Here is a 55,527-nt window from a genome sequence, read left to right as displayed (position 1 = left end):
AGGGCGACGGGCGCGTCTTCCGGTGCAGTGTAGCGGAAAAGGTCGCCCGATTGTAGTAGCCGGTCGATCTCGGCGCGGGCGGCTTCGGGGATGGGTTCGGCGTCATGGACGTTCGGGGCGGCGGGTGCTGCGGTCTGGTCCAGGGTCATGCTGTCTCCTCTTTCGAGTGTGGCCTTTTCGGCTTTTTCGAAAACTCATTTCGGAAAATATAAAAGAGTGAGGTGAGTCTGGCCAGAAGTTTCAGTGCTGCGGGTGCAGCTATATTTTCTGATTTGTCGTGCAGTTGTTACGAATCTGCGGGGTGGAAAGGGCAAAAAAGCCGCGTTTTAATCGCGGCTTTCGATGCTTCCGGGATCCGAGATCTACCGTTTCAGAACGGCGGCCATCTGGTCCGCGAATTTGGCGTTGTCTGTTCCGGTGTCCAGCGCGTCTTCCGCGGCATCCAGCAGCGCGTCAGGGACATTGCCGCGCCCGCGATGTTCGATCAGACCCGCGACAAGCGGGGCGGTGAACTCGGGGTGGGGCTGGATGGTCAGGATCTTGTTGCCGATCATCATCGCCGCATTGGCGCAGAAATCAGTCGAGGCGATGATTTCGGCACCTTCGGGCGCGTCGATCACTTGGTCCTGATGCCATGCGTTCAAGGCCAGCTTGTGATCGCCAAAGTCATATTCGGTGCGGCCAATCGACCAGCCGCCACCAAACTTCTCGACCTTCCCGCCAAGCGCTTGGGCGATGATCTGGTGGCCAAAACAGACGCCGACCAGCGGCTGACCCGCATCGCGGATGTCGCGGATCAGTTTTTCCAGCGGTGGGATCCAGTCGTGATCCTCGTAAACGCCATGTTTCGATCCGGTGATCAGCCAGCCATCCGCGTCGTCCGTGCCCGCAGGAAACTCGCCATCCACGACCGAGAAGATCTGGAAGTCGAACCCATGCCCGTCGAGCAGACGGGTGAACATCTCGCCATAATCTCCGACACTGTCGCGCAGTTCGTCGGGGGAATGGCCTGCTTGCAGAATGCCGATTTTCATGTGCTACCCAAATTTGATCAAATTATCGTGCAGTCATACATGACCTACCCGAGCCGTGACGCCGGGGCAAGGGCAATTTTGCATGAATGATCAGCGAAACAAGGTGCGCATGAAGCTGGGGCGACGGACCACAGCCTGCGGAAGGTGCCGGTTCAGACGCTTGCCGATGCGACCAAAGATCGTGATGACCGCGAGCGTCAGCAGGATGAAATAGAAAGCCAGGATCGGGTAGGGGATGAACGGGTTGAACGTCTTGTCCGCGAAATAGCTGGCATAATACAGCGCGTCGCCGCGTTGCTGCCAGACCGGGAAGCCCGAGAAATAGACCAGCGCCGTGGCGTGGAACAAGAAGATCGCCTCGTTCGTGTAAGCAGGCCATGCCAGACGCATCATCGAGGGCCAGATGATCCGCTTGAACCGGGTCCAACCGGTGATGCCATAGGCGTCGGCGGCCTCAAGATCGCCTTTCGGGATCGATTGTAGCGCACCATAGAAGATCTCGGCCGAATAGGCGGTGGTATTCAGGAACAAGACGATCGCCGCGCCCAGCCACGCCGAGGTTAGCAGCGAAAAGCCCGGGACGCTCTGCTTGATCGACAGGAACACCGCGTAGGCGAAGAACATTTGGATGAACAAGGGCGAGCCGCGGAACACGTAGATGAAGAACTCGGCCGGTTTGCGCACGCGGGCCGAGCTGCTGTTCTTGGCCAGTGCCAACCCGGTGGCGGCGAAGAAGCCAAACAGGATCGCGATCAGGCCGAAATAGATGTTCCAGATCATGCCGGAGCCGATCAGCGTGAAATGCTCGCACAGCGTATAGTCGTCGCGCGGCAGCAGGCGTTCGCCGAAGCCGATCGAGCGGAAAGCGTAGTCTTGGATGGTCTGAACGCAGCTCATGTCGCGGCCTTCCGTTGCGCTTCACCGGCGGCGGTGGCCTGACCGTGGGACAGGCGCAGGGATAGACGTTTGTAGACGCGTTCACTGATCGAGGTGAGCATCAGGTAGAAGACGAGAAGCCCGCCGAAGTAATAGGCGTTCCAGTTCCCATGCGGATAGTCCGAGAACCTAGCGGTCTTGGTCGCCCCAAGCTCGCGCGCCCAATAGACGATGTCTTCGACGCCCAGAAGGAACAGAAGCGGCGTGGCCTTGATCAGGATCATCCACAGATTCGACAGACCGGGCAGGGCATAGACCCACATTTGCGGGACCATGATGCGCCAGAATGTCTGGCGCGACGACATGCCATAGGCCTCGGCGGTTTCAAGCTGCGCGCGGGGGACGGCTTTCATGGCGCCAAAAAGGACGTTGGCGGCGAAGGCGCCAAAGACGATGGCAAAAGTCAGAACCGCCAGCGCAAAGCCATAGGTCTCGTGCACCCATTGAGGGCTGGTCGAGAGGGGCAGTTTGGCCTGAGCACAGACCACAAAGTCGTTGCCTTGGCGCACAGGTTCGGACCAGTCCGAGCACTTCACCTTGTGGCGCAGATACTCAAACCCCTGATCCAGCGCGATCACGAAGAACATGAAGAACGCAATATCCGGTACGCCCCGCACGATGGCGGTATACGACTTGCCCAGAAGGCTGATTGGCCAGATGCGCGAGCGGGCGGCGGTTGCGCCTGCAAAGCCGAACATCAAGGCCACCGGCGCGGTGATTGCCAACAGCACCAAGACAATCCCGAAGGACTGATAGAACGCCATGTGCTTGCCTGTGGTCAGGTAGCAGCTGAGCCAGCTAAAGCCCTCGAGCGTGGAAGGATCGGTGCAGTAGGAAAACATCGCGTGTGCAGTTTATCCGTTAGAAAAGCTAGGCCCGCGCGCATGTGCACACGGGCCCGGCCATTACATTACCACTGAGAAGAAACTTCCCATTTGGCGATCATGGTGTTCAGCGTGCCGTCGTCTTTCATCGACTGGATGGCTGCGTCGAACTTGGCGCGCAGGTCGCCGTCGCTTTCACGGATCCCCATGCCAACGCCGCCGCCAATGGCTTCCATGCGTTCCAGCATCACCAGGCCGTCAGCGCCAACCATGGTGTCCAGGAAGGATTTGTCGGCCAGTACCGCGTCAGCTTCGCCGTTCTTCACAGCAGCAACGGTTTCTTCCGGGGTTGCGAATTCAACCAGGGTCCAGCCCTGTTCGGCCACGAACGCAGCCTGAATGGTGGTGGCTTGAGCCGCGACAACGCCTGCTGCCGGGTCTACGTCAGCCGACATAGCAGCGTAAGCCGAGGGATCTGGCGGGGTGTAGGGCTGGGTGAAGTCGATGACTTCGTCACGCTCGGCCGTGATCGACATGCCAGCGATGATGGCGTCATAGTTGCCCGATACGAGGTTCGGAATGATGGTGTCCCATTCGTTCTTCACCCACTCGCAGGTCAGCTCGGCGCGCTTGCACAGCTCGTCGCCCAGCTCGCGCTCGAAGCCGTCGATTTCGCCAGCGTCGTTCACGAAGTTCCACGGTGCATAGGCACCCTCGGTGCCAAGGCGCACGGTGTCCGCGGCCATGGCGAAGCTAGCCGTCAGGGCCAGTGCCGCCGTCGAGACGATCAGTTTTTTCATGATTTACTCCCAGGTTACTTTTATTGGTTAGAAATTGGTCTCACACGGGTTGCGAGTGAGACAGGAATTGCTTCAGACGCTCGCTTTTCGGGTTGCCGAACAGCTCAGAGGGCGCGCCTTCTTCTTCGATCAGACCTTGATGCAGGAACACCACGTGGTCCGAAACATCATGGGCCATGCGCATGTCATGGGTCACGATGATCATGGTGCGGCCCTCGGCAGCCAGGTCTTTGATGACCTTGACCACTTCCTGTTCCAGCTCTGGATCCAGCGCCGAGGTCGGTTCGTCAAACAACAGCGCCTTGGGCTCCATGCACAGCGCCCGGGCGATCGCGGCGCGCTGTTGTTGGCCACCCGACAGCTGGGCAGGCCAGACGTCGCATTTGTCGCCAATGCCGACCTTCGCCAGATACTCGCGGGCTTTTTCTTCAACCTCGGCCTTGTTGCGGCCGAGGACGGTGACGGGGGCCTCCATCACGTTTTGCAGGATGGTCATGTGGGACCACAGATTGAACTGCTGGAACACCATCGACAGGTTGGTGCGGATGCGTGTGACCTGCGCGCGGTCGGCAGGGTGCCGGTTCAGCCCCTGACCCTTCCAGGTGATAGACTCACCTTCAAAACGGATGTCGCCCTGCTGACTTTCTTCCAACAGGTTGGCACAACGCAGAAGGGTGGATTTGCCCGAGCCGGAAGACCCGATCAGCGACACGACATGCCCGCGGGGCGCAACCAGATCGACGCCTTTCAGCACTTCCAACGCGCCATAGCTTTTGTGCAGGTCGCGGATTTCGATCACCGGCAGAGTGTCGGTAGGGGTCTGGTCAGAGTTATCGCGAGGCACAGGCGGTTCCGGTTTAAAACAAGGTTTTGTGGTGCACGAGTAGGGAGCAATTTCATACGGATTGCAACGGCGAATTGACGGGGAAGTTACGTAAATCCGGGTGGATGGTCGGTTCGCGCTGCGAAATGTCGGTTTGTGTCACAGGGATCAACATCGGGTAGAGCGCACGTGTTTTGGCACAGAGCCGCGCGCTCTGCGGGGAATCACGATCTGAAGGGGTATGAGGGGCTACAGCGCCTTTGCGGCCCGCTGGCGTGCGAGGTTGCTGTCCAAGTCACTGATGCCCAGAAACCGAGGGATCATCCGCATCAGCGCATCCTCTTCCGAGGCGCGTTCTCCGTCTGTCAGGACAACCGACCAAGCGGCTTCCAGGATGGCAATGCGATCCTCCAACGGCACAGCATCCTTCACGGCGTTGGTGAACCGGACCGTGTCGGGGGCGGTCGCCTCCAACGCTTCAGCCTCGGCGCGCAACGCTGCCGCATCCGCATCGGACAGGCTGTGCCGCTGCGCCAAAATCCGATCAATCGCGCGCTTCTCATTGGCGTCATAGTCGTGATCCGCCCGTGCCAGCCGCACAAGAATGGCCGCTACGGCCAGTCGGGCATCCCCATCCTGAAGGGGCTGGGGGGCGGGTTGTGTCAATCTGTCCAGAAGCGATTTCAGCATTTGTCTAATGTGGGCGCGGCGCGTAGAAATCCAAGCCCAATGTCTTTCACTTATCCGTCATAGCCTTCGATGATGATCAGATCGCTGATCGCGACCTCGTCCCGGATTGCCTTGGCGACTTGGTATCCATCGCTGTCATAGCATTCGCGAGCGGCTTGGTAGCTGGGAAACTCGATGACCACATTGCGGGACCGGGCGTCCCCTTCAACGCTTTCAAACGTGCCGCCGCGTACCAGAAACTTGGCGCCGTATTCGGCAAAAGGTGCAGCATTTGCTGCAACATAGTCCATGTAGCGGTCGATATTCTCTACATCGACGCGACCAATCCAGTATCCTTTGGCCATTCCTGCCCCCTGTTCTTCAGTTTGTCAGACTGTCCAGTGAATAGCGGATGTCGTCAATCGCAATTCCGCCGGGATCCTGATGGGTGAGGGTGATTGCCGTGATCGGCGCGGTGCTGAGGAAGCCGAAGCTTTGCACGCCGTGCGCGGGCGCCAGCGCCTCTGTGTGGATCCGCGCGGCGTCCGCGTCGTAGAAGCTTAGCCACACCGGGCCGGGGGCAGAGCGACTTCCCAGCGGATCGGCATAGTCCAGATGTAGACGCAGGGCGAAGGACCGGATCGGAGCGCTAAAGCTGATCGCCACACTGCCTTCCCCGCGGCCTGAGCGCTGGGCGAATCCGTCCGGACCCAAGGGGAATGCCGCGTTCGAGCCAAATCCCGCGTGAAAGGCGATGGCCAGAGGCGGGCTTGTCGGGGGCTGCGCCACGCGCGCAGGGTGCGCTGGCACGCCACCCAGCACGGTGAATGTACCGCTAGCGCCAATGCTCTGCCCGACAAGTGAGGCCCCCAAAGTGGCTCCGGGGGCGTGGATTGCACCGGCAATGGCTTGGCCCGGCTCGGGCAGAACAGGGAAGCTCTCGAAATCGATCAAGCCGGAGGTGTTTTGAGCGGCAATATCGTAGGGAACGGGGGTGATAGGATCGGCCATCGCCGGGGTGGCCATGAGACCGAAAGCAATGAAGGCCGCGGGCTTCATTCCACAACAATGTCGCCGCGCGGGACACCAGAAGCCTCGGCCACGCGGGTGACCAGATCAGCCTCTTCATCGCGCAAAACGCCATCGGCCAAGGATACCTGCCACAAGGCCGTGATGATCTTTACCCGCTGCGCCAAGGGCATCATGTCCTGAACGGCTTTCGCCAGATCCTCGGTCGGACCAGCCTGTTTTTCCTGCGCCTCGCATTCGGCGCGCAGTTTTGCGGCTTTAATCGGGGTCAAGTCATAGTGACGGGCGAACAGACGACCGATCCGGGCGATCTCGGTCTGAGCATAGTCGGCATCCGCGCGTGCCAGACGCACCAAGAGCACGCCCATGGCGCGCTGCGCGTCTTCGGTCCAGCGGATGTTGTCAGCGTGCGACATGGGGGCTCCTTCATGGTGGAACGAAGCCTAAATCACGGATTGCGCAAAGAAAAGGGCGGGGAAAACCCCGCCCGTATCCGAATCTCGAGGTGGCTTACACCAACCGTTCGATGTCTTTCGCGGCGCGTACGAAATCCGCAAACAGTGGCGCCGGGTCGAAGGGTTTCGACTTGAGCTCCGGGTGGAACTGCACGCCGATGAACCACGGGTGGTCTTTCCACTCAACGATTTCCGGCAAACGTCCATCCGGCGACATGCCCGAGAAGACCAGCCCGCACTCTTCCAACTGCTCGCGATACTTGGTGTCGACCTCGTAGCGGTGACGGTGGCGTTCCTCGATCGTGTTGGAGCCATAGACGTCGGCCACTTTCGAGCCTTCGGTCAGCGCAGCCGTATAGGCGCCCAGACGCATGGTGCCGCCTTTATCGTCACCCACTTTGCGCTTCACCTTGTAGTTGCCCTGCACCCATTCCTTCAGGTGATAGACAACCGGAGTGAAACGGGTCTCGCCGGCTTCGTGGTCAAATTCTTCGGATCCCGCATCGGTGATGCCGGCTACGTTGCGCGCAGCTTCGACCACGGCCATTTGCATGCCCAGACAGATGCCCAAATAGGGGATTTTACGCTCGCGGGCGAACTGCGCCGCTTTGATCTTGCCCTCGGTGCCGCGCTCGCCAAAGCCACCCGGGACCAGAATGGCGTGGAAGCCTTCCAGATAGGGGGCGGGGTCTTCCTTGTCGAAGGGTTCTGCATCGACCCATTGCAGGTTCACCTTGGTGCGGTTGGCCATGCCGCCATGCACCAGCGCCTCTTTGATCGACTTATAAGCATCTTCCAGCTGGGTGTATTTGCCGACCACGGCGATCTTCACTTCGCCCTCGGCGTTGTGAATGCGGTCTTCGACGTCTTCCCAGCGGCTCAGGTCGGGTTTCGGAGCAGGAGCAATCTGGAACGCGTCCAGCACAGCCTGATCCAGACCCACATTGTGATAGGCCATCGGCGCTTCATAGATCGACTTCAGGTCATAGGCCGGGATGACCGATTCTTGACGGACGTTACAGAACAGACCGATCTTGGCGCGTTCCTTGTCGGGAATCGGATGCTCGGACCGGCAGACCAGCACGTCAGGTGCGATGCCGATCGAGCGGAGTTCTTTGACGCTGTGCTGCGTCGGCTTGGTCTTCAGTTCGCCCGAAGCAGCCAGATAGGGCAGCAGGGTCAAGTGCATGAAAATACACTGGCCGCGCGGACGTTCCTGGCTGAACTGACGGATCGCTTCAAAGAAGGGCAGGGCTTCGATATCGCCCACGGTGCCGCCGATTTCACACAGCATAAAGTCGACCTCATCGTCACCGATTTCGATGAAGTCTTTGATTTCGTTGGTGACATGCGGGATCACCTGAATGGTTTTGCCCAGATAGTCGCCGCGGCGCTCTTTTTCCAACACGGTGGTATAGATGCGGCCCGAGCTAACCGAATCCGTGTTGCGTGCCGCCACGCCGGTGAAGCGTTCATAGTGGCCAAGGTCCAGATCGGTCTCGGCGCCATCGTCGGTCACGAAAACCTCGCCGTGCTCAAACGGGCTCATCGTGCCAGGGTCGACGTTCAGATAAGGGTCAAGCTTGCGCAGACGGACTGTGTAGCCGCGCGCCTGCAACAGCGCACCCAATGCGGCCGAGGTCAGACCCTTGCCCAAGGAAGAAACAACACCGCCGGTGATGAAGATGTAACGTGCCATGTGGTTGGCTGCCCCCGTGATACTGGCGTCGTTGCGCCGCAATAGCTTGTAAGTGGATACGCAAACAGCAAGCAGAAAACACCGCTGCGAATCCGGTCCTCACGGGATTAAAGATATAACCGATTCCGGCCTCCCGTGCAACCGGATCGTCTAGATAATGGGGCAGCGCAGCGCCCCGCCTCTAGGTGTTGTGTGGGTTGTCTATCGTCCGGTTTTCTAAGCGAAAACCGGTTCGACCGAAGATATAGGGCAGTCGAACCTGCCCGATGATCAATCCGCGCGCGGCGGGGTCAGGCTTTCGTCGGTGTTGACCGGCGGCAGCAGATTGCTGACATCCGGAACCGCAGGCGCGGTTTCACCTTCAGCAGCAGGGGCCTCAAGACCTAGCGTATCCACGACCGAGCTATCAGCCGAGTTCTTTGCCGAAATGATCGTCAGCGAGATCGAGGTGATCAGGAACGCAATCGCAAAACCCCAGGTCAGTTTGCCCAAGGCCGTTGCCGCACCACGTGCCGACATAACGCCGCCACCACCGCCGCCACCAATGCCAAGGCCACCGCCCTCAGAGCGCTGCAAAAGCACGATCCCGATCAGCCCAAGGGCCAGGATCAGGTGAATGACGAGGATGACGTTTTCCATATGGGGCGCTTCCCGTGGTTTGGGTTCGTTCGATCTGCCGGGGTATGTAGGCGAAAAGAACGCTGGGTGCAAGCCGCCGCGGGCAGGAACGCGACCTTTCTGCTTTCGCGGCATTTACACCTTTCGCTGGGGAAGATGTGCCGCTATACCGGGCCGGGTTTTCTTTGAGATAGGAAAAAGACCATGGCCAATGTCGTTGTCGTAGGCGCCCAGTGGGGCGATGAAGGAAAAGGTAAGATCGTTGACTGGCTCAGCGAACGTGCCGATGTGATCTGCCGGTTCCAAGGGGGGCACAATGCGGGCCATACTCTTGTTATTGACGGAGCGGTTTACAAACTGCACGCGCTGCCCTCGGGTGTTGTGCGCGGCGGCAAGCTGAGCGTGATCGGCAACGGTGTCGTGTTGGACCCGTGGAACCTGCTGAAAGAGATCGAAACCGTGACCGCGCAAGGCGTTGATATTTCGCCGGAAACGCTGATGATCGCGGAAAACACCCCGCTGATCCTGCCCTTCCACGGCGAACTTGACCGCGCCCGTGAAGAGGCCGCCTCGAAAGGTACCAAGATCGGTACCACCGGTCGCGGTATTGGTCCGTGCTATGAAGATAAAGTTGGCCGTCGCGCCATTCGCGTTGCCGATCTGGCAGACGATGCCACGCTTGAGGCCCGTGTTGACCGCGCGCTTCAGCACCACGATCCGCTGCGCAAAGGTCTGGGCATCGAGCCCATCGACCGCGACGCGCTGATCGCACAGTTGAAAGAGGTCGCGCCCGCCATCCTGAAATTCGCCGCCCCTGTCTGGAAAGTGCTGAACGAAAAGCGCAAATCCGGCAAGCGGATCCTGTTCGAAGGTGCGCAGGGCGCGCTTCTGGACATCGATTTCGGCACCTACCCCTTCGTGACGTCCTCGAACGTGATCGCAGGCCAAGCCGCCACCGGCGTCGGCATCGGACCGGGCTCGATCGACTATGTTCTGGGCATCGTGAAAGCCTACACCACCCGCGTGGGCGAGGGCCCGTTCCCGACCGAACTGGACGACGATGACGGCCAGCGTCTGGGCGAACGTGGGCACGAGTTCGGCACCACCACGGGCCGCAAGCGCCGCTGTGGCTGGTTTGACGCCGCTCTGGTCCGCCAGACTTGTGCAACCTCGGGCGTGACCGGGATTTCGTTGACGAAACTGGACGTTCTGGACGGGTTTGAGACCCTGAAAATCTGTGTGGGTTATGAACTGGACGGCGAGCGTATGGACTACCTTCCCACCGCAGCCGATCAGCAAGCCCGTTGCACGCCGATTTATGAAGAGATGCCGGGTTGGTCGGAATCGACCGAAGGTGCACGCAGCTGGAATGATCTGCCCGCCAACGCGATCAAGTACGTCAAGCGCGTGGAAGAACTGATCGAGTGCCCCGTGGCGCTTCTGTCCACCAGCCCGGAACGGGACGACACCATTCTGGTGACTGACCCGTTCGCGGATTGATCTGATGACGCTGGGATACAAGGCTCGCAAGCGACTGGCACTTCTGGTGCTGGTCGTCGGGCTGCCGGTTTACATCATCGCGGCGGTCTTTGTGGTCAGCCTGTTTGACCGCCCACCCATCTGGCTGGAGTTCATCATCTACGCGGCACTTGGCTTTTTGTGGATGGTGCCCTTGAAACAGGTGTTTTTGGGGGTCGGTAAGGCGGATCCGGACGAGGATGAAGCCAACTATCCCCATGATCCCGCAGGGAAATATGCCCTGAAAGACAAAGACGATAACGCATAAAAAGAAGGCCCCGGATCGGGGCCTTTTTGTGTCCAATGCTTGATGCGATCAGGCGGTTTGCAGACCGCCCTGAGCAACAGCGGCGTCTGCGCTGGTCAGCGCATAGCAGCCCTGCGCCACTTTGATGATCTCGCCTTCGCGCAGAAGACGGCCAAAGGCACGCAGCGCATCTTCACGCGAGATCGCGTCGGGAGAGTCCTGCTTTGTCACCAATTTCACCACCTGAGGGCGGTGGAAATGCGACAGTCCCGACGCTTGCGTCACGAAGGAGGCTGCAGCGCGCAGATAGCCCTCGATGTCGTCGTGGTCGATATGGGCGGCGAACGCCGCAAAGGCGGTCAGATCGGTATTGGCGGCGACGACCGGCTCTGCATCCGGATCTGCCTCGGCGGCGTCCGGGCGCTTGCGGGTTGTGCTGATGTTGACGCGGCGCGGGCACACCAGGCGGTCACGCTGAGCGGTGACCGATGCGTCCTGCTCGGTGTCGGTGTCTTTGACGCGCTGTTCAGAAATCAGAACCAGAGGCGAAGCACGCTGAGGTTCCGGCGTTTTCTGTGCCGTTGCGTCCGAGCTGGGCGGCTTGACGGCCTTTGCCAGATCGCTGCGATAGGGCGACTTCTGCTCTTCTTCTGTGCCCTCAATCGGACCCGTTGCCTTGTCGGCACGGGTTGCCTGAACCGCAGCTTTCAGGTGGCTGATCGAGCTACGACGGCGCGACGCATCCTGATCGTCCATCTGGGTGTTGGTTTCGGCCAGAATGCGGTCCAATGCGGTATCGTCACGTGCAGCTTCTTGCTCGTCAAACACCTGTGCGCGGCGCTCGCGGCGGGCGTCCATGCGGCTTTCGGCTTCCATCGTCGACAGCAGCGCTTCGATTTCGCTGTGCAGTTCACTGCGCGGAGCGTTGTCCGCGATGTCGCTGGTGATGTCATCTGCAACCTTGGTCGACACTTCCTGAACCGCGACGCGCAGGGAATCATCCAGCGGCAGAGGCGGCAGCGGCGCAATCGAGGCGAATGCAGACTTCAGCGACGGAGCGGGCTTGGCCTGTGCGTCAAGCTCGGCACGGATTTCCGCCTCGGCCTGTGCCAGTTCGGCGGCCAAATCGGCCTCTTGCTCGGCGCTCAGGGCCGTCTCTTGCTGGGCTGCGGTCTCTGCGGGCGCGTCGACATCAACCTCGGTCGCGTCTTCGATGCTGTCGCTTGTGGGGGTGTTGGTCTGCGAGATGACTACGTTTTCTTCACCGTCGGTGCGGCGCTTGCGTTTCACACGCAGCACGCGCGAGACATTGCCTGCCTCGCCCATCGCAGTTTCGCGGCGCTCAGACTCGTCCGTCGGCGTTGCAACCAGTGCGGCTTCGGAAGTTGCGTCCTCGTCGAGGTTTGCAGCCGTTACCGGCGCGGCGGTTTCCGGTGCCCCATCGTCGTTCATAGCGATCTGGTCTTTTACGCGCTGACGCTTGGCGTCGCGATCGGCAGTTTCCGACACGGCCTCTTCGTCTGCCTCAACATCCGATGCACGCGCATGGCTGCTGATCAGCTCTTCAAATTCATTCAGGCCGTCCAGTTCCGCCATCGGCGATTTTGCCGAACCTGCAGCATGCTCATCTTCCAGATACTCGTCCGAGATCTGGGTGTCGTCCATCGCAGCTGCGCGCAGGCGCGACAGTTTCGACAGTGCGTCATCTTCATTCAGATCGTGATCGGCGCCGTTGTCGTCTTCGCGTTCAACCGTCGTCGGAGCCATCGTGGCCACCTTGGCGGGCGCGTTTTCGGCTTTTAGGTCTTCGTCGCTTTGGCGCAGGATAATGCCTTGATCTTCGATTTCGGCATCAACCTGTTTCAGGGATTCGCGCTCTGCAATCTTGTGCAAAACAGAGGTGTCCGGCGCCACAGGCTCGGCCCCGAACGAGCGGTCTTTCTCGGCCAATCCACGGAAGTACTCGGCAATCGATTTCATTGCGCCGAAGGGATCATCAAATCCTTCCAGCGTGCAGGAAAACGTGCCATAGGAAACCGTGAGGATCTTGTTGTTGTTAACCATTAAAAATTTACCTTCTCAACCAGAACGACGACAACGATACATTTAACTATATTGATGCTTAAATTGCGCAAAAGCGCGAAGCGGTTGGTATTTTTGTGTGTCGGAAATGTGGCAATAATGTGGAAAGAGGCCAAAATACTAACCATGAGTTGTCAAGTTCTACGTCTGGATGAAGGGGTTACGTTGCTGGGTGGAGGTCAAGCTTCGCCGAAAGACATCGCGGAATCGTTAAGAGTGGCGCCAAATCTGTTTGGCGTGGATGGCGGCGCAAACCGCGCTGTGGCGCTTGGCCTTGATATCATTGGGGTCTCGGGCGATTTCGACAGCATCTCTGACGCGACCCGCGCGGAGCTGGATCCCTCGATTCTGATCGAGACGCCGGATCAGAATCGGACGGATTTCGACAAGGCGCTGGATCTTGTCGATGCCCCGGTGATCCTGTGCACTGGCTTTACCGGCAAGCGCATGGACCATCAGCTGGCCTGCTATTCCGTTTTGGTCCGCCAGGCCGGGAAACCGGCGATTCTTCTGGGCGAAGAAGACATCTGCTTTCACCTGTCTCACGAGGTCACCTTGGACCTGCCCAAAGGCACGCGCCTGTCGCTGTTTCCGATGGCCCGCGTGGTGGCGAGCTGCAGCGGGTTGCGCTGGCCGGTCGAGGCGTTGGAGTTCGCGCCTTGGGGGCAGATCGGCACATCAAACGAGGTGACAGACGGCCCCGTCACCCTGTCCGCCGAAAGTGAAGGGCTTTTGGTGATCCTACCTCGCGCGTACCTGCAACAGGCCGTGCGGGTGCTGTGGCAGGGCGACCCGGCGCGCTGCCCCTAGGCCCGGAACGTCAGGCGATCAGCAGTTCGGAACGTTGACCGCCAGACCACCGAGTGAAGTCTCTTTGTACTTCTCGCTCATGTCCTGACCGGTCTCGAACATCGTCTTGATGCAGGCGTCCAGCGGCACCAGATGGGTGCCGTCGCCGCGCAACGCCAGAGAGGCGGCTGAGACCGCTTTGATCGCGCCCAGACCGTTCCGTTCGATGCAGGGAACCTGCACCAATCCGCGCACGGGGTCGCAGGTTAGGCCAAGGTGGTGCTCAAGTGCGATTTCCGCTGCATTTTCAACTTGTTCCGGTGTGCCTCCCATAACGGCGCACAGGCCGGCAGCGGCCATGGCGCTGGCCGATCCAACCTCGGCCTGACACCCTGCTTCGGCACCCGAGATCGACGCGTTGTGCTTGACGATGGCCCCGATGGCCGAGGCCGTCAGTAGGAAGTCGTGGATGCGCGATGTAGACGCGCCCGGGACGTGGTTCAGCCAGTAATAGACCGTGGCAGGCAACACGCCCGCGGCCCCGTTGGTCGGGCTGGTCACAACCTGTCCACCGGCGGCGTTTTCTTCGTTCACTGCCATGGCATAGACGCTCATCCAGTCGTTGATCGTGTGCGGGGCGGTCAGGTTCAGGCCTTGCTCAGCGATTAGACTATCATAGATGGCTTTGGCGCGGCGCTTGACCATCAAGCCACCGGGCAAGATGCCCTCGTTCGCCAGCCCGCGCTGGATACAGTCCTGCATGACCTCCCAGATCCGATCCAGCTTTTCGGCCAAGCTCGCGGGGCCCATATGCACCAGCTCGTTGGCGCGTTTCATGTCCGCGATGCTCTTGCCCGAGGCCTTCGCCATCTCAAGCATCTGCACGGCGTTTTCAAACGGGTAGGGATGAACTTTCGCGTCCTGCGCGTCCAGCGTGGCTTCTTGTGCCTGTTCGGCCTCGGTCACAACAAATCCGCCGCCGATCGAATAATAGGTCTCGCGCACCACAACGTCGCCTTGCGCATCGGTGGCCATCAGCTGCATGCCATTGGCATGGCCGGGCAGGGGGTGGTCATAGTCGAAGATCAGGTCAGTTTTCGGTGCGAATTTCAGCGTGCCCAGACCGTCAGGCGACACAGTGCCAGTTGCCTCGATATCCGCCAGCGCGGCCTCGGCTTGGGCGTGGTCATAGCTGTCGGGCAGGAAGCCCGCGAGGCCCAGAATGGTTGCACGGTCGGTCGCGTGGCCAACGCCGGTAAAGGCAAGCGAGCCATGCAGCGAGGCTTTCAGCCCATGCACCTGGAAGGGTTGTTCACGCAGCAATTCCAAAAAGCGGGCACCCGCAACCATTGGCCCCATCGTGTGGGACGAACTGGGGCCGACCCCGACTTTGAACATGTCGAATACAGACAGGAACATTTTGACCTCGCTTGGTTACATCAGACCATTGTGCGGATTTTCCGCAAGTAGGTGCGTGAAAAAGCGACAGTTTTTACGCCAATCGCGTTCCGGTCAATCTGGGCGGGTTAGAATGAACGCGGCCCCCGCACCCATCAGCAGTACTTGCGCCAGCACCACCCACCACGGGGCGCCCAAGATCAGCGAGACGGCAAGGACGAGCGTCATCATGCTGACGGCCAGTGTTTTTGCCCGGCGCGAGATCGCACCACGCTCTTCCCAGTCGCGGATGGCGGGGCCGAAATGGGCGTGGTCAATCAACCACGCACGGGCGCGCGGGCTGCTGTTGCCGAAGGCAAAGGCCGCGACCAGCAGAAAGGGCGTGGTCGGCAGCACGGGCAGAATAACCCCGAGAAGGCCAAGCGCGACGGCGCACCACCCAAGCGTGAGATAGAAAACCTTGCCCATGTCCTGCGCCCATGTTGCTGTCCCGACAGTCTCAGATGCCGGGGATGGATTGTCCAGATGGCGCCCTACAGCGCCACCCCTTCCGGCGGATTTGCGGGCGAGGGGTTGCTTAGCGGCTTCTCGCCCAATCCCTCGGCGACCATGGCGGCTTGCATTGCCGGTCGCGCCTCGATCCGCTTGGCGAGAGATTGCAGGCGCGGCCAGTGGCCGAGCACGAACCACGGTTCGTCCCGCAGATACAGTGCAAACCAGCGCAGGGGCGTGGCGACGTAATAGTCCAAGGCGGTCGGTGCCTCGCCCCCAAACCAGTCATGCCCTTCGCCCAGCAGCGCCTCGTACCGATCCAGATGGCCCTTCAGGCGCTTGGCGACGATGCGTCGGTGATCTTCGGCCGGCCCTGCGGTGAATCGTTCAGCATAGAAATGCTGGCGCAAATCCATCTGAAGTCCGTTTGACGCCACCATCATCCATGACAGAAACGCCCCACGATCCGGGCTGTCCACGGCGGGGGCCAGTCGCCCCGCGCGGTCACACAGCCACAGAAGGATCGCGGCGGTTTCAAAGACCACCCCATGCGGGGTCTCAAGCGCCGGGATCGTCCCCATCGGATTGACCTTCAGATAGGCCGGGCTTTGCTGCGCATTGCTGCCGCGGTCGACCAGAACGGTTTCGTAAGGCTCGCCGAGTTCCTCCAGCACGAGCCGGATAATCAGGGAGGCGTTGTCGGGGGCGTAGTGAAGTCTCAACATGCGGCGACACAATCAAATCGCAAGCAAAGTGACCAGAAAAAAGTTGCCGGTTTGGCTCGGTACTCGCCAATGTAGGGGCTGCGCCTTATAAACTGCGCAACAGTTGTTTGGTTTGAGGGATTCGTTGATATGACCGCAGAACTTTCACCTATCGACACGGCAAAAAGCATCGCGGCGAAATACGCCGTGCAGTTCGTCGAAGATGGGATGAGCGTTGGGCTGGGGACCGGGTCGACATCGGCTTGGATGGTCAAATATCTTGGCGAACGCGTGCGCGAGGAAGGCCTGAATATTGTCTGCGTGCCGACCAGCCGCCGTACTGCTGCACTGGCACAAGGGGCTGGCCTGCGGATCTCGACTTTGGACGAGGTCAAGTGGCTGGATGTGACCATTGACGGGACCGACGAATACGACGCTGATCTGACCCTGATCAAAGGGGGTGGCGGGGCGCTGTTGCATGAAAAGCTTGTGGCCTCGGCCTCGGACCGGATGATCGTGATTGCGGACCAGTCAAAATCCGTAGCCCATCTTGGCGCGTTTCCCCTGCCGATCGAGGTTATTCCCTTCGGCCTGCAAACCACCCGCGCTACGGTCGAGGCGATGTTGGACGGGATGGATGTGCTGGGGTGGGAAGCTGTGGTACGGATGATCGATGACACGCCCTTTGTGACGGATGAAGGCAATCATATCATCGACTTACACCTGAAACGGATTGGCGACCCGCGTCATTTGGCGCTTGCGTTGAACCAGGTGCCAGCCGTGGTCGAGAACGGACTGTTCATCGACATTTGCGACATGGTGGTGTTGGGGCACGGCGATGGGCGGATCGAGGTGACGGACCTGACCGATGGCACTTTGAAAGAGGTGCAGGTGGAAACCGGGCAGGACGCCAACATCTTCGCGGATCTCTGATCGGTATCAGACGCGGAAACGTGATCAATGTGTCAATTCTGGGGGTGGAAAGCCGCGTGCCAAGCCCCTAGCTTTCAGCGGATGCAAACCTCGATGTGATGCGCACCCGACCGGGTGGGACGTGAAAGGCAATGAATATGAGCGGATTTGACTATGACCTCTTTGTAATCGGTGGCGGCTCGGGCGGCGTGCGCGCTGGTCGTGTGGCAGCCGAAGGCGGCGCGAAAGTGGCGCTGGCGGAAGAGTTCCGCATGGGCGGCACCTGTGTCATCCGCGGCTGTGTGCCGAAAAAGCTGATGGTCTTTGCCTCGCAACATGGTCCCGCTGCTGCGGATGCTGCCGCCTATGGCTGGCAGGGCAATGCGCGTGGCGAATTTGATTGGAAGGGCACGTTCCGCCCCGCGCTGCATGCCGAACTTGAGCGGCTGGAAGGTATCTATACCCGCAACCTCGGCAACTCTGGCGCTGACATTTATAACGCGCGTGCGGTGGTGAAAGACGCCCATACGGTCGAGCTGTCGACGGGGCAAACTTTTACCGCCAAGCACATCCTTGTGGCCACTGGCGGGCGACCGTTCATTCCCGACACGCCGGGCGCGGCCGAGCTGGGCATCACCTCGAACGAAGTGTTCAGTCTGGAAGAGTTCCCTGAACGTATTCTGATCGTCGGAGGCGGCTATATCGCGACCGAGTTTGCCTGCATTTTCAACGGTCTGGGAAGTCACGTCGCCCAATGGTATCGCGGCGCGCAGATCCTGCGCGGCTTTGACGACGAAGTGCGCGGGTTCCTGGCCGAGCATATCCGCGAACGCGGTGTGGACCTGCATGTCGGCCTTGAAGTCGAACGTATGGAAGAGCGTGATGGCGCCATCTGGGTCAAGGGCACCGATGGGCGTGAAGAGGTGTTTGATCAGGTGCTCTTTGCCACCGGTCGTGTGCCGAACACCGATGGGCTTGGCTTGGAAGAGACCGGCGTGAAGCTGGGTCGCGGCGGGGAAGTGGTCGTGGATGACTATAGCCAGACCTCGGTCCCGTCGATCTATGCGGTGGGCGATGTCACCAACCGGATCACCCTGACCCCGGTTGCGATCCGCGAAGGCATGGCGTTCGTCGAAACCGTCTTCAACGGCAACCCGACGAAGCCGGATCACGAAAATGTGGCCTCGGCCGTGTTTACCCAGCCGGAGTACGGCACCGTGGGCCTGTCCGAAGAAGACGCCCGCGCACAGGAAAAGATCGACGTCTATTGCGCTGCCTTCCGCCCGATGCAGAAAAGCTTCATCGGATCGAATGAACGCGTGCTGTTCAAGCTGATCGTCAGCCAAGAGACCCAAAAAGTGCTGGGCGTGCATATCGTCGGAGACGGCGCGGGCGAGATGATCCAGCTGGCCGCCGTGGCGATAAAAATGGGCGCAACCAAGGCCGATTTCGACCGGACCGTGGCCGTTCACCCGACCATGTCGGAAGAGATCGTGCTGATGAAGTCGCCCACCCGTAGCGACTGATCTGACGATTACGACATCTAAACACATGAAAAGGGGGCGCAATGCGTCCCCTTTGCCTTGAAATCTGTGCCCCGAAGGGCCAGTTATGAGCGCGAAACCCTGTTTTTAACACGGAAGGAATAGGACCAGATGGCCAGCGATAATGGCGGTCCCTGGGGCGGCGGTGGAAACCGTGGCGGCTCTGACGGACGTCCCCCCTCGAACAATGGTGGCAACCGCGGCGGCAATAATCGCCCCGGCGGTGACAATCCCCAGATCCCGGAAATCGACGAGCTGATGAAAAAAGGCCAAGAGCAACTGCGCGTGCTCATGGGTGGCCGAGGTGACAGTCGCAAAGGCGGCGGTCGCGGTGGTCAAGGCGCGGGCGGTCCTAGCATCGGGCGCGGCTCGATCCTGCTGATCGCGCTTGTTGCTGCTGCCGTTTGGGTTTTTGCCAGCTTCTACCGCGTAGACACGTCCGAGCAATCGGTCGAGCTGCTGTTTGGTGAGCGCTACGGCGTTGGGGAAGAGGGCTTGAACTTTGCCCCTTGGCCCATCGTGACCAAGGAAATCTATGCTACGACGCGTGAAAACGTCATTAACATTGGTGATGGTACATCTGAAGGTCTGATGCTGACCGGGGATGAAAACATCGTCGACATCGACTTCCAGGTTGTGTGGAACATCTCGGATATCGAGAAATTCGTGTTCAACCTGGCAGCCCCTGAAAACACCATTCAGGCTGTGTCGGAATCGGCCATGCGCGAGATTATCGCGCGTTCGCTTCTGGCGCCGGTCCTGACCTCGGATCGTGGTGTGATTGCGCAAGAGCTGGAAGAACTGATTCAGTCCACGCTCGACGGCTATCAGTCAGGCGTGAACATCATTCGTGTGAACTTTGACCGCGCCGACCCGCCTGCTGAAGTTATCGACAGCTTCCGTGAAGTGCAGGCTGCGGAACAAACCCGCGACACGCTGCAGAAACAAGCGGACGCCTACGCCAACCGCGTTGTGGCTGCGGCCCGTGGTGAAGCGGCGCAGTTGTTGGAGCAGGCCGAAGGTTATCGCGCGCAGGTCGTGAACGAAGCCGAAGGTGAAGCTGCACGCTTCTTGGCTGTGTTCGAAGAATACCAGAAGGCGCAGGACATCACCCGCAAGCGTCTGTATCTTGAGACGTTGGAAAAAGTCATGACCAACATCGATAAGGTCATTCTGGATGAAGCCATCGGTGGTGGAAGCGGTGTTGTACCCTATCTGCCCCTGAACGAGCTGAATAAGTCGAATTCAAACAGCGGAGGGTCGAACTGATGAAACGTACTCAAGTTGCTCTTTTCGTTCTGGCCGGTCTGGTGTTTGGTGCGCTGCAGGCGGTCTATATCGTGGACGAACGTGAAACGGCTCTGCGCCTGTGGTTCGGTGAAGTTACCGCTGAAATTCGCGAGCCGGGCCTGAACTTCAAAATCCCGTTCCTGCATGAGATCGTCAAGTATGACGACCGTATCCTGCCATTGGATACCCGCAAGCTGGAAGTTACGCCGGTTGACGGTCGCCGCCTTGAGGTCGACGCGTTCGCCCGTTGGCGTGTTGCGGATGCCAAGCAGTTCCGTCGTGCGGTGGGCTCAAGCTCGATCGCGGGCGCTGTGCCGCGTCTGGAACGCATTCTGAACGCGGAACTGCGTGAGGTTCTGGGTAAGGTAAACTCGGGCGCCGTTCTGTCGGCAGACCGTGTTGTTCTGATGAACCAGATCCGTGATCAAGCCCGTTCGCAGGCCTTGTCGCTGGGTGTCGAGATCATCGACGTGCGCATCAAGCGCGCCGACCTGCCCAAGCAGAACCTTGAAGCCACGTTCGAACGTATGCGCGCTGAACGTCAGCGTCTGGCAGCGGACGAGATCGCCCGCGGTAACGAGGCCGCTCAGCGTCTGCGTGCAGCTGCAGATCGTACCGTGGTGGAAACCGTGTCGGAAGCCCGCAAGAACGCTCAGATCGTGCGTGGTGAGGCCGATGCCCGCCGGACTGCCATTCTGGCCGAAGCGCTGGGTCGCGACGAAGAGTTCTTCACCTTCCTGCGCTCGTTGGAAGCTTACGAGAACTCACTGACCACCGGAAATTCGTCGCTGGTGATTTCACCGGATAGCGAATTCTTCGACTATCTTGGGTCGCAACAGGGTCGGCAATGAGCCTTCTGATACTAGGTATCGGGCTTGTGCTCGTGATCGAGGGGCTGGTGTTCGCACTGGCCCCTTCGCGTCTGGATGATCTGGTTGCGATGATGGCGGCGATGACCCGCGACCAACGGAGGATGATCGGTCTGGTCGCACTTGCGCTGGGCGTGCTTCTGGTCTGGCTGTCAGGTGTGCGGCCATGACGCAGGGGGCGATCAGCTTTGATGCTGTGATCCTGCGCAAGCAGGACGATCTGCCCCGCTACATCCTTGTGAAGCCCGAGATCGCCCGTGCGTTCTCGGGATCATTTGATGCTCAAATCACGTTGAATGATTGCGCCCCGTTTCACCGGCGTATTCACCCGTGGGGAAAGGGATCAAAGGCCTATTTTTTCAATCTAACGCAAGTGCAGTGCCGTAAGGCTGGCGTCGACACCGGCGACTGCTGCCACGTCACCGTGACCCCCGCCTGACGCCTCACGCCGTGTTACGTGTGTTCACATAGCGGTGAGTTTTCCCCCCAAACTTTGCGTTGCGCTTTCCCGCTCCTATCTAGAGACTATCATTTAAACGGATGCATCATCCGGTAGATATCGAAAAGGAGAGTAGTGTGAGAGCGCAGGCATACGCCCTTAGGCAGGTGCAAACAGAGTATTATCGGGGATTTGTGGCCCTGATCCTTGCGGTCGCCACATTGTTGGCAACCTCCGTTCGTGCAGACGCGCGTGGCGCGCCGGAAAGCTTCGCGGATCTGGCTGAACAGGTGAGCCCCGCCGTGGTGAATATCACCACCTCGACCATTGTGGCCGGGCGCGAAGGCGGCCCGCAGCCCATGATCCCGGAAGGTAGCCCGTTTGAAGAGTTCTTCCGCGACTTCCTTGATCGCAACCAGCAAGGTCCGAACGGCGGCCAGCAGCAGCGCCAGCGTCGCAGTCAGGCTCTGGGCTCGGGCTTTGTGATTTCCGAAGATGGGTTCATCGTCACCAACAACCACGTGATTGAAGGGGCCGACGAAATCCTGATTGAGTTCTTCGACCGTGAAGAGCAACTGGAAGCCAAGGTGGTTGGCACCGACCCGAACACCGACATCGCACTTCTGAAAGTCGAAAGTGACGAGCCGCTGGCTTATGTCAGCTTTGGCGACAGCGACATCATGCGCGTTGGCGATTGGGTGATGGCTGTTGGTAACCCGTTGGGGCAGGGCTTCTCGGTCTCGGCCGGGATCGTGTCGCAGCGCAACCGCGAGCTGTCAGGCAGCTATGACGACTACATTCAGACCGACGCGGCGATCAACCGGGGCAACTCGGGTGGTCCGCTGTTCAACATGGATGGTCAGGTGATTGGCGTGAACACTGCGATCCTCAGCCCCAATGGTGGCTCGATCGGGATCGGCTTCGCCATGTCCTCGGCCGTGGTGGACCGCGTGGTTGGCCAGCTGAAAGAGTTCGGCGAAACTCGTCGCGGGTGGCTGGGTGTGCGCATTCAGGACATCACCGATGACATTGCCGAAGCGCTTGGGCTGGAAAGCACCGATGGAGCGCTGGTAACGGACGTGCCGGATGGTCCGGCGAAGGACGCAGGCATTCAGGTCAATGACGTGATCCTGAGCTTTGACGGTGTGGATGTCACGGATTCGGGCGCGCTGGTGCGCACAGTTGGCAATGCTCCGGTTGGCAAGGCTGTCCGCGTGATGATCCTGCGTGACGGGAAAACCGAAACCATCAAGGTGACGCTGGGCCGTCGTGAAGACGCTGTAGCTGCTTCGAACCAAACGGGTGAAGAACCTTCCGCGCCTGCCGAACCCAGCAAGGTTCTGGGCATGACACTGGCGCCGCTGGATGACAGCACGCGCGAGGCACTGGGTCTGAACCCCGGTGAAGAAGGTTTGGCCGTTCTGGACATCGATGAAGACACAGAAGCCTTCGAAAAAGGCATCCGTGCGGGTGACCTGATCTCGGAAGCGGGGCAGCAGCCCGTTGCCTCGATCGAGGATCTGGAAGCTAGCCTCGAGGTTGCCCGTGATGGCGGCCGCAAATCGGTCCTGCTTCTGGTGCGCCGTGATGGCAATCCGCGCTTTGTCGCGCTGACCCTCGAAGAATAATTCGAAACGAGATTTCCCGCCGGACAAGCTCTGGCGGGCAAAACAAAACCCGCGCTTGAGAAGCGCGGGTTTTTTAGTTTTGACCAAACTCGGTCAGTCCAACTCGTACAGTGAGTGGTGAGGTCTTAGATCGCCTCGATATCGGCGCGGCACAGCCCGATATCTTCAAGCTCGCGATCCGTCAGTTTCGACAGTGCGTTGCGGGTCTCGCGAGCGTCATTCCAGGCGACCACAGCGGCAACAATACCGCGCATGGCGTCGGACAGACGGCCCCCGAAGACACCGCCGGTTACGGGAGTCATGGTTTCGAAAGCAGCCATTTTCGTGTCCTTCACAAAAAAGAGGTTGGGTGAGCTGAATTGCTCTGAAACGCCATCTAGGGCCGAAAAACCGTTGCCACAAGAACGGTTTTTGCATGCCCCATATGCGTTTTGTGCAACGGGTCGTTTTCAGGAAATGCGGGGTCGAAATTGGTCGGAAAATGGCAAAAATCACCGTAGATGATTGCTAGGTGACCAAAACTTTTTCTTCGATTTTTATTTAAGCTTCGCGTCAGGCAGTCTTCCTGGGTGGAGCTGCGCAAATCTGGCTGGTCAATGTTCTCGTTTCGTGCTAGTTCTGGCGGTGTAACAAAAACGCGCCGAAAAGGCCGCATAGCAGTAAAGCAGGGCAGGATATGCGCATCATTGGCATTGACCCGGGACTTCGAAACATGGGCTGGGGGGTGGTGGACACCGCGGGAACGCGCCTGTCGCATGTCGCCAATGGCGTTTGCACCTCGCGCGATGGCGATCTGGCATCGCGGCTTTTGTCGTTGCATGAACAGCTCTCGGATGTGGTGGCGCGGTTCCAGCCGGATACGGCGGCGGTAGAGCAGACTTTCGTGAACAAGGATGCGGTCGGCACGCTGAAGCTGGGACAGGCGCGGGGGATCGCATTGTTGGTGCCGGCACAGGCGGGGCTGTCGATTGGGGAATATGCCCCCAACGCGGTGAAGAAAGCCGTGGTGGGGGTTGGTCACGCCGATAAGCAACAGGTGGATCACATGGTGCGGATGCAATTGCCGGGCGTGCAGATCACTGGGCCGGATGCGGCCGACGCTTTGGCGATTGCCATTTGCCATTCCTTCCACGCACAGAACGCAGGCCGCCTTGAGGCCGCAGTGAAAAGGGCGACAGCATGATCGGACGGATCGCAGGACGCATTGACTATCGGGCCGACGATCACGTGCTGATCGACGTGAAGGGCGTGGGCTATTTGGTCTACGTCTCGGACCGGACCATGTCAGCGCTGCCCGGCAATGGCGAAGCTGTGGCGCTTTATACCGACCTTTTGGTGCGTGAAGACAATTTGCAGCTGTTCGGATTTACCTCGCTGGTCGAGAAGGAATGGCATCGGTTGCTGATGAGTGTGCAAGGCGTGGGCGCGAAAGCCTCGATGGCCATTCTGGGGACGCTTGGCGCGGATGGCGTCAGCCGGGCGATTGCCTTGGGCGACTGGAACGCGGTGAAAGCGGCGAAGGGCATCGGTCCCAAGACGGCGCAGCGCGTAACCAACGAATTGAAAGACAAAGCCGCCAGCGTGATGGCCTTGGCGGGGGCAGGGGGATCGGCTGGGGCAGGCTCAGGCGCCGCCGCGCCTGAGCCTGATCTCGATGACACGGTCATCGAGACACCCGCGGTTGCGGTTGCGACCGCAGTCCCCACCGCGCCCAGCATGGATCCCGCCGCGCAGGCCGAGGCCCTCTCGGCCCTGACCAATCTTGGCTACGCGCCCGGCGAGGCCGCGTCGGCCGTGGCGCAAGCCTTGGGGGATGATCCGGCGCTAAACACCGCCGGGTTGATCCGCGCCGCGCTGAAACTGCTTGCGCCCAAGGGCTAGGGGTTGAAGGATTAAGACATGTCGATCTCGGACCCTGCATACAGCCCGGACCCCACCCTGCGCCCCGCACCGACGCCGGAAGAGCGCGCCGAGGTGGATCGTGCTTTACGCCCACAAGCGCTTGGTGATTTCATCGGTCAGGCCGAGGCCCGCGCCAACCTGCGCGTCTTCATCGAAAGTGCGCGTCGCCGGAACGAGGCGATGGACCATGTGCTGTTCCACGGCCCGCCCGGTCTGGGGAAAACCACGCTGGCGCAAATCATGGCGCGCGAGCTTGGGGTGAATTTCCGCATGACCTCGGGGCCTGTTTTGGCCAAGGCGGGGGACCTTGCGGCGATCCTGACCAATCTGGAAGCCAATGACGTTTTGTTCATTGACGAGATCCATCGCCTGAACCCGGTCGTGGAAGAAGTGCTCTATCCCGCGATGGAGGATTTCGAGCTCGATCTGGTGATCGGCGAAGGCCCCGCCGCGCGCACCGTGCGGATCGAGTTGCAGCCCTTTACGCTGGTCGGCGCGACCACGCGTCTGGGCCTGTTGACGACCCCGCTGCGCGACCGTTTCGGCATTCCGACGCGGCTGCAATTCTATACGGTGGATGAGCTGCACGAGATCGTCTCGCGCAATGCTGTCAAACTGGGTGCCCCCGCAGACGAAGACGGCGCGCGCGAGATTGCCAAACGTGCCCGCGGCACGCCCCGTATCGCGGGCCGTCTGTTGCGCCGCGTGGTGGATTTCGCTGTGGTCGAAGGCGACGGGCGTATTACGCGCGACATAGCTGATAACGCTCTGACCCGGTTAGGCGTCGACAATCTGGGCCTTGATGGCGCGGACCGGCGCTATATGGGACTGATGGCGGAACATTACGGTGGCGGTCCCGTGGGGATCGAGACGCTGTCGGCAGCGCTGTCCGAAAGCCGCGATGCGCTGGAAGAGGTGATCGAACCGTACTTGCTGCAGCAAGGTCTGATCCAGCGCACCCCGCGTGGGCGGATGTTGGGGCAGAAAGCGTGGCGGCATCTCGGGCTAGAGGCGCCCAATACCGAGCAGAAAGCCCAAGGGCAGCTCTTCGACGGTTAAGTCTTGCATGCACGCACAGCCTGCGCGAAACAGCCCCCAGCAAGGAGACTGCCATGACCGACGCCCCTCAGATGCCCCAAATGATGACCCCCGAAGACGTCACCGCGCATTTCACGCGGCCTGATGGCAGCTTTACTTTCGCGCGCTGGGGCCGCCCCATCGTGCCAGTAGTGTTTGGGGTCGAGGAAGAGACGCTGGAGATCGTCAAAGGCGCGATCGAGGCCGTGGCGGTCGTTGCCGGTCACAAAATGGCCGAGACCGATCCCGAACTGGGCGCCAACCTGATGGTGTTTTTCTTCCGCGATTGGGACGAGCTGCTGGGCGTGCCGAACCTTGAGAAAATGGTGCCGGACCTAACCCCCTTGGTGGCGCGCCTGAAAGCCGCCGGAGCCAGCCAGTATCGTGCCTTCCGTTTCGACGATGACGGCGCCATTCAGGCCTGTTTCAGCTTCGTCTGTATGTCGGGCGAGATGGCGAAACAACCCGCCGAAAGCATCGCGCTGGCGCAGGCCGTGCAAGCTGTGATCCTGTGGGGCGAGGGCGCGTTTGGGTCGAAAAGCCCCTTGGCGTTGCTGCCCGACGGACAGACCATCCTGCGCCCGGAAATCGCGGCGCTTATCAAAGCGGCCTATGATCCGATCTTGCCGCCCTGTGCGGACGATCCCTCGCACGCGCTGCGTCTGTTCGCGCGGATGCAGGTGGCCGTGCCTGATGGTGAAACACAGCATTGATGCGCAGTTTTCTCGCTCTTCCTCTGCCGGATGATCTGGCTGACGATTTGGAGCGCTTCGCCGCGCGTTTGAAGATCGGGCGTCCGCAGCCCTTTGAAAATCTGCACATCACGCTGGCGTTCCTGGAAGATCAGCCCCACGAGGCGCTGCAGGATCTGCACGAGGTTTTGGAGGCCACTCCGCTGTCCGCCGTCACCGCCGAATTCTCGGGGCTGGAACCTTTGGGCGGCAAGGTGCCCTCGGTGTTGGGGTTGATGGTGTCGGGTGTGGATGGGTTGCAAAAACAGGTCCAGTCCTGCGTGCGTCAAGCCGGGATCACGTTACCCCATCGCCGGTTTCGCGCCCATGTGACAGTGGCGCGGCTGCCGCGTAAACCCTTGCCGGATGATATGACGGCGCTGGGGCATGTATTGCAAACCCACGGCGCGGTCGGCTTTCCTGATACGCTGCTGGACACCCTGTCTCTGTATCTCTCGGAACTACATCCAGACGGCGCGCGATACGAGGTCTTGGCGGACTATCCTTTGACGTCCTAAAGTGGGTAAAAATCACGAGGCCCAAATGCACCAGTTCCCCATCCGCGTTTACTATGAAGATACCGACATGGCCGGGATCGTCTATTATGCCAACTACCTGCGTTACATCGAACGGGCGCGGTCAGATTGGGTGCGTGAGATCGGGATTGATCAGAACGCGATGCGCGACGAGGGGTTGGTTTTCGCCGTGCGCCGGGTCGAGGCAGATTACATTGCGCCTGCTAAATTTGACGATGAGTTACAGGTTGAAACATCTGTTGAGCAGGTGACCGCTGCGCGTCTGGTATTGGCGCAGGTGGTCAAACGGGGCGAACAGCCTTTGTTTCAGGCGGTTGTGACCATTGTATGCGTCGCGGACACCGGCGCTCCGGCCCGTCTTCCGGCAAATATTCGCCGGTTGGTGCACTGAATTTACAGCAAAACCTGCCGATGACGCGGTTTTGATAGCCATCTGCCTTTCCATAAGTTAATCTTCGTGCAGAAAAGCGGCCCAAAGAGGCGGCGGTACAGAGGCAGAGTTATGGAAACGGAAGCGCTTTCGGCAGCGGCGGAGATTGATTTCTCCTTCTTGGGCCTATTCCTACGTGCAACTTTTACAGTGAAGCTGGTGATGCTTCTGCTGATTGTTGCGTCGGTCTGGTCATGGGCCATCATCATCACAAAATTCATGGCGTTTCGGCAATCCCGTGCCGAGGCAGACGTGTTCGACCGCAAGTTCTGGTCGGGCGAGCCGCTGGACGAGCTGTTCGACCAGATTGGCCCCAGCCCCTCGGGATCAGCGGAAAAGGTTTTTGCGGCGGGGATGCTGGAATGGCGTCGTTCGCATCGAGCAGATGGCGGGCTGATCGCCAACGCGCAGTCGCGGATTGACCGCTCGATGGACGTGGCAATCGCCAAGGAGGGCGAAGACCTGAATAAGGGGCTGAGCTTTTTGGCCACGGTCGCCTCGACCGCGCCCTTCGTGGGCCTGTTCGGCACCGTCTGGGGCATCATGAACGCCTTCATTGAGATCGCGCAGCAACAGAACACCAACCTGGCCGTTGTGGCCCCCGGCATCGCCGAGGCACTGCTGGCGACCGGTCTGGGGCTTCTGGCCGCGATCCCGGCGGCGGTCTTTTACAACAAGCTGAGCGTGGACAGCGATAACATCCTTGCAGGCTACGAGGCCTTCGCGGACGAGTTCGCCACCATCCTCAGCCGTCAGTTGGACAGTTAAGATGGGCGCGAATGTGCAAGCCAGCGGGGGTGCCGATCGGCGCGCCCGTCGTGGGCGCCGTCGTGGCAAGCACCGCCGGGTCATGGCCGAGATCAACGTGACGCCCTTCGTGGACGTCATGCTGGTGCTTCTGATCATCTTCATGGTGGCCGCGCCCCTGTCGGTGGTCGGCGTGCCGGTCGAGCTGTCGAAGACGGCCGCGAAGTCGCTTGAGGCGCCTGAAGAGGAACCCTTGGCTGTCACCATCAACGCCGATGGGCAGGTCTTCCTGCAAACGACTGAGATTTCGCGCGATGATCTGATCCCGCGCCTGCGTGCCATTGCGGCCGAGCGCGTGGACGACAAGATCTTCCTGCGGATTGACGGTCAGGTGGAATGGGACACGACGGCCCAGATCATGGGCGCGTTGAACGCTGCTGGCTTCTCCAAGATTGGTTTCGTGACCGAAGGTGGTGGCCCGACGCTGACAGGGCAGGGGAACTGAGGCAGAGATGCGCAAGGGGCTGTATATCTCGACAGCCGCTCATGGGGTTCTGATCCTGTGGGTGCTTTTCGGCGGGGTCTTCAAGTGGGACCGCGACGATGAGCTTGTGTCGGTGTCCGATGTTTCGTTCATCTCAGAGGATGAGTTTGCCGCGCTGAGTGCCCCGAAAGGCGAGGCCAATGCGCCCGAAGAAAGCCCGGCGCCCGCCCCGCGTCCTGAACCAGAGCCGACGCCCGAGCCAGAGCCTCAGCCCGTGCCGGAACCGGAACCCGAGCCTGAACCCGAGCCCGTGCCGGTGGAGGAACCTGCCGAGGTCACTGAAGTCGCGCCGCCTGAAGCCGCCCCTCGTGTGGCACCCGAGGCTGCACCGGAACCCGAGACCCCGGTCGAAGAAGCCCCCGAGCCTGTCGAGGCTGTGACGCCCGAGCCGACCCCTGAAGCGGCCCCTGCACCGGAAGAGGTTACCCCCGCCGCGCCCCCCGAAGCCACGACCGAGATCGTAACCGAGGCGGAAGAGCCTGCAGCAGATCCTTCAGCTGCGCCTGCTACCTCGCTGCGTCCGAAAACGCGCCCCAACCGCCCGCGTCCACAGGTGGCACAGCCGGAAACGCCTGCCGAGACACCCGCCGCCGATGCAAATGCCGTGGCGAATGCCGTGGCCAACGAAGTTGCGGGCGGTACGCAGGACGCTCCCGAGCAAGATATCCCGCTTGGCCCGCCGCTGACACGTGGCGAAAAAGACGGGCTGCGTGTTGCCGTCAGCCAGTGCTGGAACCTCGGGTCTTCATCGACCGATGCGCTGTCCACGACCGTGGTCGTGCTGGTCACCATGAGCCGCGAGGGCAAGCCCGAGGGGATCAAGCTGGACAGTTGGGACGGCCCGAACCAAGCCGCCGCGAACACCGCGTTCCAAGCCGCCCGCCGCGCCATCATCCGCTGTGGCGCGCGTGGCTTTGACCTGCCTGCCGAAAAATATGGCCAGTGGCGCGAGATCGAAATGACCTTCAATCCCGACAAGATGAGGATCAAGTGATGCAGATGCTCCCCTTCGTCCCACCTATAGTGGTGCAAATGAACCGTTTCGCGCCAGTTTCCGCCGATTTTTCCCCCGTCGTTGAAGGGGGTGCTGAATTTATGCCTAAGCTAAGCAAAACAAAAAGGGGCAGTCGCGCAATGAAAAGGACATCCGAGCAGATGAAACGTGGTCTGAAGAAAGTCTCGTGCCTGATGGCCGCTTGTGCGGTACTCGCAGCGGGGGCGCTGACGCCCATGGCCGCGACCGCGCAATCCAACGGTCCCCTGCGGATCGAGATCACCGATGGTGTTATCGAGCCCTTGCCCTTCGCCATTCCCGAATTTGTCGCGGAAGATGGCGGTGCATCCGATTTCGCCCGTTCGATCTCGCGCGTAATTGCGGCGGATCTGGCCAGCACCGGGCTGTTTCGCGAAATCCCGCAGGATGCGTTCATCTCGGGCGTGACCAACTTTTCAAGCCCCGTGGCCTATGCCGATTGGAAGGCGATCAACGCGCAGGCGCTGATCACCGGCGCGGTCAGCAGCTCGGGCGACAGCATCAACGTGAAATTCCGCGTGTTCGACGTGTTTTCTGGCCAGCCGCTAGGCGAGGGTTTGCAGTTCTCAGGCGGCGCGGGCGGCTGGCGTCGCATGGCGCACAAGGTTGCCGATATTGTCTATAGCCGGATCACCGGCGAGAGCGGATATTTCGACAGCCGTGTGGTGTTCGTGGCCGAGAGCGGCCCGAAAAACGCCCGTCGCAAGCGTCTGGCGATCATGGATTATGACGGCGCAAATGTGCAGTACCTGACCGACAGCTCAGCGCTGGTGCTGGCGCCACGGTTCTCGCCGCAAGGGGATCGGGTGCTGTATACCAGCTATGAAACCGGCTTCCCGCAAGTATATGTGCTGGATGTGGCCACCGTTGGCCGCCGTGTGCTGTCCAGCCAAGAGGGCACCATGACCTTCGCGCCGCGCTTCTCGCCGGATGGCCGCACGGTGGTGTATTCACTGTCAGCAGGCGGCAACACCGACTTGTACACGATGGACATTGCCAGCGGGCAAGCGCGTCGTCTGACCCAAGCCCCGTCGATCGAAACCGCGCCCAGCTTTTCGCCCGATGGATCGAAGATCGTCTTTGAAAGCGACCGTTCGGGCAGCCAGCAGCTTTACGTCATGCCCGCCACGGGCGGCGAGGCGACGCGGATCAGCTTTGGTCAAGGCCGCTATGGCACCCCGGTTTGGTCGCCGCGTGGTGATCTGATTGCGTTTACCAAGCAAAATGCGGGCCGCTTCCATATCGGCGTGATGCGCACCGACGGGTCCGAAGAACGTCTTCTGACGGCGTCTTTCCTCGACGAAGGACCGACCTGGTCGCCCAATGGCCGCGTGATCATGTTTACCCGAGAAAGCCAGGGCGAAACGGGCGAGGCGTCGCTCTATTCGGTGGACATCACGGGCCGCAACCTGCGCCGGGTGCTGACCGAAGGGGCCGCGTCCGACCCCGCGTGGTCGCCCCTGCTGAACTAAACCGAAACAGGCGCAAAACGCGCTTTGTTTTCAAACCGCCGGCAAGATGCTAAACTTCCGGCAAGAATACGAAAGAGCATGCCCAAAAAGGGCAAAATGATACAGGAAAGACCATGAAACATATTGCGATGACTGCGCTGTTCGTGGGCGCATTGGCCGTGTCGGCCTGTTCGAACGACCGCTTTGGAAATGGCCGCTTTGGCGGTGGTTCCGGCGATTTCGTGGCAGGCAGCCCGTCCGACCCGCGCTCGCCCGCCTACTTCAACCAAACCATCGGGGACCGCGTTCTGTTCGCCGTCGACCAGTCGACGCTCAGCCCGGAAGCCGTTCAGGTGCTGACCCAGCAGGCCACGTGGCTGATGGAAAACACCAGCTATACCGCCGTGATCGAAGGTCACGCAGACGAGCAGGGCACACGTGAATACAACCTTGCACTGGGTGCGCGTCGTGCTTCGGCCGTGCAGAACTTCCTGATTGATCGCGGTGTCGCGCCGAACCGTTTGCAGACCGTCAGCTATGGTAAAGAACGCCCGCTCGAGATCTGCTCGGACGAGCTGTGCTATTCCAAAAACCGCCGCGCCGTGACCGTGCTGGCTGCGGGTGCGATCACCAGCTGATCCAACAGGACAAAGAGGGGCTGAGACATGGTGGCAAGATCTTTGAAAGCACTGTTGCTGGGCGCTGTCCTAGCGGGTGCGCCCGCTTTGGCGTCAGCGCAGGACCGGGCGCAGTCCTTGGCGGATATCCGGCAGGAACTGACCGTGCTCTATGTCGAGATCCAGAAGCTGAAGACCGAGCTGTCGACCACCGGGGGCGCAAATGTGACCACCGGCGTGGGCAGCCTGTCTCAGCGCATGGCGGCCATTGAAGGCGAGCTGTCGCGCCTGACCTCGAAGACCGAACAGCTGGAGTTTCGTATCAACTCGATCGTGAAAGACGGCACCAACCGCATTGGCGATCTGGAGTTCCGTCTGGTCGAGCTGGAAGGTGGGGATATTTCCCAACTGGGCGAAACCTCGACCCTTGGGGGCGGGGTTGCACCGGAAGGTCCGGTGACGGCACCTATCGCGCCAACATCCCCGGCGACCGAGCTTGCAGTGGGCGAACAACAGGACTTTGACGCCGCTGGTGGGGCGCTGGAAGCGGGTGACTTCGCGCAGGCTGCGACGCTCTATACGCAGTTTATCGAGAACTACCCGGGCAGTCCGCTGACATCGGAGGCGCATTTCCAGCGCGGCGAAGCTTTGACCGGAACGGGCGATGTGAAGAATGCCGCACGGGCCTATCTGAACGCGTTCTCGGGGGCGCCCAACAGCGACCGCGCACCGGATGCACTATATCGTCTGGGCTTTTCGCTGGGCGAGCTTGGACAGGTGAACGAAGCCTGTGCCACGCTGGCAGAAGTCGGCAAGCGTTTCCCCGGCGCGCCAGCGGTGGCCGATGCGCAAGCCGCGCGTCAGGCGCTGAGCTGTCCGTGACGCCCGCGCAGACATTCGAAATTGCCTTGGACCGGGCCCGCCAGCGCGGGCCCGTTTCGCGTCTTGGGCTGGCGGTGTCTGGCGGCAGCGATAGCATGGCGATGATGATCTTGGCGGCCGACTGGGCCAAGGGGACCGGGGCTAAGCTGCAGGTGGCAACGGTGGACCATGGGTTGCGACCTGAAGCAGCCGCGGAGGCCAGCTGGGTCGCCGCGCGCTGTGCCGAGCTTGGGCTGCCCCATGACACGCTGACATGGGCGGGGGCACCTAGCGGGAACGTCCAAAACGCGGGGCGCACGGCCCGTTATGACCTGCTGGGTAAATGGGCACTGCAATGCGATCTGGATGCTGTGGCTGTCGCCCATACTGCCGATGATCAGGCTGAAACCTTCGTGATGCGTCTGGCGCGCGGCTCGGGCGTAGACGGACTGTCTGCAATGCAAGATGACTGGGTGGCGCAAGATATGCGCTGGCTGCGCCCGGTGCTGGCAGCAAGTCGTGAGGGATTGCGGCAGGTTCTGACCGACCGTGGGGTGGGGTGGATTGACGACCCTTCGAACACCGATACCCGCTTTGAGCGTGTTCGGGTACGTAAGGCGATGGAGGATCTGGCACGGCTTGGCTTGGACCGCGACCGGCTGGTTGGCACAGCCCTTCGTATGGCCGAGGCACGTAAGGCGTTGTCGCAGGCGGCGATTGAAGCCGCGGAAGCCTGCGCCGAAGTTGAGTTAGGGGATGTTGTTTTCGACGCCGCAGCCTATGTGGCTCTTCCCACCGAAACCCGCCATCGCCTGCTGTCCGCTGCAATCCGTTTTGTCTCGGGTGCGGCTTATCGCCCGCGCTATGACGCGTTGAAAGAGGTCGAGGCGCAAGTGCTGGACGGGAAACGCCGCACCTTGTCAGGCTGTACGCTGGACCTGATAGCCGGGCAGATCGCAATTGGGCGCGAGCTGAATGCCGTTCGCTCTGAAACCGCATATCCCGGCGCGGTTTGGGATGGGCGCTGGGGGCTGACCGGGCCTGCAAATACACAAGTGCGCGCCTTGGGCGAGGCGATTTCGGATTGCCCCAACTGGCGCGAAACCGGCCAGCCCCGCAGCCGTCTGATGGCCACACCCGCGCTCTTTGACGGCGATCAACTGATGGCCGCACCCGCTGCTGGTTTTTTGTGCGATGGCGTCACCCTGACCGGGCCAAGCAAGGCCGATTTCCTAAAGGCGATTTTATCGCATTGAACCTCGGCCAATCATCCCTATTTTAAGAACACGGCGTTAAGCGTTCCGCTTGGCGTCCCGTCGCTATGGCATCTAAAGGAGATCCCCCTTGGGCAACGCGAGAAATTTCGCCTTCTGGATTGTGCTCTTCGTGCTCATCCTGGCCTTGTTCAACCTGTTCTCGAACGGTCAGTCTGGGCTTGCATCGTCTCAGGCAACTTATTCGGAGTTTATCGCCGCCGTTGAGGGCGACAATGTAAAATCCGTCACGATTGATGGCGAAAAGCTGATCTATCAGGCTGGCGACGGCAAGATTTATCAAACCATCGCGCCGCGTGATGCGGAAGTTACGCAGTTCCTGATCGCCGAGGGCGTCGAGGTGACCGCCGAAGCGCAGCAGCAATCGGGCTTCATGAGCCTTGTAACGCTGCTTTTGCCGGTGGCTCTGCTGATCGGCTTCTGGTTCTTCATGATGAACCGGATGCAAGGTCGCGGGGGCGGCGGTGCCATGGGCTTTGGCAAATCGAAAGCCAAGATGCTGACCGAGCGCGAAGGTCGTGTGACCTTTGACGATGTGGCAGGCATTGATGAAGCCAAGGAAGAGCTGGAAGAGATCGTGGAATTCCTGCGCAACCCGCAGAAGTTCAGCCGCCTTGGCGGTCAGATCCCCAAAGGTGCGCTGCTTGTTGGCCCTCCGGGCACGGGTAAGACGCTCTTGGCGCGTGCGATTGCAGGCGAGGCAGGTGTGCCCTTCTTCACTATTTCGGGTTCTGACTTTGTTGAGATGTTCGTCGGTGTGGGTGCTTCCCGTGTCCGCGACATGTTCGAACAGGCCAAGAAAAACGCACCCTGTATCGTTTTCATCGACGAGATCGACGCCGTGGGCCGGTCGCGTGGCGCAGGCTATGGCGGCGGCAATGACGAACGTGAACAGACGCTCAACCAGCTGCTGGTCGAGATGGACGGCTTTGAAGCCAATGAAGGCGTGATCATTCTGGCCGCGACCAACCGTCGTGACGTTTTGGACCCGGCGCTGCTGCGCCCCGGCCGTTTTGACCGTCAGGTCACCGTGCCGAATCCCGACATCAAAGGCCGCGAGAAAATTCTGGGCGTTCATGCCCGCAAGGTGCCGTTGGGCCCCGATGCTGACATGCGCATCATCGCGCGTGGTACGCCGGGCTTCTCGGGTGCTGATCTGGCGAACCTCGTGAACGAGGCTGCGCTGATGGCTGCCCGTGTGGGGCGTCGTTTCGTGACCATGGAAGATTTCGAGAACGCGAAAGACAAGGTCATGATGGGGGCCGAGCGTCGGTCCATGGTTTTGACCGATGATCAGAAAGAGAAGACCGCCTATCACGAGGCCGGTCACGCTGTGGTTGGCCTGAAGTTGCCGCAATGTGATCCGGTCTATAAGGCGACCATCATTCCGCGCGGTGGTGCGCTGGGGATGGTTGTGTCCCTGCCGGAAATCGACCGCCTGAACTGGCACAAGTCGGAATGCGAAGAAAAGCTGGCCATGACCATGGCGGGCAAGGCTGCCGAAATCATCAAGTATGGCGAAGACAATGTCTCGAACGGTCCGGCTGGGGATATCCAGCAGGCATCGGGTCTGGCGCGCGCCATGGTGATGCGCTGGGGCATGTCCGACAAGGTCGGCAACATCGACTATGCCGAAGCGCATGAAGGCTATCAGGGCAACACCGCTGGCTTCTCTGTCTCGGCGCATACCAAAGAGCTGATCGAGGAAGAGGTCAAAGGCTTCATCCAGAACGGCTATGAAACGGCGTTCAAGCTTCTGAAAGAGCACGAACAGGAGTGGGAAAACCTTGCTCAGGGTCTGTTGGAATACGAAACCCTGACCGGCCCGGAAATCGAGCGCGTGATGAAGGGCGAACCGCCCCATGCATCCGACGACGATGACACGCCGGACGAAGGCAACGCCCCGTCGGTCGCCGCGATCCCGAAAACCAAACCGCGCAAGAAATCGTCTGACGATGGCGGGATGGAACCGGAACCCACCGCATAAAACACCAAAACCCCAGAGCGACGCTCTGGGGTTTTTCTTTCAGGTCGACACAAGCTGTGATTTGCGACGGCCGGCACGAACGGGCAGGGTGCCTGAAAACGATAGGAGTACCCATGCCTGCCTTGGTCCCCACCGACTATATTGCAACGATCACGTGGCTTGGGGTCACGCCGGATCGTGATGCCACCCTGCGCAGCGAAGCGCGCGATGTGGTTGATGTGACGTATGACGGGTTTGTCGGCGAAGCGCGTTCGGGACTGATGCGCGCGTCTTGTCCCCGGGTGACGAACCAATACCCGCAGGGGACCGAGATCCGAAACACGCGGCAGATCTCGATTCTGTCTGCCGAAGAACTGGCAGAGGTTGCGAAGACGTTGGATCTGGATGCACTTGACCCCGCGTGGCTTGGCGCATCCCTGATTGTTGAAGGTATTCCCGACTTTACCCATGTGCCCCCATCATCGCGTCTGATGTCGGAAAATGGCACTTGCCTTGTAATCGACATGGAAAACCGTCCCTGCAACATCACAGGTCGCGAGGTCGAGCGCGCCATGCCCGGACATGGCATTGGCTACAAACAGGCTGCGCAAGGAAAACGGGGGGTGACGGCGTGGGTTGAGCACGCAGGCGCCTTGAAAACAGGGGATCAGTTGCGCCTGTTCGTGCCGGACCAACCGGCTTGGAAGCCAACGCAGGGCTGACCGTAACAAATGCAAAGATCTTCGTGCTGTTTCGGAACCTTCGTTGCGGATCAGAAACGTCGCGTCAATGATCCGACGAAATCGGCGGCAAACATGTCGGATTTCACCCTGTGAGTCGGTTTTAGGATCGTTATGCAGAGGAAGATATTTGGCTGCAGCGCTAACAGGGATGCAGCTGCCTTGAACATGCTCTCGTTTCTGAAGGATCTGCCATGAGCTATAAATCTGACATCGAAATCGCCCGCGAAGCGAAAAAACGCCCGATTCAGGAAATCGGCGATAAGCTGGGCATTCCGACCGAACACCTGCTGCCCTATGGCCACGACAAAGCCAAGGTCAGCCAGGAGTTCATCAACTCGGTCCAGTCCAAAGAGGACGGCAAGCTGATCCTTGTGACCGCGATCAACCCGACCCCCGCTGGTGAGGGTAAAACCACCACCACCGTAGGTCTGGGCGACGGTCTGAACCGCATTGGCAAGAACGCCATGGTCTGTATCCGCGAAGCATCGCTGGGTCCGAACTTCGGTATGAAGGGTGGTGCTGCTGGTGGTGGTTACGCTCAAGTTGTTCCGATGGAAGAGATGAACCTGCACTTCACCGGTGACTTCCACGCCATCACCTCGGCGCACTCGCTGCTGTCGGCCATGATCGACAACCACATCTACTGGGGTAACGAGCTGGAAATCGACGAGCGTCGCGTGGCGTGGCGCCGCGTGGTCGACATGAACGACCGTGCTCTGCGTGACATCGTGTGTTCGCTGGGCGGCGTTGCCAACGGCTTCCCGCGTCAAACCGGTTACGACATCACCGTGGCGTCGGAAGTCATGGCGATCCTGTGTCTGGCCAACGATCTGCAGGACCTGCAGAAACGTCTGGGTGACATCATCGTGGCCTACACCCGCGAGCGTAAAGCCATCTACTGCCGTGACATCGGTGCAGACGGCGCAATGACCGTTCTGCTGAAGGACGCCATGCAGCCGAACCTGGTGCAGACGCTGGAAAACAACCCGGCCTTCGTACATGGCGGCCCGTTCGCCAACATCGCACACGGCTGTAACTCGGTCATCGCAACCAAAACCGCGCTGAAACTGGCCGACTACGTTGTGACCGAAGCTGGCTTTGGTGCCGACCTTGGCGCCGAGAAGTTCATGAACATCAAGTGCCGCAAGGCAGGCATCGCTCCGTCGGTTGTTGTTCTGGTTGCCACTGTGCGCGCCATGAAGATGAACGGCGGCGTTGCCAAGGCTGATCTGGGCGCTGAAAACGTCGAGGCCGTACAAAACGGTTGTGACAACCTGGGTCGCCACATCGAGAACCTGAAGGGCTTCGGTGTGCCGGTTGTGGTTGCCATCAACCACTTCGTCAACGACACCGATGCCGAGGTTGCCGCGGTGAAAGACTACGTGGACGGTCACGGTGCCGAAGCCATCGTGTCGCGTCACTGGGAACTGGGTTCGGAAGGCTCGGCTGATCTGGCCACCCGCGTTGCCGAAATCGCAGATGCTGACGTTGCCGCCTTCGCTCCGATCTATCCGGACGAAATGCCGCTGTTCGAGAAGATCGAGACCATCGCCAAGCGCATCTACCGTGCGGACGAAGTTCTGGCCGACGCTAAAGTGCGCAACCAACTGCGTGACTGGGAAGAAGCCGGTTACGGCGATCTGCCGGTCTGCATGGCGAAAACCCAGTACTCGTTCTCGACCGACCCGTCGCTGCGCGGCGCACCCACCGGCCACTCGGTTCCGGTGCGTGAGGTTCGCCTGTCGGCTGGTGCTGGCTTCATCGTTGTCGTCTGCGGCGACATCATGACCATGCCGGGCCTGCCGCGCAAACCTGCGGCTCTGTCCATCGGCCTGAACGCCGAAGGCGAAATCGAAGGCCTGTTCTAAGCAGGATAACGAAGGGCGGGGATATCCCGCCCTTCACTTTTAAGACCCCCAAAATTCCCGCGAAGAAGGAGAGGCCATGATTGGCAACACTGCCACTCTGATCGACGGCAAGGCCATTGCTGCCGATATGCGCAAAGATGTGGCCGTCCGCGCAGCTGAACTGACGGAACAGGGCTGGTCGCCCAAGCTTGTCTCGCTGTCCGTCGGTGACGTCGCCGCAGCCGAGCTTTACGTCCGCAACCAACAGAAATCGGCGGAAAGCGCCGGGGTCGAGTTCGAGGCGCGCAACTATCCGGCCGAAACCTCGCTTGAGCAGCTGACAGGTATCATCCAAGGCCTGAACGCAGACCCGCGCGTGAACGGCATTATCATTCAGCGTCCGCTGCCGGACCATATTCCGGTGAAGACCCTGCAAAAGCTGGTCCATCCGCTGAAAGACGTGGAAGGCATGCACCCCGCGTCCATCGGCAACATCGTTTATAACGATCTGGCGCTGGGGCCCTGTACGGCTGTGGCCGCTGTGGAAATCCTGAAAACGTTACCCTTGGACATGGAAGGGCTGAACGTCACCGTGATCGGCCACTCGGAAATCGTCGGCAAACCCATCGCCTTCCTGCTGATGGGGCTGGGCGCGACCGTGACCGTGTGTCACCACATGACCCGCTCGGTCGCGATGCATAGTCGCGCTGCGGACGCGGTCTTCGTCGCCGTGGGCAAGCCCGGTCTGGTGACCGGCGAGATGTTGAAACCCGGCTGCGCGGTGATCGACATCGGCATCAACCGCGTTGACGGCAAGACCGTGGGCGACGCGGATTTCGAAAGCTGCAGCCAAGTTGCCGGTTGGATTACCCCTGTTCCCGGCGGCGTTGGCCCCGTGACGGTTGCGACCCTGATGTCCAACGCGGTATTGGCAACGGAAATGCAGATGAATCACTATCGTGACGCCTATGCGCGTTCCGAATTTGACTGACTGGTAAGGAGAGCGTGATGACGGCTCAGATCATTGATGGCAAGGCGTTTGCCGCAACTGTCCGCGAGAAGGTCGCGGGTCACGTGACCCGCTTGAAAGAAGAAAACGGCATCACGCCGGGTCTGGCCGTGGTGCTGGTGGGCGAAGATCCCGCGTCTCAGGTCTATGTCCGCTCGAAGGGCAAGCAGACCGTTGAAGTGGGCATGAACAGCTATGAGCACAAGCTGGACGCTGACACCTCGGAAGAGGATCTTCTGGCGCTGATCGACAAGCTGAACAACGACCCCGCCGTACACGGCATTCTGGTCCAGCTGCCGCTGCCCGGTCACCTGAACGAAGACCTTGTGATCAACTCGATCGACCCGGCCAAGGACGTAGACGGCTTCCACATCTCGAATGTGGGCCTTCTGGGCACCGGTCAGAAGTCGATGGTGCCCTGCACGCCGCTGGGCTGCCTGATGATGCTGCGCGACCACCATGGCTCGCTGTCCGGCCTGAACGCTGTTGTGATTGGCCGCTCGAACATCGTGGGCAAGCCGATGGCGCAACTGCTGCTGGGCGACAGCTGCACCGTCACCATCGCACATAGCCGCACCAAAGACCTGCCCGAGGTCGTGCGCGGCGCGGACATCGTGGTTGCCGCCGTGGGCCGCCCGGAAATGGTGCCCGGAGACTGGATCCGCGAAGGTGCCACCGTGATCGATGTGGGCATCAACCGCATCGAGCGTGACGGCAAGAACAAGCTGGTCGGCGACGTGGACTTTGAGAGCGCCTCGAAAGTGGCAGGGGCCATTACGCCCGTGCCCGGCGGCGTCGGCCCAATGACCATCGCCTGCCTTCTGGCCAACACCCTGACCGCCTGCTGCCGCGCCAACGGCTTGGCCGAGCCGGATGGGCTGACAGCGTAACCTGAGGGTTTAAGAGAATTGAAGCGGCGTCAGGGGAACTTGGCGCCGTTTTTTGTTGGGATAACGAAGCAGTACACAACGTTTCCGTTTGCTTGGTTGTTGATATCCTTCAAAAGCGGAATGTTTGCATGCTAGAGTTTCGTCGTATTTCCGAAAGCTGAGATAGAGTTTTGACCGAAGACAACATTCAACTCGAATTGCCGGAACCAGTTTTTTCTTTGCTCAACACTTCACGTGGTGGCTTGCCGGCTGTCGTCGTTGTGAATGGTGCGTTACTGAATTTTCCACATCTCGAAATCTTCCCGTGGAGGCTGTCGATCAAGGTCAGCTATTCCGTTTTCGCGGAGAACGAGATGCCCACTGTGGGCGAGCAAGAAATACTGAATAGTATCAGCGATAAGATCGAAGCGGCAGTACTTGGTTCTCTAACTGAGTTTGGCTCGATCAATACTCTATTCGTCGCAAGAAGTACTTGGGCTGGTACTAGAGAACTCATCTTTCATGTTCACGATCCTGATAGAGCAGATAGCACACTTCAAACCCTGCTTGGGAATGAGGACTGGCGGCGCGATTGGGCCTACGAAATGCAACACGATCCGGAATGGAATGATGCAAGTGCGTTCTTGTATTTGTTCTCAAATGCCATTGGGGATGGCAACTAAATTCCCATCACAGGTTTTGATTCACTAGATTAGATTTGCTAAAAAACATACTTTATAGATCTAGCACACACTTTCCCCTCAATCCTTAAACTCCGCCTTCCGCTTCTGCATCCCGGCCATCACGGCCTCCATCTGATTGGGCGTGCCCATCAGCTTTTCTTGCGCTTTGCTTTCGGCAATCAGCGTGTCGCGAACACCCGTCAATTCGGTGTCGCGGATCAGGGCTTTGGCGGCGCGGATGGCGTCGGGGGATTTCGAGGCGATCTCGGCGGCGATGGCGTGGGCGCGGTCCAGAGGCGTGTCAGAGATTTCGGTCACAAAGCCCCAATCCAGCGCCGCGGGGGCCTCGAATTGCTCGGCGGAGTAGGTCAGTTTGCGGATCACGTCGCCCCGCGCCAAGCGGCGCATCAGGACCATGCCGCCCATGTCGGGGATGATGCCCCAGCGGCCCTCCATGATCGAAAACCGCGTGTCGGGGGCGGCGATGCGCATGTCTGCGCCCAGCATGATCTGGAAGGCGCCGCCGAACGCATAGCCATGCACAGCGGCGATCACGGGCTGAGGCATCTCGGCCCAGACCATGCTGGCGGCTTGGAAGAGGTTCGAGTTCCCATGCGTGCGTTCCAGAAACACGCCGCCCTGCATCGCGTATTGGGCGATCTTGGGCATGGCGTTCAGGTCCAGCCCAGCAGAAAACGCGGGCCCGTCACCGGTCAGCACCACGGCGCGGATGTCTTTGCGCGCGGCAAGGGTTTCGCCCGCATCCACGATGGCACGGATCATGTCCAGATCCAGCGCATTTCGCTTGTCTGCGCGGGTCAGGGTGACGGTGGCGACTTGGTTTTCTTCGGTGATGGAAACGCGGTCTGACATGATTTTATCCTTTGTGTTCAATGCACTTTGCGCCGTCAGGTCATGGGCGCGCAAGTCTCACGTCGCGGCAACCGGGATGTCGACGGGCACCATCGTTCCGATCAGTCGCGCGATGTGGGTGGTCTTGTCGCCGTCCTCGGCCCAAACGTCAGCCTCGACCGGGATCAGGCGGCGTCCGGCTTTGATAATGCGACCCTCGGCGATCAGGCGCTGGCCTTTTGCGGGCGCGAGGAGCTGGATTTTCATCTCGGCCGTCAGCACTTCTTGGTCCGGGCGCATGACGGACATCGCGGCATAGCCCGCCGCCGTGTCGCCCAAGGCGAAGGTCAGCGCCGCGTGGCCGAAATCATGCTGCTGGCGCATGTCATCATGGATGGGGCTGGTGATGCGAAATGTCCCATAGGCGCAGCTTTCTACCTCGGCGCCTGCAAATGTCATCAGGGACTGAGCCGCAAAGCTGTCGCGCAGGCGAATTTCGGTGTCAGGGGACAAGTCGGTCATGGCGGTTCCTTTCGCGATCAGCATAGCCCCGGAAGGCGACCGCGATATCAAAACGCCACGTCATAGGTTAGCGAGGCATCGGAATGGGTCGGGGTGGGGAGCCTGTGAGGACCGCGATCGCATCATCGCGCATCAGACCCGACAGGGCGGCATCGTCCGAGCGCAACCCGCCCGTATACGTCCCATAAGCGGGCAGGATCACGCGGTTGGCGTCAACCAGCATGCAGGGGCGGCTGACACCACCGCCACGTAGTTGAAGCCGCGCTTTGGGGTGGAAGTGGCCCGAGATCTCGCCGCTGGTGTCCTTGTGCGCGATGTGGCGGAAGGTCAGGGGGGGCTCGTGGAGTTCGGCCAGATGTGTTCCCCCGAACTCGACCGGACCGGGGTCGTGGTTGCCCTCGATCCAGATCCAGCGGCGGCCAGCCATTAGGCGGGTGATCCACAGTATTTCGTCTTCGGGCAGGTTTTGTGCGGCTAGCAGGTCGTCAAAACTGTCGCCAAGGCAGACGACGGTGGAGGCGTTGGTGTGGCGCAAATCCTCTTCCAACCGCCCCAGCGTGTCGCGTGTTTCATACGGCGGCAGCATATCGCCCGAGCGGCGGACGATCCGTTCGGATTTGCCCAGATGCAGGTCCGAGACGCAGAGGAGCGCGCGTTCAGCCCACCACAATGCGCCTGAGGGCAGAAAGGTCAGTTGCGTGCCTGCAAAGGTGAAGTGAAAGCCTTGAGTCATGGGTTCCTGTCCGCTTTATCCATCGGCGTTCTGGCCAGTTGCGATCAGGGTGGCAAGGCCGGATTGCTCCATCAGGCGGTCGGCTTCGGCCTGAAGAAGCGCCTCGCGGCCAGCGCCGTCGACGGGCACTTTGCCCACCTCAAGGAACAGAGGGGCGGCGAAGGGGGTGACCTGATCGGTGACAACGTGGTCGATGCGGCCCTGTGTGCGCTCCAGCATCTCGTCAATGCGGCCAAAGCCGATCAGGCCGCGCATCGCCTCGGTCCGGGTGATCTGGAGCAGCAGGTGGTCCGGATCGTATTTGCGCAAAGTGTCATAGAGGATGTCGGAGGAAAACGTCGCTTGCCGCCCAGATGACCGTTTGCCGGGCAAGTTACGGGTGATCAACCCGGCGATGGTGGCCGCGCCCTTGAAGCTGCGTTTCATCAGCGCATTGTCGGCCAGCCAGCCCTCAAGCCCGTCTTGCAACTGATCTGCATTCAGCACCTGCGCTGGGTCCGTCACATGGGCAATGGACCAGATCAGCGTGGCGTAATCCGTGGCGACGAAGCCAAGCGGGCCGAGGCCCAGCTCCTCCATTTGGCGGGTGACCATCAGGCCCAGCGTTTGCTGCGCGTTCTTGCCGGCAAAGCCGTAGATGCAGGTATGAGCGCGGTCGTCGTGGTCAAAGCTTTCGACAAGGATGCGGCCCGTGCGGGGCAGATGGCTGACCTGTGCCTGCAGGCGGATCCAGTCCAACGTATGCCGGGGCAGGTCGGGCAGGGTGGGACGATGGAGCAGGTCCAGGATGCGGACAGAGAGCTGTGTTGAGGTGGCGAATTTCGTCCCCGAGAATACAGCGAGCTTCGGCTTGCGGCCCCGGTCGCGGCTGACTTGCACCTCCATCTCGCGCAGGCTTTCGAACCGGACAATGTTCCCGCCCATCAGGAAAGTGTCGCCGGGGGTCAGAGACGCGGCGAAGCTTTCCTCGACCTCGCCCAAGGGCTTACCTGCGGACGCCCCAGACCGCCCCTTCATCCGCACTTTCAATGTATCTGTGTCGATGATCGTGCCGATATTCATGCGCACTTGCTGGGCAAGTCGCGGATCGCGCAGCCGCCACAGCCCGTCCGTGCGCTGCATCAGGCGTTGCCAGCGGTCATAGGCGCGCAGGGCATAGCCGCCGGTCGCGACAAACTCCAGACAGTCGTCAAATTGCACGCGGGTTAGGGCGCGGTAGGGGCCAGCGCCGGTGACTTCCGTGAACAAGGCGTCCGCATCGAAAGGGGCGGCGCAGGCGGTGATCAGGATATGCTGGCAGAGCACATCGAGCGGGCCGGGGCCGCGGGGGTCTCCGTCCAGATCATGGGCGAGCACCGCCTCGATCGCGGCGTGGCATTCAATCACCTCCCAGCGGTTGGCGGGCAGGATCAGTGCTTTTGATGGCGCGTTATAGCGGTGATTGGCGCGGCCGATACGTTGCACCAGACGCTTTACGTTCTTGGGGGCTCCGACCTGAATGACCAGATCCACGTCACCCCAGTCCAGCCCCAGATCCAGCGACCCGGTACAGACCACCGCACGCAGCTGGCCCGCGACCATCGCGGCCTCGACCTTCTTACGTTGTTCCAGCGCGAGCGAGCCGTGGTGGATGCCGATAGGCAAGCCATCCGTGTTGGCCAACCACAGCTCGTGAAAGAAGATCTCGGCCTGTGCGCGGGTGTTGTGGAAGATGAGCGTCGTTTTGTGCTGAGCGACCTGCAGCAGCACCTCTGGGATGGCATAGCGCCCGCCGCCGCCCGACCATGGGGGCGGGGTGTCGGTGGTCAGCATGCCAATGTCCGGGTCCGGGCCGGGGTCGGCATGGATGATGTGACAGGGGGCGGGGTGGGGCGCGACGAAGCGGGCAAGCGCGGGGGGATCCTCGACCGTTGCGGACAGCCCCACACGCCGCAGACCCGGACACATTGCCTGCAGGCGGGAGAGGCACAGCATCAGCTGGTCGCCCCGTTTGCTTTCTGCCAACGCGTGTAGCTCGTCGACCACAACGCGCTTCAAGCCCGCGAAGATGCGCGGTGCGTCCTCGTAGCTTAGTAGCAAGGCCAGGCTTTCCGGCGTGGTCAGCAGGATGTGTGGCGGGTCGGCGCGTTGGGCTTTCTTGCGGGTCTGCGAAGTGTCGCCCGAGCGGTCCTCGACCCGGATGGGCAGGCCCATGTCGCTGATTGGCGTGGTCAGGTTGCGCCGCATATCTGCCGCCAGCGCCTTCAGGGGCGAGATGTAGAGTGTATGCAAACCCGGTGCAGGATTGGTGCCGAGTTCAACCAAGCTAGGCAGGAAACCTGCAAGTGTCTTACCACCACCCGTCGGCGCGATCAGCATCAATGCAGGATCCCGTGCGCGCTCCAGCATCTGAACCTGATGCGGATGCGGCGACCAGTTGCGGTCGGTGAACCAGCTTTGAAACGCGGCGGGAAGGGACGTCATGCTGGCAGAATAGAAAATTCTAAGGCGAGGTGAAATTGCTCTTTTCGGCACGACGGAAAATCGCGGGACATTCGTATTACCCATGACGACCAAAGGAGTAATACGATGTCGACACTGCGCAAATGGGCCACGCCACTGACGGTGGGATCATTTCTTGTGATGGGCGTGACGGGCACGCTGATGTTTTTCCACATGAACACCATGTTGGGGAAGGTGATTCATGAATGGGCAGGGTGGTTGATGCTGATTGGTGTCGGGGCGCATATCCTGCTGAACTGGCGCGCGCTGACCACCTATTTCAAACGCCCGCTGGCGATGTGGATCATGGGTGTTGGGGCCGCGTTGACCGTCGCGACGATGCTACCAATCGGCGGCGCGGGCGAGCCACCCATTCGCAGCATGGTGATGGCTGTGACACAGGCCGACGAGGCGACGCTGATGGCCCTGTCCGGGCATGACCTGCAAGAGGGCCGAATGCTCTTGTCCGAAGCAGGCGTTGAGTTGCAGCCGGGGCAAAGCCTTGCGGACGCCACCGGAGGAGATTTCGGCCTGCAATCCGCAGCCATGTCAGCGTTGTTCGCATCCGGCGAGGATCACTGACCCCAGAATTTGCCGGTTCCGTCCCTGACCGGCAAAGAAAATCGGGCGGGATCTGACATGCAGAGCCCGCCCGGTTAATCGTCATTCGCTTAGTGAATGATCTCTTCTTCTTTGACGAACATGTTTTCCCACGCCCTGTCGATCAGTTCCGGCGACATCTGGTTGGGAATGCCTTCGAATTCGCAGATCGAGATCATCTGGTCGATCAGGAAGATCGGCTGATAGTTCGCATAGACGTTGTCAATCAGCGGGTACTTGTTCTTCAGAAGGTGGATCAGGGCCTCTTGCGACAGGGGCATCTTCCGCTTCTTCGCGACCATGGCAAAGATCTTCAGATAGTCTTCTTGGTCCGGGCCGTCGATCTTGATCTTATAGAAGATCCGGCGCAGTGCCGCCCTATCGAAGATCTTGTTCGGGTGGAAGTTGGTCGAGAAGATGACCAACGTGTCGAAGGGGACCTCGAACTTCTCGCCCGATTGCAGGGCCAAGATGTCCTTGTTTTCTTCCAGCGGAACAATCCAGCGGTTGACCAGCGCCTGCGGCGGTTCAGCCTGACGTCCAAGGTCGTCCACGATGAAAACGCCGCCAGTGGATTTCAGCTGGAGCGAGGCGGTGTAGGTCCGCGCCGTGGGGTTATAGACAAGGTCCAGCATGTCCAGCGACAGTTCACCGCCGGTGATCACAGTCGGGCGGTCACACAGCACATAGCGGCGGTCGTATTTCCGGGCCTTACGGCGCAGCGAATCCGGGTTGTCGAAATCCTCTTCGGCCGAGGAATGCACAATCGGGTCATAAACGGTGATGATCTGGCCCGAATACTCGATCGCTTTCGGAACATAGATTTTGTCCCCCAGCGCATCCCGGATCCCGTTCGAGATCGAGGACTTGCCGTTGCCGGGCGGGCCATACATCAGGATCGAACGTCCCGAGCCAACAGCGGGCCCAAGCTGGTCCAGCAGGTTGTCGGGCAGGATCAGATGTCCCATCGCGCCGGTCAGCTGATCGCGGGTCATGGTGATGTTGCGGATCGACTGGCGTTTCACCTGCTTGGCGTAGACTTCCATCGGGACGGGCATGGCTCCGAAATATTCGGACTGCGACAGCGCATCCAGCGCGCGCGCCTTGCCGGTATCGGACAGACGGTATCCCATTTCCGAGCTTTGCGCGCCGGCATGCATGGTCCCCATCGCCTCGATCAGGCTGAGCTCACGCCCCATGTCGATCAGCTCTTGCACCACGCGGGCGGGCACGCACAGGACACGCTCCAGATCGGTGATCCGTTCCAGATTGGTGCGGAACATGGTCTTCAGCAGGATGTCCCGCATCATCACCGTGGTCAGACCAAGGTCGCTTGCAGTTTTCAGGCCCGGAGGCGCAATCATATCAGCCTGTTGCACATTCATTTTCTTTGCCCGATCATTCGTTCAGATTATTCCATTAATCCGTGTATATATGCACCTGTATAGCTTACAAAGCCTTGCCAGAGAATACATTGACGCTAATCTGGCTACAAAAAAATGAGGGCAGGGATGAGCGCAAATAGTGGTAAGATTTTGGCGGTCTTCATGGCCGTTCTTCTGGCGGCGTATGCAACCCTGACCTTTTTGAAAGGCGGGTTCTTTATCGGAAAGCACGAAGGGGACACGCTGCACCTGCTGCAAATGTTGTTTCGGATGCAGGGCGGGGACTGGCCGCATTTCGATTTCGTCACCCCGATCGGCATCTTGGCCTTCGCGCCCATTGTCGTCTTCCTGAAAGTTGGATTTGGTGCCGGGCAGGCGATTTTGGCAGGCCAATATCTTGTGGCCTTGGCGCTGTTTCCTTTCATCTGGTGGGTGGCAAGAAGCCGGTTCTCGGGTGGCTGGACCTATCTGTTTGCGGCGACAATCCTGATTTTCTGCGTGGCGCTGGTCCATGGCGAGGCCGTGGACGCGGTCTCGGTCTCGATGCACTACAATCGCTGGGCTTGGGCTGCGGCCTTCTTGGCCATCACGGTCGCCATGATCCCGTCAAGCGGCACCCGCAGCGCGTCCATCTCTGACGGGGTGGTGGTCAGCACGATGATGGTCGTGATGGCGCTGATCAAAGTGACGTATTTCGCGGCATTCTTCTTTCCGGTTCTGATCGGGTTGTTGGCACGTGGGGCAGGGCGCACCGTGCTCTGGGCGGTCATCAGCGGGGTCGTTGCTGCTGGATTGGCAACGCTGGCAGTTGGGACGCCAATCTTCTGGTTGGCCTATCTGCAGGATCTTCTGAACGTCGCTGGATCCGAAGTGCGTCCCCAGCCGGGGCGCGATTTCGGCTATGTAGTCAGCGCGCCCGCCTATATCGGGGGGTCCCTGATCATTCTGGTGTCGGTGGTTCTGATGCGGCAAGCTGATCGCAAGCCCGAGGGGCTGATGCTGTTGCTGCTGGCACCTGCCTTCTTCTATGTGACCTACCAGAATTTCGGCAATGATCCCCAGTGGTTGTGGCTTCTGGGCCTGCTGCTGTTTGCGCGACTTCCTGATGCGGGACTTCGAAACGGATTTGGCTGGGAGCTGCGGCAATCGGTAACGCTGTGCGCCATTGCAGCACTGGCGCTTGCCACACCAAGCTTCATGAACTTGACGGCAAGCCCGTTGCGTCATCTGGCCACGGATGTCGAGAAGTACGAGCCCTTGATGCCCGGTTCCGGCCCGCATGAGGACCTTCAGACATTTGCTCCGCGTGCTTTCCAGCTGGACTTCCGTGCGGCGATGGATGGCGAGGGCACGGCGTTTGCACAATATGCCGAGTATACGGATCGGGATAAGCTGGAGGTCACCTTCCAAGGCGAAGACATGGCCTATTGTACGCTGGAATTGGGGCTGGTCGGATGGTTTGAGACCGTTGCCAATGACATCGCCAGTTGGGACGGCGGCGAGGGTGCTGCGCTGTTTACAGCAGACCTTCTGTCCAGCTATTGGCTCTACGCCGAGCTGGCGCCTCTGAAGCGCGGTGCGCCTTGGTACTATGGCGACTTGTCGGGGATCGAGAACGCGGATTATCTGCTGGTGCCCAAGTGCCCCTTGTCGGCCCCAACACGCAAGGCCATCCTTGATGACATCTCTGCACAAAGCTGGGCAGACAGGGTGACCGAGGTACGCCGGACCGAGCTATATACGCTCTACGCCTTGCCCGGGGAAAAGGCCGAGCCGGTTGAGCGCAAAGCCGATACCGAGGACGAAACCTCGTAGAGCGGCCGTTTACGTTGAAGATAGAAAAGAAAAACCCGCAGCCGACAGCTGCGGGTTTCTTTTGTTGTGTAGGCTGGATGTTAAGCGCCGTAGAGTAGACCACAAATCAGATAGGTCAGGAATGTCAGGCAGATGCTTAATCCCATCGGATAGTCGCGACGTGACCAGCTTTCCCAATCCGGCGTCATCTCTCGCAAGGGTTTGATGCGGCGCAGAATTCTGTGCACCGTGAACCCGATAACGATCATTGCGGCAAAGATGGTCGCCACAAGGAATGTGTCCTGTACGGCGACGAAGGGCGCAATGGCTGCTGCAAACTTGGCATCGCCAGCCCCCAGCATGCGTGCCGCATTCATCAGAAATCCAAGGACAAGAATGACTGCAAAATGCGACCACCGCCACAGATAGGCGGTCAGGTCCAAGGCAAAGAAGCCCAGAACAGCAAAACCGATCAACAAGACCATGACGGCCTTGTTGGGGATCTTCATGCGGGACATGTCCGACCACATCACCCAAGCGGACACCGGAAGGGCGAGGGGCAGGAACAGCATCGCTGCCCATTGTGTCAGGGTTATGTGCATGCGCCTTACCCGTTGGAGACGTTATTTTCCAAAGCTTCAAGCGCGCGTGCCGCGGCCTCGAAATGCTGTGGATGGGTGTCGATCGCTTCCTGCAGCAGACCTTTCCCGATGGTCACATCGCCTTGCTTGATCGCGGACAGTGCCAGCGTATGCAGAAGCTGCGCGCGTTCGATCTGGGTCATCGAGATGACGGGCAGGTCATACTTGCGCTGCGCGCCGCGTGCCAGGATCAGGTTGTTCTTGGTGGTGAAGCGCTTGGCATCATAGCTGAGGGACTGGCTGAACAGATCTTCTGCGCCTTTATAGTCTGCGCGCGTCAGCTTGGAATAACCCCAGTTGTTCAGAACGGTCGCCGGGTTCGTCGTCAGGCCAACCGCGGTCTCATAGAAGCTGTCGGCTTTCTTCCATTCTTCATTGCTGTCAGCAATCATCGCCTCCAGTCGGTAGCGACGGAATGTTTCGTGTGTCGGCGGGATCTTGTCCAGCTCGGCCTCGGCTTGCTCCCAATCCCCTGCACGGATCAGTGCATCCGCCAACGAGACACGGTCTTCGTTGGTGGCGCCGGGAAGTGATACGACCTTCTTCCAGGCACCAACGGCTTCCGACGGGCGCTTGGCGCGGACAAGCGATTGTCCAAGGCCACGTTGAAGATCAATGCGATCAGGGTTCTGCTGAACGGCGCTGCGGAAATAGGCTGCGGCTTCGTCAGCGTCTCCGACCGTCAACATGATGTCGTTCAGGTTACTTTCATCGATGACATTCAGATCAGCCATCGCACGTGCGACGTCTTCACCTTCACCCTTGGTTTTTTGACATGCCGATAGGGCCAAGGCGCTGCTTACGCAAAGCACAAGTAGAGTGGAGTGGCGCATGTTCGCGTCCTTTACTGCTCGTCTCTCCGTCTAGATTTCGGACAGTAGCAGGTAGTCACCCGAGCCTCTCCGAACCAGCGAAAATGTATCATTATTGGCTGGATCATAGTCCGGATTGCCTTGATTGGCGAGCGCTAGGCGCAAATTCTCTCGAATTTCGGCAGATTGGCCACGATCTAGGCCAAATGCGATCTCGAAAGCACGGACCGCTTCGCTGACTTGGCCAGTTTCCATCAGCACAACGCCTAAATTGTTCCAAGCCGGCGCAAAGTTCACATCCACCTGAGTGGCCCTGCGCAACAGCTTCTCGGCTTGTCCCAGCCGACCAAGTTGCAAATTCGCGGACCCAAGGGCTGACAGGACGTCGACGGTGAACCCGTGTTCGACGGCCGCCCGCTTATAGGCCTTCAGCGCAAGCTCATGTTCGCCCGCTGCCGTCAGGCGGTGACCGACGATCAACCCGTCGACCGAGTCTTCCAGCGTGCCATATGTGCCGGGGGCGTAGGGGCTGTCAGGCGCGCGCCCGAAGCCGGTGGAGTTGGTTTGACACCCGGCCAGCACCATGGCCGAGGCGACCACGGTCAGCATGCCGACACGCCCCAAGGCTGCGCGCAAGCCGGTGTGCTTCGGAAGGGCAGGGCGCTGGATCACAGGATGTTCCTTTCCGTACCGGAAGTGGCGTNGGCGGCGCTACCGTGGTCCAATATTGCGCCGCCCTTTATAAAAATTAAAACGCCAGACAAAATATGTTCCAACAGCAATCAAGCCAAAAATCGCATAGAGTTTCTGCGTCAAACGAAATAGCCATAACACTATTGTCAATCCAACCGCTGACATGAAAAATAGAAAAAGCGAAGTAACAATCATTTAACTCACGCCTAGCACCCATAGTATTTGACTGTCCGTCGTTGGAAGAAATGGCTCCCTGAACTAGAAGAGTTTGGCTCATCTTGTTGGTTAGATTATGCGGCGTTCTTGCAGTTATGCAAGCGCCGGGTTTCGATTGTCTTACGTTTGATCCTTTCGCGTTGTTTCAGAATGGCTTTGTCACCGCCGAAGTGAGCTGCCCCCCGAAATTCGGACACTGACGTAAGCTACGATTTGTTGTCTGCTGATCTTCGACGAGAAGGAGATCAGAGATGTCGAAACGGAAGCAGCATTCGCCTGAGTTCAAGGCGAAGGTAGCGCTTGAAGCGCTGAAGGGTGAGCAGACGGTGGCCGATCTGGCGAGCCGGTTCGGGGTTCATCCAACGATGATCCATCAATGGAAGCGGGCGTTGCTGGAAGGTGCGTCTGGCGTGTTCGAGCGCGGCAGCAGGAAAACCCCCGAGATCGACGAAGAGCAGGTGAAAGAATTGCACGCCAAGATCGGGGAGCTGGCTGTGGCCAACGATTTTTTGTCACGAAAGCTCAAACCGTGGACCGGCAAGTGAGGCGCGACATGATTGAGCCGAACAATTCCACTTTGTCCATTGGGCAGCAATGCAGGTTGCTGTCGATCTCGCGCTCGTCATTCTATTACAAGCCTAAGGGCGAGACGGAGCAGAACCTTGGCCTGATGCGGCGGATTGATGAGCAGTTTCTCGAGACGCCGTTCTTCGGTGTCCGCCAGATGACTTGGCATTTGCGCAACGACGGCCATTTGGTGAACGAGAAACGGATACGCCGCCTGATGCCCCTTATGGGGCTGATGCCGATCTACCAAGAGTCCAACACCAGCAGGCCGACGAAAGGGCACAAGACCTATCCCTATCTGCTGAGAGGTCTGCGGGTGGAGCGTCCGAACCAAGTTTGGTGCAGCGACATTACCTACATTCCAGTGAAGAGCGGCTTCCTGTATCTTGTTGCCATTATGGATCGGCACACGCGAAAGGTTTTGTCCTGGCCCATCTCGAATACTCTGGAGGCGGACTTCTGCGTTGAGGCACTGAACGAGGCCATCCACAAGTTTGGCACGCCGGAGATCATGAACACAGATCAGGGTAGCCAATACACGGGCTCGGATTGGATTAAGACGCTGACGAAGGCCGATATCAAAATCTCTATGGATGGGCGTGGCCGCTATCTGGACAACATCTTCATCGAGCGGCTCTGGCGATCCCTGAAGCAGGAGGCGGTCTATTTGCACGAAATCGATAACGGCTTTCATGCCAAGCGGATCATCGATGACTGGATGGGGTTCTACAACAGCGAACGCCCTCACACCGCCCTCGACAAGCGCACGCCTGACGCGGCATACTTCGAACAAAGTGAAACACGAAACGCGGCATGAAAATAAAACAGATGCATCTTAGCAGAGCCGCAAGCCTGTCCTAAAAAGCAGGACCACTTCAAACAGACACATAGAGAGAAGAGCTAAACACAGCGTCAAACACAAACAACACAGTAGGGCGGCCTTCGGGTCGCCCTCAGTGTTTGTGAGGCACAAAGATGTGGCTCTGCATTTGAACTATGCCTGTAGATGCTTTGAGCAACCAAAAAGCAGCTGACACACTGTGATCCGTATTTGTGTGATCTAAGCTCAAAACGCAGCGTAGCGCAGTAACCCTAGTTGCTCGCTACACTGGCAGCAAAGCAGCATACCCTGGGCCCTACAGCCTGCGTACAGGCGGTGTATGACGCCACAATGTTCAGCTGCCGGATATGGGTCCCTGGGTGCCTTGCGGCTTAAGGCGATCAAAGTCCGCCTGAGATGTTGCAGTTGATGTAGCTGAGGGCATGCCACCACCCGCAGCGTCTGGCCCCACCTGTTGTTGACTTGGCACATTCGACTTTGCAACAGGTGGAGCTGCAATGGCTTTGCCAATACGTGACTTTGGCTGTTTCTTGGCTTTGACGTCGCCACCTTTGAGGCGTGTCTCAAGCTTGTTGGCCAAGAAGCTTGTGGTGTTGGCAAAGACCTTAATGTCTTCAATGGCTTGATCCAGCTGAACGCTACCTGAAGCCTTCTCAATCACATCTATCAGTCGGCGTAGTTCCTCGCGGTCAGTCATGCGTATCACCAATTAAGGCGAGCGGGGGTAGTAAAAGGCCACCCCAAAAGCATAAGTACTTCCCTATAAAAAACCGCAGCGCAGATTTTTGCGGCTGCAAAACCCGTTTCGGATAGCGGATCATACTGCCATCCGTTCTGGCGCGCGCCACACGGCTTCTGCTTGCGTAGCTATGGCCGTGTCACAAAGTGCCTTAAGGTTTGCCAAACGCTCACCCCATGCTTGATGATCTTGCTGATCACTAGCCGCCAATCGCGCTGCATAATACCCAAGCTTACTTGAGCAGATGCTCAGCGTGCCCACACTAGGTTCGGTGTTGTGATAGCGTAGCACGCGGATATAGCCCTCACTGCGCCCTGAGCAGCCTCATCTGACTGGTCCAGTTTGATTGTTAGTGCATCGTTGGCCTCTGATCCATCGGTATGATGGTTTCGGGAGCTGGTGGTTTGTAGCCCAATGCACTGTGGGGCCTTTTTGTGTTGTAGTGTTTCCTCCATTCCTCGATCAGTATTTGGGCTTCGCGCAGACTGTAGAATACCTCACCATTGAGCAGTTCATCTCTCATCCGCCCATTGAAGCTTTCGCAATATCCATTCTCCCAGGGTGATCCTGGCTCGATGTAGGCTGTCTTTGCACCAACTGCAGTGATCCAATCCCGAACAGCCTTAGCAACAAATTCTGGGCCATTGTCGGAGCGTATGTACTTCGGCGCACCGCGTAGGATGAACAGATCCGTCAGGGCGTCGATGACATCTGCAGAGTTCAATTTGCGCTGCACCTTGATTGCCAGGCATTCACGGCTGTGCTCATCAAGAATGTTCAGCGTGCGGAAGACCTTGCCATCATCTGTTCGGCAATGAACGAAGTCATAGGACCAGACATGGTTGCGGTACTCAGGCCGCAGCCTTACGCATGATCCATCATTCAGCCAGAGCCGTCCCTTCTTTGGTTGTTTCGCTGGAACCTTCAGCCCCTCTCGTCGCCATAGTCGTTCAACACGACCATCGCTGACAGACCAGCCTGCATCTCTCAGCAAAGCGGCAATCCGACGATACCCGTATCGACCAAACTGACGAGCCAATTCAATCATATCCGCAACCAGCCTGTCTTCGTCTGGGCGACCTCGGGGAACATGCCTTTGTGTCGAACGATGTTGTCCCAACACGCGGCAGGCTCGGCGCTCAGAGATTTTGAACTGGCTGCGTACATGATCAATGCAGGCCCGGCGACGAGCGGGGCTCAGAAGTTTCCCCGAGCCGCTTCCTTCAGGATCAATTTGTCCAACGTCAAATCCGATACAGCTCTTCTGAGCCGTTCATTTTCCTTCTGAAGCCGCTTCAGCTCTTTCAATTGATCTACGCCCATTCCACCGTATTTCTTTCGCCAGCGATAATAGGTTTGTTCAACAACACCGATCTGTCTGATTGCATCCAGACGCGACATGCCTTGCCCCATCAACACCTCAACCTGCCGTAATTTCGAGACGATCTCTTCGGGCTTCGGTCGCTTGTTTGCCATTCTTGGTCCTCCGTTTCCTAAACATAGGGGCGGACCAGTTCAGTTGGGGAGGCTCA

At 59.6% G+C, this 55,527-nt stretch carries 59 protein-coding genes and 1 pseudogene (1 of these 60 only partly in view); 32 read left to right on the top strand and 28 right to left on the bottom strand.

The window, feature by feature from the left end:
- From EOL43_RS09320 to secG, 12 genes are all read right to left on the bottom strand, one after another.
- Positions 1 to 149, bottom strand: partial view of a DegT/DnrJ/EryC1/StrS family aminotransferase gene (locus EOL43_RS09320; protein ID WP_133487850.1) — the 5' end (the start) only. The gene continues 1,090 nt to the left of window position 1, outside the view; 149 of the gene's 1,239 nt are visible here — the first part of the coding sequence; the start codon lies at positions 147 to 149; its stop codon lies off the left edge, out of view.
- Positions 150 to 362: 213 nt separating this feature from the next.
- Complete coding sequence (locus EOL43_RS09315; protein WP_133487848.1) at positions 363 to 1,034, bottom strand: type 1 glutamine amidotransferase; 672 nt, start codon at positions 1,032 to 1,034, stop codon at positions 363 to 365.
- Positions 1,035 to 1,124: 90 nt separating this feature from the next.
- The gene (locus EOL43_RS09310; protein WP_133487846.1) at positions 1,125 to 1,931 is read right to left on the bottom strand and encodes an ABC transporter permease; all 807 of its coding nucleotides are present in this window, start codon (positions 1,929 to 1,931) and stop codon (positions 1,125 to 1,127) included.
- Positions 1,928 to 2,812: an ABC transporter permease gene (locus tag EOL43_RS09305; RefSeq protein ID WP_133487844.1), complete on the bottom strand. Its 885-nt coding sequence runs from the start codon at positions 2,810 to 2,812 to the stop codon at positions 1,928 to 1,930. The genes EOL43_RS09310 and EOL43_RS09305 overlap by 4 nt, the downstream gene beginning before the upstream one ends.
- Positions 2,813 to 2,880: 68 nt before the next feature.
- The gene (locus EOL43_RS09300) at positions 2,881 to 3,594 is read right to left on the bottom strand and encodes a transporter substrate-binding domain-containing protein (RefSeq protein WP_133487842.1); all 714 of its coding nucleotides are present in this window, start codon (positions 3,592 to 3,594) and stop codon (positions 2,881 to 2,883) included.
- A gap of 40 nt (positions 3,595 to 3,634) precedes the next feature.
- On the bottom strand, positions 3,635 to 4,438 hold the full coding sequence (locus tag EOL43_RS09295; protein ID WP_133487840.1) for an ABC transporter ATP-binding protein: 804 nt from the start codon (positions 4,436 to 4,438) through the stop codon (positions 3,635 to 3,637).
- Positions 4,439 to 4,666: 228 nt separating this feature from the next.
- Positions 4,667 to 5,107, bottom strand: coding sequence for a tellurite resistance TerB family protein (locus EOL43_RS09290; protein WP_133487838.1), 441 nt, complete (start codon positions 5,105 to 5,107; stop codon positions 4,667 to 4,669).
- A 50-nt stretch (positions 5,108 to 5,157) separates the two neighbouring features.
- Complete coding sequence (locus tag EOL43_RS09285; RefSeq protein ID WP_133487836.1) at positions 5,158 to 5,451, bottom strand: DUF1330 domain-containing protein; 294 nt, start codon at positions 5,449 to 5,451, stop codon at positions 5,158 to 5,160.
- Between the two features lie 16 nt (positions 5,452 to 5,467).
- The gene (locus tag EOL43_RS09280; RefSeq protein WP_133487834.1) at positions 5,468 to 6,145 is read right to left on the bottom strand and encodes a hypothetical protein; all 678 of its coding nucleotides are present in this window, start codon (positions 6,143 to 6,145) and stop codon (positions 5,468 to 5,470) included.
- Positions 6,142 to 6,531 (bottom strand): tellurite resistance TerB family protein, encoded by a 390-nt coding sequence (locus tag EOL43_RS09275; RefSeq protein WP_133487832.1) that lies wholly within the window; start codon positions 6,529 to 6,531, stop codon positions 6,142 to 6,144. The genes EOL43_RS09280 and EOL43_RS09275 overlap by 4 nt, the downstream gene beginning before the upstream one ends.
- A gap of 94 nt (positions 6,532 to 6,625) precedes the next feature.
- On the bottom strand, positions 6,626 to 8,269 hold the full coding sequence (locus EOL43_RS09270; RefSeq protein ID WP_133487830.1) for a CTP synthase: 1,644 nt from the start codon (positions 8,267 to 8,269) through the stop codon (positions 6,626 to 6,628).
- 270 nt (positions 8,270 to 8,539) lie between these two features.
- Positions 8,540 to 8,908, bottom strand: coding sequence for a preprotein translocase subunit SecG (gene secG, locus EOL43_RS09265; protein WP_133487827.1), 369 nt, complete (start codon positions 8,906 to 8,908; stop codon positions 8,540 to 8,542).
- A gap of 183 nt (positions 8,909 to 9,091) precedes the next feature.
- Here secG and EOL43_RS09260 point away from each other — a divergent pair, with 183 nt between their 5' ends.
- Complete coding sequence (locus EOL43_RS09260; RefSeq protein WP_133487825.1) at positions 9,092 to 10,387, top strand: adenylosuccinate synthase; 1,296 nt, start codon at positions 9,092 to 9,094, stop codon at positions 10,385 to 10,387.
- A 4-nt stretch (positions 10,388 to 10,391) separates the two neighbouring features.
- On the top strand, positions 10,392 to 10,673 hold the full coding sequence (locus tag EOL43_RS09255; RefSeq protein WP_133487823.1) for a DUF2842 domain-containing protein: 282 nt from the start codon (positions 10,392 to 10,394) through the stop codon (positions 10,671 to 10,673).
- Positions 10,674 to 10,721: 48 nt separating this feature from the next.
- Here EOL43_RS09255 and EOL43_RS09250 read toward each other — a convergent pair whose 3' ends face one another.
- On the bottom strand, positions 10,722 to 12,716 hold the full coding sequence (locus EOL43_RS09250; protein WP_133487821.1) for a hypothetical protein: 1,995 nt from the start codon (positions 12,714 to 12,716) through the stop codon (positions 10,722 to 10,724).
- Between the two features lie 144 nt (positions 12,717 to 12,860).
- On the opposite strand from EOL43_RS09250, the gene EOL43_RS09245 reads away from it, so the two are divergent.
- Positions 12,861 to 13,544, top strand: coding sequence for a thiamine diphosphokinase (locus EOL43_RS09245; protein WP_166636223.1), 684 nt, complete (start codon positions 12,861 to 12,863; stop codon positions 13,542 to 13,544).
- A gap of 18 nt (positions 13,545 to 13,562) precedes the next feature.
- On the opposite strand, the gene EOL43_RS09240 is transcribed toward EOL43_RS09245, so the two are convergent.
- The 3 genes from EOL43_RS09240 to EOL43_RS09230 all read right to left on the bottom strand — a co-directional run bounded on the left by EOL43_RS09240 (position 13,563) and on the right by EOL43_RS09230 (position 16,138).
- Positions 13,563 to 14,942 carry an L-serine ammonia-lyase gene (locus EOL43_RS09240; protein WP_133487817.1) on the bottom strand — a complete coding sequence of 460 codons (1,380 nt, stop codon included), beginning with the start codon at positions 14,940 to 14,942 and terminating at the stop codon, positions 13,563 to 13,565.
- 93 nt (positions 14,943 to 15,035) lie between these two features.
- Complete coding sequence (locus EOL43_RS09235; RefSeq protein ID WP_133487815.1) at positions 15,036 to 15,389, bottom strand: YbaN family protein; 354 nt, start codon at positions 15,387 to 15,389, stop codon at positions 15,036 to 15,038.
- A 65-nt stretch (positions 15,390 to 15,454) separates the two neighbouring features.
- Positions 15,455 to 16,138, bottom strand: a complete 684-nt coding sequence (locus EOL43_RS09230) for a glutathione S-transferase family protein (RefSeq protein WP_133487813.1) — start codon at positions 16,136 to 16,138, stop codon at positions 15,455 to 15,457.
- Between the two features lie 129 nt (positions 16,139 to 16,267).
- Here EOL43_RS09230 and rpiA point away from each other — a divergent pair, with 129 nt between their 5' ends.
- The 7 genes from rpiA to EOL43_RS09195 all read left to right on the top strand — a co-directional run bounded on the left by rpiA (position 16,268) and on the right by EOL43_RS09195 (position 22,799).
- A complete protein-coding gene (gene rpiA, locus EOL43_RS09225; protein ID WP_133487811.1) occupies positions 16,268 to 17,050 on the top strand; it encodes a ribose-5-phosphate isomerase RpiA in 783 nt (260 codons plus the stop codon).
- Between the two features lie 137 nt (positions 17,051 to 17,187).
- On the top strand, positions 17,188 to 18,555 hold the full coding sequence (gene gor / locus EOL43_RS09220; protein ID WP_166636222.1) for a glutathione-disulfide reductase: 1,368 nt from the start codon (positions 17,188 to 17,190) through the stop codon (positions 18,553 to 18,555).
- A gap of 129 nt (positions 18,556 to 18,684) precedes the next feature.
- Positions 18,685 to 19,842 (top strand): FtsH protease activity modulator HflK, encoded by a 1,158-nt coding sequence (hflK, locus tag EOL43_RS09215; RefSeq protein ID WP_133487807.1) that lies wholly within the window; start codon positions 18,685 to 18,687, stop codon positions 19,840 to 19,842.
- Positions 19,842 to 20,714: a protease modulator HflC gene (gene hflC / locus EOL43_RS09210; RefSeq protein WP_133487805.1), complete on the top strand. Its 873-nt coding sequence runs from the start codon at positions 19,842 to 19,844 to the stop codon at positions 20,712 to 20,714. Before hflK ends, hflC begins: the two co-directional genes overlap by 1 nt.
- Positions 20,711 to 20,902 (top strand): DUF2065 family protein, encoded by a 192-nt coding sequence (locus EOL43_RS09205; protein WP_133487803.1) that lies wholly within the window; start codon positions 20,711 to 20,713, stop codon positions 20,900 to 20,902. The genes hflC and EOL43_RS09205 overlap by 4 nt, the downstream gene beginning before the upstream one ends.
- Positions 20,899 to 21,171 (top strand): DUF1905 domain-containing protein, encoded by a 273-nt coding sequence (locus EOL43_RS09200; protein ID WP_133487801.1) that lies wholly within the window; start codon positions 20,899 to 20,901, stop codon positions 21,169 to 21,171. The genes EOL43_RS09205 and EOL43_RS09200 overlap by 4 nt, the downstream gene beginning before the upstream one ends.
- A gap of 101 nt (positions 21,172 to 21,272) precedes the next feature.
- Positions 21,273 to 22,799: a Do family serine endopeptidase gene (locus EOL43_RS09195; RefSeq protein ID WP_133487799.1), complete on the top strand. Its 1,527-nt coding sequence runs from the start codon at positions 21,273 to 21,275 to the stop codon at positions 22,797 to 22,799.
- 125 nt (positions 22,800 to 22,924) lie between these two features.
- Here the strand turns inward: EOL43_RS09195 and EOL43_RS09190 are convergent, their stop codons facing one another.
- Positions 22,925 to 23,119 (bottom strand): DUF1127 domain-containing protein, encoded by a 195-nt coding sequence (locus EOL43_RS09190; protein ID WP_133487797.1) that lies wholly within the window; start codon positions 23,117 to 23,119, stop codon positions 22,925 to 22,927.
- Positions 23,120 to 23,475: 356 nt separating this feature from the next.
- Between EOL43_RS09190 and ruvC the strand changes: the two genes are divergently transcribed.
- From ruvC to EOL43_RS09095, 19 genes are all read left to right on the top strand, one after another.
- The gene (gene ruvC, locus EOL43_RS09185) at positions 23,476 to 23,982 is read left to right on the top strand and encodes a crossover junction endodeoxyribonuclease RuvC (protein WP_133487795.1); all 507 of its coding nucleotides are present in this window, start codon (positions 23,476 to 23,478) and stop codon (positions 23,980 to 23,982) included.
- Positions 23,979 to 24,680, top strand: a complete 702-nt coding sequence (gene ruvA / locus EOL43_RS09180) for a Holliday junction branch migration protein RuvA (RefSeq protein WP_133487793.1) — start codon at positions 23,979 to 23,981, stop codon at positions 24,678 to 24,680. Before ruvC ends, ruvA begins: the two co-directional genes overlap by 4 nt.
- An 18-nt stretch (positions 24,681 to 24,698) precedes the next feature.
- Positions 24,699 to 25,760, top strand: coding sequence for a Holliday junction branch migration DNA helicase RuvB (ruvB, locus tag EOL43_RS09175; RefSeq protein WP_133487791.1), 1,062 nt, complete (start codon positions 24,699 to 24,701; stop codon positions 25,758 to 25,760).
- A gap of 53 nt (positions 25,761 to 25,813) precedes the next feature.
- A complete protein-coding gene (locus EOL43_RS09170) occupies positions 25,814 to 26,491 on the top strand; it encodes a hypothetical protein (RefSeq protein WP_420867509.1) in 678 nt (225 codons plus the stop codon).
- A complete protein-coding gene (gene thpR, locus EOL43_RS09165; protein ID WP_133487789.1) occupies positions 26,491 to 27,027 on the top strand; it encodes an RNA 2',3'-cyclic phosphodiesterase in 537 nt (178 codons plus the stop codon). The genes EOL43_RS09170 and thpR overlap by 1 nt, the downstream gene beginning before the upstream one ends.
- Positions 27,028 to 27,052: 25 nt before the next feature.
- On the top strand, positions 27,053 to 27,436 hold the full coding sequence (gene ybgC, locus EOL43_RS09160; protein ID WP_133487787.1) for a tol-pal system-associated acyl-CoA thioesterase: 384 nt from the start codon (positions 27,053 to 27,055) through the stop codon (positions 27,434 to 27,436).
- Positions 27,437 to 27,547: 111 nt separating this feature from the next.
- Positions 27,548 to 28,243: a protein TolQ gene (gene tolQ, locus EOL43_RS09155; protein ID WP_133487785.1), complete on the top strand. Its 696-nt coding sequence runs from the start codon at positions 27,548 to 27,550 to the stop codon at positions 28,241 to 28,243.
- A gap of 1 nt (position 28,244) precedes the next feature.
- The gene (locus EOL43_RS09150) at positions 28,245 to 28,727 is read left to right on the top strand and encodes an ExbD/TolR family protein (protein ID WP_133487783.1); all 483 of its coding nucleotides are present in this window, start codon (positions 28,245 to 28,247) and stop codon (positions 28,725 to 28,727) included.
- A gap of 7 nt (positions 28,728 to 28,734) precedes the next feature.
- A complete protein-coding gene (locus tag EOL43_RS09145; protein ID WP_133487781.1) occupies positions 28,735 to 29,760 on the top strand; it encodes an energy transducer TonB in 1,026 nt (341 codons plus the stop codon).
- Positions 29,761 to 29,954: 194 nt separating this feature from the next.
- Positions 29,955 to 31,271 (top strand): Tol-Pal system beta propeller repeat protein TolB, encoded by a 1,317-nt coding sequence (gene tolB / locus EOL43_RS09140; RefSeq protein WP_420867510.1) that lies wholly within the window; start codon positions 29,955 to 29,957, stop codon positions 31,269 to 31,271.
- A gap of 113 nt (positions 31,272 to 31,384) precedes the next feature.
- Positions 31,385 to 31,888, top strand: a complete 504-nt coding sequence (gene pal / locus EOL43_RS09135) for a peptidoglycan-associated lipoprotein Pal (RefSeq protein WP_133487779.1) — start codon at positions 31,385 to 31,387, stop codon at positions 31,886 to 31,888.
- A 27-nt stretch (positions 31,889 to 31,915) separates the two neighbouring features.
- A complete protein-coding gene (ybgF, locus tag EOL43_RS09130; protein WP_133487777.1) occupies positions 31,916 to 32,749 on the top strand; it encodes a tol-pal system protein YbgF in 834 nt (277 codons plus the stop codon).
- On the top strand, positions 32,746 to 33,984 hold the full coding sequence (gene tilS / locus EOL43_RS09125) for a tRNA lysidine(34) synthetase TilS (protein ID WP_133487775.1): 1,239 nt from the start codon (positions 32,746 to 32,748) through the stop codon (positions 33,982 to 33,984). Before ybgF ends, tilS begins: the two co-directional genes overlap by 4 nt.
- Positions 33,985 to 34,072: 88 nt before the next feature.
- On the top strand, positions 34,073 to 35,989 hold the full coding sequence (ftsH, locus tag EOL43_RS09120; RefSeq protein WP_133487773.1) for an ATP-dependent zinc metalloprotease FtsH: 1,917 nt from the start codon (positions 34,073 to 34,075) through the stop codon (positions 35,987 to 35,989).
- A 113-nt stretch (positions 35,990 to 36,102) separates the two neighbouring features.
- Positions 36,103 to 36,690: an MOSC domain-containing protein gene (locus EOL43_RS09115; protein WP_133487771.1), complete on the top strand. Its 588-nt coding sequence runs from the start codon at positions 36,103 to 36,105 to the stop codon at positions 36,688 to 36,690.
- Positions 36,691 to 36,902: 212 nt separating this feature from the next.
- Complete coding sequence (locus EOL43_RS09110; protein WP_133487769.1) at positions 36,903 to 38,579, top strand: formate--tetrahydrofolate ligase; 1,677 nt, start codon at positions 36,903 to 36,905, stop codon at positions 38,577 to 38,579.
- Between the two features lie 76 nt (positions 38,580 to 38,655).
- Positions 38,656 to 39,549, top strand: coding sequence for a bifunctional 5,10-methylenetetrahydrofolate dehydrogenase/5,10-methenyltetrahydrofolate cyclohydrolase (locus EOL43_RS09105; protein ID WP_133487767.1), 894 nt, complete (start codon positions 38,656 to 38,658; stop codon positions 39,547 to 39,549).
- A 17-nt stretch (positions 39,550 to 39,566) separates the two neighbouring features.
- Positions 39,567 to 40,457 (top strand): bifunctional methylenetetrahydrofolate dehydrogenase/methenyltetrahydrofolate cyclohydrolase FolD, encoded by an 891-nt coding sequence (folD, locus tag EOL43_RS09100; protein WP_133487765.1) that lies wholly within the window; start codon positions 39,567 to 39,569, stop codon positions 40,455 to 40,457.
- A gap of 170 nt (positions 40,458 to 40,627) precedes the next feature.
- Complete coding sequence (locus tag EOL43_RS09095; protein ID WP_133487763.1) at positions 40,628 to 41,119, top strand: DUF695 domain-containing protein; 492 nt, start codon at positions 40,628 to 40,630, stop codon at positions 41,117 to 41,119.
- 78 nt (positions 41,120 to 41,197) lie between these two features.
- Here the strand turns inward: EOL43_RS09095 and EOL43_RS09090 are convergent, their stop codons facing one another.
- The 4 genes from EOL43_RS09090 to EOL43_RS09075 form a co-directional block, all read right to left on the bottom strand.
- Positions 41,198 to 41,992, bottom strand: coding sequence for a crotonase/enoyl-CoA hydratase family protein (locus EOL43_RS09090; RefSeq protein WP_133487761.1), 795 nt, complete (start codon positions 41,990 to 41,992; stop codon positions 41,198 to 41,200).
- 57 nt (positions 41,993 to 42,049) lie between these two features.
- Positions 42,050 to 42,484, bottom strand: coding sequence for a PaaI family thioesterase (locus EOL43_RS09085; protein WP_133487902.1), 435 nt, complete (start codon positions 42,482 to 42,484; stop codon positions 42,050 to 42,052).
- Positions 42,485 to 42,560: 76 nt separating this feature from the next.
- Positions 42,561 to 43,226 carry a ligase-associated DNA damage response endonuclease PdeM gene (gene pdeM / locus EOL43_RS09080; RefSeq protein WP_133487758.1) on the bottom strand — a complete coding sequence of 222 codons (666 nt, stop codon included), beginning with the start codon at positions 43,224 to 43,226 and terminating at the stop codon, positions 42,561 to 42,563.
- A 15-nt stretch (positions 43,227 to 43,241) separates the two neighbouring features.
- Positions 43,242 to 45,689, bottom strand: a complete 2,448-nt coding sequence (locus EOL43_RS09075) for a ligase-associated DNA damage response DEXH box helicase (RefSeq protein WP_133487756.1) — start codon at positions 45,687 to 45,689, stop codon at positions 43,242 to 43,244.
- Positions 45,690 to 45,794: 105 nt separating this feature from the next.
- Here EOL43_RS09075 and EOL43_RS09070 point away from each other — a divergent pair, with 105 nt between their 5' ends.
- Positions 45,795 to 46,289: a DUF4405 domain-containing protein gene (locus EOL43_RS09070; RefSeq protein WP_133487754.1), complete on the top strand. Its 495-nt coding sequence runs from the start codon at positions 45,795 to 45,797 to the stop codon at positions 46,287 to 46,289.
- Between the two features lie 89 nt (positions 46,290 to 46,378).
- Here EOL43_RS09070 and EOL43_RS09065 read toward each other — a convergent pair whose 3' ends face one another.
- Positions 46,379 to 47,692 carry an ATPase gene (locus tag EOL43_RS09065; RefSeq protein WP_133487752.1) on the bottom strand — a complete coding sequence of 438 codons (1,314 nt, stop codon included), beginning with the start codon at positions 47,690 to 47,692 and terminating at the stop codon, positions 46,379 to 46,381.
- A gap of 126 nt (positions 47,693 to 47,818) precedes the next feature.
- Between EOL43_RS09065 and EOL43_RS09060 the strand changes: the two genes are divergently transcribed.
- Positions 47,819 to 49,507, top strand: coding sequence for a hypothetical protein (locus EOL43_RS09060; RefSeq protein WP_133487750.1), 1,689 nt, complete (start codon positions 47,819 to 47,821; stop codon positions 49,505 to 49,507).
- An 80-nt stretch (positions 49,508 to 49,587) separates the two neighbouring features.
- Here EOL43_RS09060 and EOL43_RS09055 read toward each other — a convergent pair whose 3' ends face one another.
- The 3 genes from EOL43_RS09055 to EOL43_RS09045 are packed head-to-tail and all read right to left on the bottom strand — an operon-like array spanning position 49,588 to position 51,524.
- Positions 49,588 to 50,088 carry an A24 family peptidase gene (locus tag EOL43_RS09055; RefSeq protein ID WP_133487748.1) on the bottom strand — a complete coding sequence of 167 codons (501 nt, stop codon included), beginning with the start codon at positions 50,086 to 50,088 and terminating at the stop codon, positions 49,588 to 49,590.
- A 5-nt stretch (positions 50,089 to 50,093) separates the two neighbouring features.
- On the bottom strand, positions 50,094 to 50,960 hold the full coding sequence (locus EOL43_RS09050) for a tetratricopeptide repeat protein (RefSeq protein WP_133487746.1): 867 nt from the start codon (positions 50,958 to 50,960) through the stop codon (positions 50,094 to 50,096).
- A 30-nt stretch (positions 50,961 to 50,990) separates the two neighbouring features.
- Positions 50,991 to 51,524, bottom strand: coding sequence for a tetratricopeptide repeat protein (locus EOL43_RS09045; RefSeq protein ID WP_133487900.1), 534 nt, complete (start codon positions 51,522 to 51,524; stop codon positions 50,991 to 50,993).
- Positions 51,525 to 52,099: 575 nt separating this feature from the next.
- Between EOL43_RS09045 and EOL43_RS09040 the strand changes: the two genes are divergently transcribed.
- Positions 52,100 to 53,232, top strand: a protein-coding gene (locus EOL43_RS09040) for an IS3 family transposase (RefSeq protein ID WP_420867508.1) whose coding sequence is annotated in 2 segments (ribosomal slippage) — positions 52,100 to 52,367 and positions 52,367 to 53,232 — 1,134 coding nt in all. Because the reading frame shifts where the segments join, the coding sequence is not laid out codon by codon here.
- Positions 53,233 to 53,590: 358 nt separating this feature from the next.
- On the opposite strand, the gene EOL43_RS09035 is transcribed toward EOL43_RS09040, so the two are convergent.
- From EOL43_RS09035 to EOL43_RS09030, 3 genes and pseudogenes are all read right to left on the bottom strand, one after another.
- Entirely contained in the window at positions 53,591 to 53,953 is a 363-nt protein-coding gene (locus tag EOL43_RS09035) for a hypothetical protein (protein WP_133487744.1), read from the bottom strand.
- A 120-nt stretch (positions 53,954 to 54,073) separates the two neighbouring features.
- Positions 54,074 to 54,298: pseudogene (locus EOL43_RS15610) on the bottom strand (DUF6626 family protein); the annotation flags it as partial.
- A gap of 46 nt (positions 54,299 to 54,344) precedes the next feature.
- Positions 54,345 to 55,471, bottom strand: a protein-coding gene (locus EOL43_RS09030; protein ID WP_133487742.1) for an IS3 family transposase whose coding sequence is annotated in 2 segments (ribosomal slippage) — positions 54,345 to 55,207 and positions 55,207 to 55,471 — 1,128 coding nt in all. Because the reading frame shifts where the segments join, the coding sequence is not laid out codon by codon here.
- Positions 55,472 to 55,527: the final 56 nt, after the last annotated feature.

The sequence above is a fragment of the Aliiroseovarius marinus genome, assembly GCF_004360145.1.
GTDB lineage: Bacteria > Pseudomonadota > Alphaproteobacteria > Rhodobacterales > Rhodobacteraceae > Aliiroseovarius > Aliiroseovarius marinus.
Note: the sequence above shows the minus strand (reverse complement) of the source record. Positions and strands in the feature narration are given on the sequence as shown.

Coding starts and splice junctions, on each gene's coding strand:
- EOL43_RS09315 (WP_133487848.1), bottom strand. CDS start 1,034: ATGAAAATCGGCATTCTGCAAGCAGGCCATTCCCCCGACGAACTGCGC.
- EOL43_RS09310 (WP_133487846.1), bottom strand. CDS start 1,931: ATGAGCTGCGTTCAGACCATCCAAGACTACGCTTTCCGCTCGATCGGC.
- EOL43_RS09305 (WP_133487844.1), bottom strand. CDS start 2,812: ATGTTTTCCTACTGCACCGATCCTTCCACGCTCGAGGGCTTTAGCTGG.
- EOL43_RS09300 (WP_133487842.1), bottom strand. CDS start 3,594: ATGAAAAAACTGATCGTCTCGACGGCGGCACTGGCCCTGACGGCTAGC.
- EOL43_RS09290 (WP_133487838.1), bottom strand. CDS start 5,107: ATGCTGAAATCGCTTCTGGACAGATTGACACAACCCGCCCCCCAGCCC.
- EOL43_RS09285 (WP_133487836.1), bottom strand. CDS start 5,451: ATGGCCAAAGGATACTGGATTGGTCGCGTCGATGTAGAGAATATCGAC.
- EOL43_RS09280 (WP_133487834.1), bottom strand. CDS start 6,145: ATGAAGCCCGCGGCCTTCATTGCTTTCGGTCTCATGGCCACCCCGGCG.
- EOL43_RS09275 (WP_133487832.1), bottom strand. CDS start 6,531: ATGTCGCACGCTGACAACATCCGCTGGACCGAAGACGCGCAGCGCGCC.
- EOL43_RS09270 (WP_133487830.1), bottom strand. CDS start 8,269: ATGGCACGTTACATCTTCATCACCGGCGGTGTTGTTTCTTCCTTGGGC.
- secG (WP_133487827.1), bottom strand. CDS start 8,908: ATGGAAAACGTCATCCTCGTCATTCACCTGATCCTGGCCCTTGGGCTG.
- EOL43_RS09260 (WP_133487825.1), top strand. CDS start 9,092: ATGGCCAATGTCGTTGTCGTAGGCGCCCAGTGGGGCGATGAAGGAAAA.
- EOL43_RS09255 (WP_133487823.1), top strand. CDS start 10,392: ATGACGCTGGGATACAAGGCTCGCAAGCGACTGGCACTTCTGGTGCTG.
- EOL43_RS09250 (WP_133487821.1), bottom strand. CDS start 12,716: ATGGTTAACAACAACAAGATCCTCACGGTTTCCTATGGCACGTTTTCC.
- EOL43_RS09245 (WP_166636223.1), top strand. CDS start 12,861: ATGAGTTGTCAAGTTCTACGTCTGGATGAAGGGGTTACGTTGCTGGGT.
- EOL43_RS09240 (WP_133487817.1), bottom strand. CDS start 14,942: ATGTTCCTGTCTGTATTCGACATGTTCAAAGTCGGGGTCGGCCCCAGT.
- EOL43_RS09235 (WP_133487815.1), bottom strand. CDS start 15,389: ATGGGCAAGGTTTTCTATCTCACGCTTGGGTGGTGCGCCGTCGCGCTT.
- EOL43_RS09230 (WP_133487813.1), bottom strand. CDS start 16,138: ATGTTGAGACTTCACTACGCCCCCGACAACGCCTCCCTGATTATCCGG.
- rpiA (WP_133487811.1), top strand. CDS start 16,268: ATGACCGCAGAACTTTCACCTATCGACACGGCAAAAAGCATCGCGGCG.
- gor (WP_166636222.1), top strand. CDS start 17,188: ATGAGCGGATTTGACTATGACCTCTTTGTAATCGGTGGCGGCTCGGGC.
- hflK (WP_133487807.1), top strand. CDS start 18,685: ATGGCCAGCGATAATGGCGGTCCCTGGGGCGGCGGTGGAAACCGTGGC.
- hflC (WP_133487805.1), top strand. CDS start 19,842: ATGAAACGTACTCAAGTTGCTCTTTTCGTTCTGGCCGGTCTGGTGTTT.
- EOL43_RS09205 (WP_133487803.1), top strand. CDS start 20,711: ATGAGCCTTCTGATACTAGGTATCGGGCTTGTGCTCGTGATCGAGGGG.
- EOL43_RS09200 (WP_133487801.1), top strand. CDS start 20,899: ATGACGCAGGGGGCGATCAGCTTTGATGCTGTGATCCTGCGCAAGCAG.
- EOL43_RS09195 (WP_133487799.1), top strand. CDS start 21,273: ATGCATCATCCGGTAGATATCGAAAAGGAGAGTAGTGTGAGAGCGCAG.
- EOL43_RS09190 (WP_133487797.1), bottom strand. CDS start 23,119: ATGGCTGCTTTCGAAACCATGACTCCCGTAACCGGCGGTGTCTTCGGG.
- ruvC (WP_133487795.1), top strand. CDS start 23,476: ATGCGCATCATTGGCATTGACCCGGGACTTCGAAACATGGGCTGGGGG.
- ruvA (WP_133487793.1), top strand. CDS start 23,979: ATGATCGGACGGATCGCAGGACGCATTGACTATCGGGCCGACGATCAC.
- ruvB (WP_133487791.1), top strand. CDS start 24,699: ATGTCGATCTCGGACCCTGCATACAGCCCGGACCCCACCCTGCGCCCC.
- EOL43_RS09170 (WP_420867509.1), top strand. CDS start 25,814: ATGACCGACGCCCCTCAGATGCCCCAAATGATGACCCCCGAAGACGTC.
- thpR (WP_133487789.1), top strand. CDS start 26,491: ATGCGCAGTTTTCTCGCTCTTCCTCTGCCGGATGATCTGGCTGACGAT.
- ybgC (WP_133487787.1), top strand. CDS start 27,053: ATGCACCAGTTCCCCATCCGCGTTTACTATGAAGATACCGACATGGCC.
- tolQ (WP_133487785.1), top strand. CDS start 27,548: ATGGAAACGGAAGCGCTTTCGGCAGCGGCGGAGATTGATTTCTCCTTC.
- EOL43_RS09150 (WP_133487783.1), top strand. CDS start 28,245: ATGGGCGCGAATGTGCAAGCCAGCGGGGGTGCCGATCGGCGCGCCCGT.
- EOL43_RS09145 (WP_133487781.1), top strand. CDS start 28,735: ATGCGCAAGGGGCTGTATATCTCGACAGCCGCTCATGGGGTTCTGATC.
- tolB (WP_420867510.1), top strand. CDS start 29,955: ATGGCCGCTTGTGCGGTACTCGCAGCGGGGGCGCTGACGCCCATGGCC.
- pal (WP_133487779.1), top strand. CDS start 31,385: ATGAAACATATTGCGATGACTGCGCTGTTCGTGGGCGCATTGGCCGTG.
- ybgF (WP_133487777.1), top strand. CDS start 31,916: ATGGTGGCAAGATCTTTGAAAGCACTGTTGCTGGGCGCTGTCCTAGCG.
- EOL43_RS09115 (WP_133487771.1), top strand. CDS start 36,103: ATGCCTGCCTTGGTCCCCACCGACTATATTGCAACGATCACGTGGCTT.
- EOL43_RS09110 (WP_133487769.1), top strand. CDS start 36,903: ATGAGCTATAAATCTGACATCGAAATCGCCCGCGAAGCGAAAAAACGC.
- EOL43_RS09105 (WP_133487767.1), top strand. CDS start 38,656: ATGATTGGCAACACTGCCACTCTGATCGACGGCAAGGCCATTGCTGCC.
- folD (WP_133487765.1), top strand. CDS start 39,567: ATGACGGCTCAGATCATTGATGGCAAGGCGTTTGCCGCAACTGTCCGC.
- EOL43_RS09090 (WP_133487761.1), bottom strand. CDS start 41,992: ATGTCAGACCGCGTTTCCATCACCGAAGAAAACCAAGTCGCCACCGTC.
- pdeM (WP_133487758.1), bottom strand. CDS start 43,226: ATGACTCAAGGCTTTCACTTCACCTTTGCAGGCACGCAACTGACCTTT.
- EOL43_RS09075 (WP_133487756.1), bottom strand. CDS start 45,689: ATGACGTCCCTTCCCGCCGCGTTTCAAAGCTGGTTCACCGACCGCAAC.
- EOL43_RS09070 (WP_133487754.1), top strand. CDS start 45,795: ATGTCGACACTGCGCAAATGGGCCACGCCACTGACGGTGGGATCATTT.
- EOL43_RS09065 (WP_133487752.1), bottom strand. CDS start 47,692: ATGAATGTGCAACAGGCTGATATGATTGCGCCTCCGGGCCTGAAAACT.
- EOL43_RS09060 (WP_133487750.1), top strand. CDS start 47,819: ATGAGCGCAAATAGTGGTAAGATTTTGGCGGTCTTCATGGCCGTTCTT.
- EOL43_RS09055 (WP_133487748.1), bottom strand. CDS start 50,088: ATGCACATAACCCTGACACAATGGGCAGCGATGCTGTTCCTGCCCCTC.
- EOL43_RS09050 (WP_133487746.1), bottom strand. CDS start 50,960: ATGCGCCACTCCACTCTACTTGTGCTTTGCGTAAGCAGCGCCTTGGCC.
- EOL43_RS09045 (WP_133487900.1), bottom strand. CDS start 51,524: ATGGTGCTGGCCGGGTGTCAAACCAACTCCACCGGCTTCGGGCGCGCG.
- EOL43_RS09035 (WP_133487744.1), bottom strand. CDS start 53,953: ATGACTGACCGCGAGGAACTACGCCGACTGATAGATGTGATTGAGAAG.